Raw genomic sequence first — 42,626 nt, forward strand, 5'->3', positions numbered from 1 at the left:
GTGTTCTCTCGGCATCACGGCCCAGCAACTGGGCATTGCCGCAGGAACCATCGCCAATAACGGTGTGAACCCAGTCACCAAACAAACGGTGTTCGAAGCCAGCCTGGCACCGAAAATCACGTCGATGATTTCTACCGTAGGCTTCTACGAACATTCAGGCGACTGGATGTACACCGCCGGCATACCGGCCAAAAGCGGTGTGGGCGGCGGCGTAATGGCCGTATTGCCCGGTGTCATGGGGGTATCGGCCTTCGCTCCTCCCCTGGACGAAGCGGGAAATTCCGTAAAGGCCCAATCGGCAATTAAGTTCATCATGAACAAGCTCGGTCTGGGTGTGTTCAACGGTGATAACGTGACAATTACAGAATAAGATTTTTTAGTTATGAGTTATAAGTGATGAGTTATTTGTTGGTATATGCATCGTAATTAGCAAATAACTTATAACTAATAACTCATAACTTCATAATGGACTTCATCATGAAAATGGCTCTATCAGAATTTGTATTGCGGGAAAAAGGTATTTACGGCATATTACATGTCATCATACTGATACTTTCGTTATTTTTAGTCATCAGTATCTCTGTCGACACGTTCAAGGGGATTCCCTTTTACGAACAGTCAGTCTACATGAAAGTACAGCTGTGGATATGCGCTCTGTTCCTGGCTGATTTTGTGTTGGAATGGTTTCTGGCAGAGAAGAAGGGGCACTATGTAGCCACACATTTCATTTTCCTACTGGTAGCCATACCTTACCAAAATATCATTGCCTATATGGGATGGACTTTCTCACCGGAAATAACCTATATGTTGCGCTTTATCCCATTAGTACGGGGTGGATATGCCATGGCTATCGTAGTGGGTTGGCTGACGTACAACCGTGCATCGGGACTGTTCGTTTCCTATCTTACCATGCTGCTGGCCACCGTCTATTTTTCCAGCCTGGCCTTTTATGTCATGGAGCATGGTCCCAATCCTCTGGTCAAAGGATATGGAGATGCTTTGTGGTGGGCATTTATGGATGTGACGACGGTAGGTTCCAATATCATAGCAGTCACTCCCACCGGACGGGTACTGTCTGTACTGCTGGCTGCGCTGGGCATGATGATGTTCCCTATCTTTACAGTGTATGTAACGAGCCTGGTCGAACGGCGCAATAAGGAAAAAGAAGAGTTCTACAAGAAAGCGGCACAGAAGCCCGCGCCTAAAGCTGATGCTTCCTGAATAGTTAAAACCGGAATTTTCACTTATCCGTTGGGAACAACTCTTCCCAAGTGTTGTTATAGACGCTGATTTTGAATATATTTTTCATCTAAAACCTTAACTTATGGCAAATATTAAACAAACAGTGAAGCTGGGGGTATTTACCCTGGCAATCATGAATGTGACGGCAGTAGTATCCCTACGTGGACTTCCTGCCGAGGCCGTGTACGGAATGAGTTCGGCCTTCTACTACTTATTTGCAGCCATTGTTTTTCTGATTCCGACGTCACTTGTCGCCGCGGAACTGGCTGCCATGTTTCAAGACAAGCAAGGCGGTGTGTTCCGCTGGGTAGGCGAAGCCTACGGAAAAAAGCTGGGCTTCCTTGCCATCTGGGTACAATGGATTGAAAGTACAATCTGGTATCCTACCGTATTGACATTCGGTGCCGTATCCATTGCTTTCATCGGCATGAACGACGTACACGACATGTCACTGGCCAACAACAAATATTACTCGCTCGTCGTTGTCCTCATCATCTACTGGCTAGCCACATTCATCTCCATGAAGGGTATGAGCTGGGTAGGTAAAGTGGCAAAAGTCGGCGGCCTGGTCGGGACCATTATTCCTGCCGCACTGCTGATTATCCTAGGTATCATCTACCTTGCCACCGGCGGACACTCCAACCTGGATTTCCACAGCAGCTTCTTCCCCGACTTGACGAACTTCGACAACGTGGTGCTTGCTGCCAGTATCTTCCTCTTCTATGCCGGTATGGAAATGGGCGGTATTCACGTAAAAGACGTGAACAATCCCTCCAAGAATTATCCGAAGGCAGTGTTCATCGGTGCGGCCATTACGGTTATCATCTTCGTACTCGGTACTTTCTCACTGGGTATCATCATCCCGGCCAAAGACATCAGTCTGACACAGAGTCTGCTTGTAGGCTTCGACAACTACTTCCATTACATCCGTGCTTCCTGGCTGTCACCGATTATTGCCATCGCTTTGGCATTTGGCGTACTGGCAGGTGTATTGACATGGGTTGCCGGTCCGTCCAAAGGTATCTTTGCCGTAGGAAAAGCAGGCTACATGCCTCCGTTCTTCCAAAAGACAAACAAGCTGGGCGTACAGAAGAATATCCTTTATGTACAAGGTGGTGCAGTAACCGTGTTGAGCCTTCTGTTCGTAGTCATGCCTTCCGTACAGAGTTTCTACCAGATTCTGTCACAGTTGACCGTAGTCCTCTATCTTATCATGTATATGCTGATGTTCTCCGGAGCCATCGTGCTGCGTTATAAGATGAAGAAGCTGAACCGTCCGTTCCGTATCGGCAAGAATGGCAACGGATTGATGTGGCTCATCGGTGGTCTTGGTTTCTGCGGATCATTGCTGGCATTCGTACTGAGCTTTATCCCGCCCAGCCAGATTTCAACAGGCAGCAACACAGTATGGTTCTCCGTACTCATCATCGGTGCGCTGATTGTAGTCATTGCCCCATTCATTATTTATGCTTCCAAGAAACCGTCCTGGGTTGACCCGAACAGTAGCTTCGAACCGTTCCATTGGGAAGAACAACCCGCTGTACAGACAACCGGTAAAAGTGTTACAAATATGGCTACCGGTAGCGCCACTACCAGCAACAATGGCACAAGTAATTCTACCACAAGTGGAAATATGGCAAAAGACACAACCAATATCCCCAAAGGATAAAAGGTTATAAGTTGAAACTAAAAAAGGAATATTCCCGGTGATTTCGGGGATATTCCTTTTTTAGTGTTATATGATACCAGAAGACGGGAATAGTCAGAGATCCAATTCCTGCATTCTCTCCCACGCCCTTCTGCTCTCCTCCACCAACTCTTGCATGACCGACGCCACAGACTGCACTCCCTTTCCATGCAGCAAGGCAGATACCTGCCCTATTTCCAGTTCCCCTTCTTCCAAGTCACCCTCAAAAATACCACGTTTGGCACGGCCGCGCCCTAAAAGGATACGAAGTTCTTCCTCTGAAGCTCCCACAGCCTCAGCAGCCTCTACGGCGCTGCGAAAGTTATTGCGCACCAGACGCACCGGAGCCAACTTCTTCAAAAGCAGACGGGTATCCCCTTCTTCCAAATGCAAGCAGTAATCCTTGAACACCTCGCTTGCAGAACTCTCTGCCGTCAAGGCAAAGCGTGTACCAATCTGCACACCTTCCGCACCCAGCACCCGGGCAGCCAACATGGCCTCACCCGTTGCAATGCCACCGGCGGCAATCAGCGGAAGTGTAGTAACTGCACGTACAGCAGGTATCAGGCACAGAGTGGTAGTCTCCTCCCTCCCATTATGCCCACCGGCTTCGAAGCCTTCGGCAACTATTGCATCAACACCCGCCTCTTCAGCCTTCACGGCAAAACGCGAGGACGAAACAACATGCACCACCGTGATGCCACGCTCGTGCAACCAACCGGTCCATTTCTTCGGGCTGCCGGCAGATGTAAATACAATCTTCACTCCCTCGTCGGCCACAATCTGCATTATCTCTTCTATCTGGGGATACATCAAGGGAATGTTCACACCAAAAGCATGATGCGTAGCCTCACGGCATTTCCTGATATGCTCCCGCAACGTTTCGGGATGCATCGAACCTGCGCCGAGCAAGCCCAGCCCTCCCGCATTGCTTACAGCAGCAGCAAGTCTCCAGCCGCTACACCACACCATACCACCTTGAATTATCGGATATCTTATTCCGAATAGAGAAGTCACTCTGTTCATTATTACTTTTTTTAAAGGTTTACTAATGAAAACAAGAAGGGGAGAAAGAAAGTTCAAAATTTGACAAAAAGTGATAAATTACTGTTGTTCCAAAACAGTTATCGAATCTCCATACGCCTTCAATACTTCCAGCGTACGGGCACGGCGCTTGCGACCTTTGAAATTCCAAAACTCACGGGTAAAAGGCGCCATCAGGTCTAAACCGGAAATTCCACCGCCACTGGTACCCTGCCAACCGCCCACAGCCATATTATTGGCCCGCTCCGTCACCCGGTAACGCAAACCGGTTGCTTCAATCTGCTCCACCGTCTCACGCGGACCAGCATCAAACGGATGTTTAGCCCAGTTCGTAGGAATCATCAGAATCTTAAGTGCATAAAATTCGTCTCCCCGCCAAGTATCTTTGTCCACCTTAATCTTTTTCTGGTAAATGGGGTCCCAATTATATTTAGTATTGGCCGTATAAGGGCGTAGGGTAAGCACAACCTTTTTCTCGGGCACTTTCAGTATGACGGGCAGCGAATTATCAAAATCCATCCATGACTTGTCCGTCACCGCTTTCGGAGTACCTAAGGAACTGTTCATTTCAAGTTCCTTCAATACCTCCGGATTCAGCTTCACCTCCCCTTCTCCCTTCAGCAACCGGTTCAGCCTCAACGAGTCTTGAGAAGTCCAATTTTGGGCATAAAAAGGGAAGGCTACTGCACAGAGCAACCCCATTACAAGTATAAATCTCTTCACTTGACAGTTTGATTACTTAATACCTAATCCTTAATCCCTAATCCCTAAAAACATTTCACCACCACATATATCCACTGCCACAAAGTGGTTCGTCATAGCAGGGATCAATCGTCCACATAGTCCGTGGATACTTACGGGTTTCCCACCAACGGCGGTAGCGCGAGGCGGCATCCAGCACCTCTTCGTCCGAAAGGAAGTAAATACCTTCATAATTCTCCGCATCCGTATGCACCATCTTGCATCCCATTGAAGCGTTGTTCCCGAGACGGATAGTCTCTACCGTCCACAAGATGCATTCGCCCAAACGCAACTTACCACCTGCCGAATAGGATACCGGAGCCAAGGGGAAAGAGGGAATAACCGTCAAGTCCTCGGCATACTTCAGCAATTCCTCTATATCTTCGGAAGTGAACTTGGGCATATTACTCAATCCATCCGGACTTTGGGTAGAATATTTACCAGCCTTCAACTGCTTGACAAACAAGTCTACATCCGGATGGTTGTAGTCCAACGTTTCTTTGCTGCAAGAGCCCAAAGAGAGAACAGAAAGAGTAAAGAATATGAGCAGCATAGTCTGCCCGAATATATGTAATTTATTGTATAGAGTCTTCATATTTGTATGGTATTTAAGATTAATAAGTCATGCGCACGCCGCACAACAGATTCAGATTGGTGGGCCGTTCCGTACGCAAGGTTCTTGTCTGCGAGTCCGTATCGAAATGATGGGATACAGACGGCTCTGCAAACAAGGCAAAACGGTCGTTCATTTTATAGCGTACCCCTACTCCGGCAGCAACCGACAACTGTACCGGCTCTGCGCCGAAATCATTGTCCGGAGCACCTGCAATGCATTTCTCGGCTGCTCCGCCTACCATAGCATAGAAATCCACTTTCGGCGTACTGGCCAGCATCATGTTCAGCCTTACCGGAACTTCCAGCGTATGCAACGTATGGTCACCATCCAAGCAATTATACTGAAGACCGGCTTCCAAGGAGAAATGCTTGTTCAAACGACGTTCCACGCTTACCCCGGCCGTGAACGGCATATGAAAATTCCCTTTCGGCAGGGAAATGCCGATGCCTGCTTTCAATGCCCAATTACGGGGCTTGGATGGCGATACAGCCACAGACTTTGCCGGTTCTTCCTCAGAAGATGGCAGCATTCTATCTATATCAGCATCCTTATGGCCAGGATTTGAATGGTAGTTTCCGTTTCCGGCCGGAGTTCCGTTACTGTAATAACCGTTTCCCGGCTGCTGCCGGTTTCCGTACACCCGTTGGGTAATCCGGATGGAAACATGGACAGACACGGATTCATCCTCATCGGCCTGCGCCGTCAATCCTGCCGGAATGCCGTTGGCGGGATGCTGTGTACCGGGCTTTTGTGCCATGGGGTTGGCCTGATGGATAGAGGGAAAACTTTCCTGCACCACATCCCCGTTCAAGTTACCTTCCGGCGTCATGGCCGCCACTTGTGTAAAGGCCTCCTTGATTTCCTCTTTCGGAGAGAAATACCAGAAAGCGGCAGAAGCAGCTCCCAGTACAAATACAACAGAGGCGGCTGCGGCTACGCGGTGAAACCTCGGAGAAAGAAAAAGCTGCCTCCTGCCTTTTGCGGCAACCGGTGACGGCAAGTCACGTTGCAACCCTTCCCAGAAGTCCTCCCGCACTGTCATCTCTGCGCCGGCAAGACGACTGCGGAATAAACCGGTTATTTCATCATTTTCTCTCATATTCAGTATATTCTTTAATTCTTTTTATTAACAAACACTTGGCACGATGCAACTGCGAGGTAGACGAATGCTCTTTGATGTGGAGGATTTCGGCTATTTCCTTGTGCGATTTCTCCTCAAAGACGTATAAGTTGAATACAGTACGGCATCCATCGGGAAGTTCCGCCACGAACGCCATCAGCATTTCTTCGGAAATACGGCCTCCGGTTTCGGCAATGCCCGCTTCATCCGGAATGTCGGGCAATTGTTCCTCATTCACCACCAGTTGGCTGAAACGTTGCTGTTTCCGCAGGTAGTCTATCGCCTGCGTCACCATTACCCTTGTCACCCAGGTACCCAATGCACATTCGCCACGGAAGGTGAAGTGGGTGAAAATTTTGATGAAGCCATCGTGCAATACGTCATGGGCCGCATCGACATCGCCCGTATAGCGGTAACATACCGCCAGCATCTGCTTGGAGTAGAGGGTGTATAATTCCTTTCGGGCGGAATCCTTTCCTGCCCGGCAGCCCTCAATCAGTTCTATCTCATTTTCCAATGTCAGTGCTCGTTTTACGGACGCCTCTTCGCGTCGTTTGTTAGTTAGACGCAGCATTGCGGAAAATGCTGCTGAATTAATTCTAAAAAGAAGTTAAAGAACGGAGATTATTTATATTTGGCTCTCAAAGCCTGTATTTGCTTGTCCAGCATCTCATCCAATTCATCAAATTCATGCCAATACAGAAAACCGGGAACCATGTTGACGTAATTGATAAATTTCTTATACTGCACAAGAAACAAGGCCTGGTCCCGAAGACTGTCGCCACCGTCAAAAACATTCGCCAACTCCCTGGACATGGCAGCACTCATAAGAGCATCTGTTTTCGTTGCATAGTAATCACTGACATCCTTTTGTTTCCTGCCCAACTCAAAATAAGTCTGCAATACATCCTGCAACATACGTTTGTCCGGTATATACTGCATCAATGAAGAACCTTTCAGCACGTCCAGCGCATCTGTCCTATAAGAGAATTCATCCATATTATTGAAAAGCTTGCCATACTTCCACAGAGTATCTGTCGGTATCTTGGATACATCCATATCATGTTCCCTCAACAACAGACTCATGTGTATGTCAATATCCAACAAGTGCTTTATATTACGGAGCTCCTGCCTATTATATTCCAACTCTTCCGTTACCAACTGCATCGTAGCACGCACTTCCTTTTGACGGGCATTCTCGGTAATCCGGTCACTTCCCCAGAAAGTGACAATGATACCCGCAGCCACAATACTGAACTGACGGAAATAATCACCTATGTGCCAACTTTTTACCGTATGGTTCAGCCTATTAAAGTTTATCTTTCCCATATCTTTTTATTCTAAATGATACTTCTTTTCAAGCGCTTGTATTGCCTCGTCTATACGTTTTCCCACACGTTCTACATAGTCCGGCGTGAAATAGTTCTGCGCTACCCTGACAAAGTTCCGTACCGACCTGTCCGACAAGTAAATATCCCACGCCTCATATCCTCCACGATTTATCTGGTCCGTCTGTTCGTCAGTCAATGCCAAATGGAAAGGAACCATAATTTCGTCCTTCATATCGTAATAGCCATTCATAGTTGCCTTAAATCCATCCAATACCTCATAGATTCCGGTCAACTGCAACAGTAGCTCTTTATCTGAAATCTTCTGCATCAACATGGAGTTTTTAAGTATATCCAATGCATTCTGACTATAATAAAAACTGCGGATATGCCCCATAAGAAAGCGGAACTGTATCAATGAATCTTCCGGTATCGTCCGATGCTTTAAGTCATGCTCCACCAATAAGCTGGAAAGACGTTCATCCTCTCTAAACTCTGAAACGATACTCTTATAATTTTCCCGGTTACTTTTCAGTTCATCCCTAATCAGCGACATGGTGGCTTGAATATCCTTTTTCTCGGAGTTTTGAGTAACCAACTCACTACCGACAAAAGTAATCAGTACGCCAATCACCACAATGGAAGTCTGCCGGATGTAGTCTCCCACTTGCCAATCTTTGACAGTTGTTTTTACTTTATTCCATGTTATGTTTTTCATATCTTCCTACACTATTATCCATTACTATGAAACACATCATCCGTTATAGCCAAACGCATCATCTATCCGTCCCAAACAGACCATCTGTTTCACCCCAATACACCTTCTGTTTTTCCAAGAGCCACTACTTTGCTAGTTACCAATAGAAAGCCTCTCATAAATCTGCCGTAATGCAGCATTCTTTATGAGAGGCTTTCCTTATTATTCTGCAATAATGCTTTCCGCCTTTATCAACATGCTTTAAAGCTCATGTCCAATCCTTTCACAGAGTGAGTCAAAGCTCCTACGGAAATAAAGTCTACACCGCATTCGGCATAGTCGCGGAGCGTATCAAACGTGATGCCACCGGAAGATTCCGTTTCATAGCGGCCACCTACCATCTCCACAGCTTTCTTTGTCATTGCCGGGGTGAAGTTGTCAAACATGATACGGTCTACGCCACCCAGGTCGAGTACTTGCTGCAATTCGTCGAAGTTGCGCACTTCTATTTCTATCTTGAGGTCCTTACCTTTTTCCTTGCAATATTCCTTCGCACGGTTGATGGCCTTGTCAATGCCTCCCGCAAAGTCCACATGGTTGTCTTTCAGCAAAATCATGTCGAACAAGCCGATACGGTGGTTTACACCGCCACCGATTTTCACCGCCATTTTCTCGAGGATACGCATGCCCGGAGTAGTCTTGCGGGTATCGAGTACACGGGTATTCGTACCTTTCAATTGCTCGGCATACTTATGTGTCATGGTGGCAATGCCACTCATGCGCTGCATGATGTTCAGCATCAGACGCTCCGTTTGCAACAAAGACTGTATCTTGCCTTCCACAATCATGGCCACATCACCCGGCTTTACGGCTGTACCGTCATTAATAAACACTTCCACCTTCATGGTAGGGTCGAAACGACGGAACACCTCCTTGGCTATCTCGATACCGGCCAGTATGCCCGGTTCTTTTATCAGCAGTTTGGACTTGCCCATTGCCGTAGCAGGAATGCATGAAAGGGTTGTATGGTCTCCATCGCCTATATCTTCGGCGAAAGCCAGGTCTATCAGCCTGTCAATCAATTCTTCTTCCTTATTCATCTGTTTTATCTATCCTTATTTGATGTATAACATATTTGTTCTGTACTTTTCTGAAGAAACAATTCACCCGAAAGTTTCCATTTGCGGTCGTCAAGGTACCAATGACGAAACCAGACTCATCACGTTTCCCCTGATGGTTCACATTAAAACTGCCAACCTTGTGGTTGGAGAAGAAAGCAGCCATTGTGCCCTCTGCCGTCCGCTTGTCGGCGTGGGTCGACTTATTCTGAATGATTAAATCGACCTTGTCACCCAGATACTTGTTGAGTTCCTGAGAGCTTCCTTCCTTGAAGGCCCCAATCACTCCCTCGGGAACGTTCTGGGCCAGCAGCACAGACGTCCAAATGAAGAGACCGGTCAACAAAAAGACTACCCGTTTTTTCATTTTCACAAGTATTTATGATAGGCAAAGGTAAGCATTTGTCTCAAAATACAATAAAAAAATGCTAAATTTGTGCGCTAATCAAAACAGAACCAGTATGAAAACTACTCTGCTCGTCGTAGGACGGACTGTAGAACAACACTTTATAACAGCCATCAACGACTATGTGCAACGCACCAAGCGCTATCTCTCATTCGAGATGGAAGTCATCCCCGAACTGAAAAACACCAAAAGCCTCTCTATGGAAGTTCAGAAGGAAAAAGAAGGGGAACTGATACTGAAAGCTCTCCAGCCGGGAGATGTGGTCGTACTGCTGGACGAAGGTGGAAAAGAGATGCGCTCCATAGAGTTTGCAGACTATATGAAGCGCAAGATGAATACCGTAAACAAACGGCTGGTATTTATTATCGGAGGCCCTTACGGATTCTCTCAAAAAGTATACGAAGCGGCACACGAGAAGATGTCCCTCTCACGCATGACCTTTTCCCATCAGATGGTACGCCTCATTTTTGTGGAACAACTCTACAGGGCAATGAACATACTAAATGGGGGGCCGTATCATCATGAATAATTAAAATGCTCGGGCAGCCAGCGTACAATAGAGCGCAACACTATGCGGTGTTCTACGCAAGGTTTGATGTACACTTGTAAAGGTGCTGCCCGTTCAGCTCAATAGCAATACTCACCACATTCTCACAGGTAAACAAGGAGTAAGGCAGAGTGTTCGTCCATCCTCCCACCATATCCATACGTACGGAGCTATGCCCCCCATACTATCTGGAATGGCTTTTCCAATCAAGTTCGTTATTTAAAACAGAGAAAAGAATTGATTAAGAGTTAAGAATTGTCGAAAAAATATTATTAAGGATTCTTAGTAAATTTCTCAGTAATAAAAGATGGAAATACACATGAACAGATACAAACAATTAATAGCGTGCAATACACGATACTAACAACATGTCGTGCAAGAAGTTAACAACGTGTCATACAAAAAATAAATATCGTGTTTGCAGGATATTAACCTCCTGCAAACACGATATTTATTTGCTTTTATACAAAGCTATACGAGGCTGACCACCTGCTGCAACAGCCCCGGCAATTCAAAAGTAGCATTCTTGATATCCGAAATCCGGTTCTTGCCTTCTGTCGTAAGAAAAAAACGCATCTGACGCTTATCTTCCTTACCTATCAGACGGGTAATGAGTTTCTTTTCCTCTACGGAACGAATGACCTTTGAAGTGTTGGAGGCAGACAAACCCAGTGCCTCAGCTATCTTACTGGAGGTAAGCTTAGGAGTATTGAGCAGCGTGCACAACAGCATTCCTTCATTCAGTGACAAATCGTACATCTGCGTAAACTGCACCTCGAATTCGGCAATAGCCCGATAAATATCACGAATTTTACATAAAGTCTCCATATCTTTTTCTCCTATATAAATAAGTTCACATTTGCTTTGTCCGCACGTTCCATATAGGTAGCCACGCCACCGATGGTTACTTCATCCAGAAGTTCTTCGTGCCGGATGCCCATCATATCCATAGACATCTGGCAAGCGATGAATTCCACTCCTTGCGCCAATGCTTGCGAGCGCAACGACTCCAGAGAATCCACACCCTTGCGCTTCATCAGGAAGCGCATCATGCGACTGCCCATGCCAAACATATTCATCTGCGACAACTTCAGTTTCAAAGAACTGGCCGGCAGCATCATGCCGAACATCTTGCCGAAGAAATCTTTCTGCACGCTGGGTTTCTGCACTTTCTTCAAGACGTTCAGTCCCCAGAAGGTGAAGAAAATGGTTACTTTCTGTCCCGTTGCCGCTGCTCCGTTTGCCAAAACGAAGGTTGCCAGCGCTTTGTCCAGGTCGTCACTGAACAGAATCAGCGTCTTTCCCCTCCCCCCGGCTACGGGAGTGTTGGAAGCGGATGTACAAGCCGGAGCGCCTTTTTCGATGACTACCGTATAGCGTCCTTTCTCGTCATGCTTCTCTATCAATTTATTTCCCGTTGTATCGCACCAGGCAGAGGCGTCGCGGGCAAAACCGGCATCGGTAGCCACAATCTCCACACGCTCGCCCACAGCAATGCTATCCATCGCCTTCTTCACCTGCATGATAGGTCCCGGACATTGCAAGCCGCAAGCGTTTATCTTCAACGGTTCCTTTTTGGAGACAGATGCCGCCGCAGGAACATCGTCGTTGTCAGCAGAGGCAGCCGAAGAAGCAGAAGAAGAGTCACCTCCTGCCGGAGCAGATGGAGACGGCAGAGGCGCTGTTGCCATGGAATAGGTCTTATAACCACCTATCAGATTGCGCACATTGCGATAACCGCGTCCCATCAGGATGCGCAGGGACAGATAACCACGCAAACCCACAGCACAGAAAAGCACTACCGGCTTGTCCGTAGGTATCTCTGCCAAATGCTCACGCATTTCATCCAACGGAATATTGACAGCTCCCGGAATGGTGCCGAAAGAGAACTCCTCGGGCGTACGGGTATCTATCAGCATCACTTTATCCTTCTCTTCCACCAACTCGTGCCAAGAGATGACGGGCATAGCACCGCTAATAATATTCGATGCCACATATCCGCCAATGGCGATGGGGTCTTTGGCTGAGGAGAAAGGAGGTGCATACGTATGCTCCGTCTCCATCAAATCGTAGACTGTGCCACCCCGCTTGATGAGTCCGGCAATCTGGTCGATTCGCTTGTCCACCCCCTCGTAACCGATACATTGCGCGCCATAGAGTTTACCGGTTTTAGGATGGAAAGTCAGTTTCAAAGTCAAAGGCAGGGCATCCGGATAGTAACCGGCGTGAGATGCCGAGTGCGTCACCGAGCTTTGGTATTCCATGCCCCACTGCTTCAAGCGTTTGGCTGCAAGACCCGTAGAAGCTACCGTCATGTCGAATACTTTGGCAATGGAGGTGCCGATAGCTCCTTCGTAGGAGACGGTATTGCCAAACACCATATTATCGGCAACGATACGTCCCTGGCGGTTGGCAGGGTTTGCCAGGTAATTGAGCCACGGCTTTCCGGTCAGCGGATGAGGATATTCGATGGCATCGCCCACGGCATAGATGTCTTTTTCGGAAGTCTCCAAGTGTTCGTCTACCCAGATACCGCCCATCTCGCCCAACTTCAAACCAGCTTGTTGTGCCAATGCAGTGGCAGGACGCACACCGATGGAGAGCAACACCATATCGGCAGGAATGGTCTTTCCGCTTTTCAGGAATACAGTGATTCCGTTGTCCGTACGCTTGAAATGGGTCACGCCTTCTTCCAGATAGAGGGAGACGCCTTTCTGTAACAAATGCTGATGGATGGGTGCCGCCATGGAGAAATCGATAGGCGCCATTACCTGATTACCCATTTCGACTACGAACACATGGACACCTGCATGATGCAGGTTCTCTGCCATCTCCAATCCGATGAAACCGGCACCTACCACCACGGCGCGCTTCACCTGCTTGTCTGAGATATAAGCCTTGATATGGTCGGTATCTTCTACATTGCGCAACGTGAAGATGCCTTCGGAATTGATGCCTTCCAAGGGGGGCTTCACAGGGTTGGCACCGGGAGAAAGCAAAAGTTTGTCATAGCTTTCGTCGTACTCCTTGCCTTCCGCGTTGCGTATGGTAACAGTCTTGTTTTTGGGATGGATGGCGATTACTTCATTCTGCACACGCACATCAATGCGGAAGCGCTTGCCGAAAGATTCGGGTGTCTGTACCAGCAGCTTCTCACGCTCTGCTATCACTCCGCCTATATAATAAGGTAAGCCACAATTAGCATACGAGATGTAAGGGCCTTTCTCCAATAAGAGGATTTCAGCCATTTCGTCCACTCTTCTCAGTCGGGCGGCTGCTGTGGCTCCACCCGCTACACCGCCAATGATTACATATTTCATAATTCTTTGTTTTTTTAAGTTTGACGATGCAAAGAAAAGAGTTATTTTCGATAAAACATAATTTCCAGAGGAAAATATCATTAAGAGACTTATTTTTAATGAGAACGGACATAAAAAAACGGATTATTACAAGTTGTTACACCTATAATAATCCGTTCTGTATACAAATTTTCTATAAGCTACCAACCAAGTCGGGCAAGACCGGCAGCACTATACCATGAAGTAGAACGATAAGCAGCATTAGCAGCTTGGGCAGCAGAAGAAGTGGCAGTGGAAGGTATATAATGGCTAACCCCATTTGCCCGTTTTATGGAGAACATACCAACAGACATCGAATAAATCATTGGCGTTTTTTTCCAACAGACAGAAGCTGCATCATATGCTTGCTTCCATTCATCCAAGGCAACTTCATCCACAACGAGTTTTTCCATCATTTCTACGAAATCATAATAGCCTACATAATAAGACGATCCTACTTTACGCTGATCATAATTAAAGACCGATGACCGAAGAACTTCTCTATCTGCTGTCACTCCCGACAAAACATTTGCTGTAGCAGCAGCTAAGTTCTCAAGCTCAGAAGATTTCAGCACATCTATAGCAGTGCCCATCGTCCAATTGCTATTACTCCCTATTTTTCCAGTATAAATTTCATCATAAGCAGCAAAAGTCCCAATAGCCATTTCTACCGCTGCACCTTTCTGAAATATAAATGGAAACATTCTATCATAGGCAGCACCAGGACCTGGATTCTCAGCAGGGAAACCAATATAGTAATCGCAATAATCACGCAACTCATACGCGACTTCCACCGACTGCATAAAGCAAGCATCAAACATAATAAAATCAAAATGAGGAGCCTTCTGTAATACTGACTTCAAGTCCTCAATATTCATATAATGTCCTCCTCCAGTCTTATCATTTCCTATCCAGCGAGTAGAAGGCAATGGAGTAGGTATCCATCCTTCCCCATGCGACCAATAAATCAAACCATAACTTTCCGCTTTATATAAAGAATTCCCAAACACATCATTGAATACCTCCTGCGTCTCAGCGACTCCACACGAATTTCTATCTTCATATTCTTTGACTATTGTTTCAACAACAGTACCACCTTTATTTTCAATTTCAATCAAACGAGGAGATCCCGTATCTATATACACCAATAAATGCATATCAGATGTATTATCAATTGAAGCCATCCCAGCTTTCAATTCCTCCAAATCCCCATCCGTAAAGCTAGCCAATGGATTTATACTATTATCCGCTGCCATATATACCAGCACAGTACGTTTCCCATCAACCGGAGGATCAGGTATCGGGTCGTCACCACGGCACGCCGACATGAACAAGGGGAAAACAAAGAAAAAAAGAAGATATAGTTGTGTTTTCATACTTGAAATCTTATTCCTGCGGTTTTGTAAACGTGAAAGCCTCAGGCTTCACCACCTGCAAAACCATATTCTTACTCTTTTTATACTTGCCTTTTACCTTTACAGCCTCTTTTTCCAACTTTTTCTTGTTTTCAGCGAAATAAATCATGCAAGTATAATCAGGTTTCTTCAGGTTGTACTCCAGATAGTTCTTAAGCTGGTAAGTGTATAAATCACGCTTGGGCAAGAATCCATTCTTATCCAGCTCTACGCTGTCCAATACCTGGATGTCTGTATAATATACGATGGAGTCATTGAAAGAAGCCGCCACCCCAAAAGCATATACAGCCTTTTCCTTATCTTTCATTGTAAAAGCCGAACACAACGCAAAAACCAAAGCTACGGCACAAAGTATACGAACGTATTTCATTGAGTTATGAGTTATAAGTTATGAATTATCAATGGGGCAAAGATATAAAAAAAACCGCACGCCTACTAAAGACGTACGGTTTTTAATTCCTTCTATTTGTCGGAAACTGATATTTCTTATTTATCCCAAATAAGATTTGAGCAATTTACTACGATTACTTTGTCTTAATCTTCTGATTGCTTTTTCCTTAATCTGACGCACACGCTCACGGGTCAAGCCGAATTTGTCGCCGATTTCCTCTAATGTCATTTCCTGCTGTCCGATACCGAAAAACATCTGTATGATTTCTTTTTCCCTATCGGTTAACGTAGAAAGAGCTCTATCAATTTCCCTCGCAAGAGACTCGTTCACCAAAGAGCGGTCAGCCATAGGGGAGTCATCGTTGACCAACACATCGAGCAAGCTGTTGTCCTCTCCCTCTACGAAAGGTGCGTCTACCGAGATATGACGGCCTGACACCTTCAGCGTATCAGAGATTTTGTCAACAGGGATTTCCAATTCATCGGCAAGCTCTTCGGGAGACGGACGACGTTCGTTTTCCTGCTCGAACTTGGAAAAGGCCTTGCTGATTTTATTCAGCGAACCCACCTGGTTCAACGGAAGACGTACAATACGCGACTGCTCTGCCAAAGCCTGCAGAATGGACTGACGTATCCACCATACTGCATAACTGATGAACTTGAAACCACGTGTTTCATCGAACTTTTCGGCAGCCTTGATCAGTCCTAAATTACCCTCGTTAATCAAGTCGGGCAAACTCAAACCTTGGTTTTGGTACTGCTTGGCCACAGATACAACGAAACGCAGATTGGCACGTGTCAATTTCTCCAGTGCAACACGGTCACCCTTGCGGATGCGCTGAGCGAGCTCCACTTCCTCTTCAACAGTAATGAGGTCTTCGCGACCGATTTCCTGCAAATACTTGTCAAGAGAAGCGCTCTCTCTGTTAGTGATACTTTTTGTAATTTTAAGTTGTCTCATTCTTACTAATACAGATTTGGGTTGCAAAGGTACGACAAATTATTTTGTTACAATAATCTCATCCTAACTTTTTCACCTTATTTATATCTTATCCTATATAACAAAAAGGATGCCGGTATGTATTGTACCGACACCCCCTTTTCGCTATTGTTAGCTAATATTACAATCTTCTTACCTAACTATCCTTATTTTTTATTCTTGAGTCAAATCAACGGCATACATTGCACGTTTTCCTGACGGGAACATACCGGTGATGAACAAACCTTGCTCAGGAGACTTTCTTGCCTCTTTCATCGCCTTTTCCAAATCGTCTACCGTCTTCATCGGCACTCCATTGGCTTTCAGAATGATGAAGCCCTTGCGAATACCTGCATCGGCCATCTTACCATTGGTAACCCCGGTAACTTCCAGACCGTACCCCAGGTTCAACTGCTTCTTCAGCTCGGAAGATACGGGCTTGAAGGCTGCACCCAAGATTTCCATTCCGGCATCCTTCACTACCTTCGTAGTGCCTTGCTCATTCTTCAGCGTGATTTCGAATTCCTTTTCCTTCTTGTCACGAACCACCGTTACCTTCACTTTGTCGCCCGGACGGTGTTTTGCCAGCATTTCCTGCAAATCCGAGAACTTGTGAATCTTCTTGCCGTTCAATGCTATGATTACATCGTTTTCCTTCAAGACGCCGGCAGCGGAACCACCTTCAACAACTTCGGCCACATAGATACCCTCTTTCACACCAAGTTCGTCGGCCTTCTTCTTCAGCTCTTCAGTCCAGCGTTCGTCCATCTGCAGGTCTGTGCTCAAATCACTACCCTTGATGCCAAGGAGCGCGCGCTGCACGGTACCAAACTGTTTCAAGTCGGCTACCACCTTTGTCATAATGCTGGTAGGGATGGCAAAACCATAACCGGAATAAGCACCCGTGGGTGAGTAAAGCATGGCATTGATACCAACCAACTCGCCTTTGGCATTCACCAATGCACCGCCACTGTTACCTTGGTTGATGGCAGCATCCGTCTGAATGAAAGACTGGATGTTTGCAGCTTGTCCGTTGGAGGCAGAAGAACCAATGGAACGGGCTTTTGCACTGACGATACCGGCTGTTACGGTAGAGTTCAGGTTGAACGGATTACCTACTGCCAACACCCATTCCCCCACCTTCAACTGATCGGAGTCACCAACCGGAATTGTCGGGAAGTCATCCCCTTCAATCTTAATCAGCGCCAAGTCCGTGCTAGGGTCAGTACCGATGATGCGTCCTTTCAGCTCACGGTCGTCATTCAGTTTCACGGTGATTTCATCAGCACCTTCCACCACGTGATTGTTCGTCACAATATATCCGTCTTTGGAGATGATGACACCCGAACCGAAACCTACACGCGGCTGGGTCTGTATCTGGCGCTGGCGTCCACGACCGTCTCCAAAGAAGAAGTCAAAAATATCCGGTTGTTCTTGCACCGTCTGAGTCTTACTCAACTGAGTGGCACGTATATGCACTACAGCATGGAGCGAACTCTCCGCTGCTTGTGTCAAATCCACAGGCTGGGCATCCGTTGCATGGAAAGCTGCCGGCAGCAGATTATTCGGGTTCTGTTGGAACAACTCGCTGAATGCGGCAGGCTTTTCCTTATTCAGCATCTTATAAGTGGTCAATCCAGCCACTCCAGAGCTCAAGAGCACGATAGCCGCAACTCCAAGGATGTTTTTTGTTGTCTGTTTCATACTATTCTTCCTATTCTTTAAATTGTTAATATTCAAGTTTCGTTTAACATTACGACGTTAAAATAACGACAAAAAACGTTCAGTTATTCCGCTTGTCACTCTTTTTTGTTCTCTTTTAACAGAGGATATTTAGGGCTTAACAGCGGTTAACGGCAAAGACTGACAAATTAGCATTTATGTACGATTGCTGACTGTTAAAGAACTGACAGATAGAGCATAAAAAGACGCATCACCCGTTGCGGCCGAAACGGATGATGCATCTGTTTTTAGAGGGCAGATAGTACCTTAATAATTCAAGTAATCAATGTCCATGTGGTAGTCCCACTGTGGGAAGTAGAGGTTACCTCCCTCCCACTCCACCTCGCCACGCTGAAAGTCGACAGTCTCGCTGCGGGGATACTGCTTTTCGGGCTGTAGCGGCATGCCGTAATCAGTGTTCACAATCATGCGCCAGGAGTCGATACCACCCAGGAAGAAATATTCTTCGTCGGCATTGCAGGCAAAGGCAGGAATGCCGAATGACTGGTCGACAGGCACCCAACCCACACCCTCAAAATAGACTTCTGCCCAATCGTGCAGATTCCATGCACGGGGATGCATCATGAAGCCGCTCTGGAAATGTGCGGGAATTCCACTGATGCGGCAAAGCGTAATGAACAGCAGGCTGACTTGGCCACAGTCTCCGTGACGGTTGTCCAACACATATTCCGGGATATTCTCAATGGTGGAATATTCGCGTGCAGAAGCCCACGGGAAGTTGTCATTCACCCAACGGAAGATACGTTTGGCTTTCAAGTAGGGGTTGGTTTCACCGGCTGTCAATTTGGCAGCAAGTTCGCGCAAGCGCGGGGAAAAGACGATATGCTTCTCACGCTCGGCAGTATATTCCTTATAAAGAGCGGTCGTCGTATCATAGGGCTGCACGTCTTCCGGCTTCAGATTATGCCATTCGCCGTTGGCGGTAAACTCAAAGGTTTCGGAGAATACGGTAGGTTCGCCTTCGACAGCACGTTTCTCCATGTACAATGTACTGTGACGGCACTCGGGCGACGAAAAGGTGTATTGCGGTTCACTGGCCGAAATGAACTTGACATCCTGCTGCCGGGCCTGGTCCTGACGGGGATAGGGCAACCAGCAACGGATGATTTTCCCGGCAGGTACGGCATTGGTATCCACGGTCAACGTGTAGGTGACGCGCATGCGCTTCGGCTCAACAATGGCCTTGCCCTCCTTCTTCACAGCAGAAATGATTTCGGGCAGGTTCTCCATATTCACTTTCTCGCTGCCACTCGGCGAAGTACCTTCCTTGGCTATCTTGATGTCATAGCAAGTGGAGTCCACACGAAACAGATTAGGTCCGGCATTACGGAAATAGCGTTTCTCTCCATCCAGCATCATGCACTCCAAAGCTTTGGAGGCTTCCCACTGGCGCATCTGCTCATCGGTCACGTCGGGAATATACTTGCGGATATAGTCCTTCACCTGGGATTCCGTCATACAGAAGTCCGTAAGCAGACGTTGGTGCAGGTCGTCCTCCCAATTGTAGGGCTTGCTCTCGGGCTTCGTGCTGCATGCAGAAGCCATCACAAACAGAGCGACGGTATACAATAGCTTTCTCATAACTTCACCACTCCAATACCCGGCAATTCGGGCAACGTTATCTTACCTTTCACAACCTCCATACCCTTGAAACGGTCGTTCGCAATCAGCAGACTACCGTCCAAGTCAGCAAAGTCCACTGCCGGAGAGAATTGGGAGGCAGCGGTAATGGCACAAGAGGTCTCGGTCATACAGCCTACCATCACTTTCATGTCCAATGCACGTGCCAAAGTCACCATCTTCCAGGCTTCGCGCATGCCGGTACATTTCATCAGCTTGATGTTGATGCCCGTAAAGGCGCCCTTCAAGCCTGCCACATCCTTCAGACGCTGGATGGACTCATCGGCAAATATGGGTAACGGGCTTTGCTGAGCGACCCATGCGATATCGTCCAATTGTTCCTTGGGCATCGGTTGCTCTATCATGACAATTCCTTTTTCGTGCAGCCAATGTATCATATCGAGCGCATGATGTTTGTCTTTCCAGCCCTGGTTGGCATCAATGGCAATCGGAAGGTCCGTCACCGAACGGATGGTCTCTATCATTTCTTTGTCGTTCTCCCGCCCCAGCTTTACTTTAAGGATATTGAACCGGTCGGCACACTCTTTCGTCTTTTCACGCACCACGTCGGCCGTATCAATACCGATGGTGAAAGTTGTAAAGGGAGTCTTCTCCTTGTCCAACCCCCATATCTTATACCAAGGGGCTTGCAACAGTTTGCCCACAAGGTCGTGCAAGGCGATGTCCACAGCAGTTTTAGCAGCGGAATCCCCTGCCGAGAGGCTGTCTATATAAGCCAGTATATCTTCCAGCTGAAAGGGGTCTGAGAATTGGCCGATGACATTCTGCACCTTCTTCAAAAAAGCTAATACACTGTCCATCGTACCTAGTTCGTGTTGCAGGTACGGGGGCATGGAGGCTTCACCATAACCGATAATGCCATCATATTCTATCTCGACCTGAACGTCGGGAGTGGTAGTACGCGAGTAGGTGGCCACTGTAAAGACATGGCGCAATTTCAGTTCATAGGGGAAGAAACGCAGTTTCATTTTTGGGGTTACACCTGCCCTACTGTTCACGTTGAACAAGGAAGGAGCGTCATTTCCTCCGGCAAATACATGATTGATTGCCATGCCTGAGCCGAGTGCGGCAAAAGCGGCGGTTTTCAGGAAATCTCTTCTGTTTGACATAATTGTGTGTGTATTAAATGTGCCAATATGCTAATGTACTAATATGCCAATGGGCTGCACTATATATACTACGTCATGTTTGCACCGTCACGCCGAGGTCATTGGCATATTGGCACATTAGCACATTATTACATTGAATAAAATGGATTCGTTTCCGTTGTATTGAGCGACGCCTCCTTATTTATATAAGGTAACACGCGCGTAGCGAACAACAGTCTACCGAGATTGTATTCATCGAACAGCTCGTCGTCGGGGCTGAAGCTATTGACGCGCACATCGCCTTGCGAATGGATGAAACGCTTGTTGCCGATATACATGCCGACATGTACCACACGTTCCTTGCGTTCCGGCGTCGCCTTACGCCCGAAGAAAATCAAATCGCCCGGCTGGAGGTTACTGAAATCAGGAGCGATATCGATATGCTTGCCCACGTATGCCTGCTGGGAAGCATCCCGCGGAATGATGATGTCGTGCATGAAAAGAACGGTGCGCATGAAGCCGCTACAATCCACCCCTTTGGAGGAAGTGCCAGCCCAAAGATAAGGGATGCCCATCATGCTATGCGCCGTAGCTATAATGCTGGCTGCGTCCTGCTTCAAGGCTGCCCGCCATTTTTTTTCAGGCATAGAGATGGATTTGGAGATATATCCCTGGCGGCCGTCGGGATAAGCCACCTTATAAAAGGCACCTTTTGTCCCCTCCCACTTCAGGCGGTTTCCGGCAGCAACATCAGAGACGGTCTGCGATACCTGGCTGGGCTGTGAGTAGACAAAGCCGTAATGCGAAGTCACCACTATTTTCTCCGCATTGTTCCAAGCGGCCAGTTCTTCCCGCGTGACGGGATGTATGCCTACCCGGTGTACCCATGCAATGTAATTGTCCGGTGTCTGGATACGGTACCAGCCGTCGCGCTGCAACACCCGCACCGGCATCCCCATCAAGCCTTGCGTCATCATTTCTGAAGAGAAATCCGGGTCTACCCGAAGATTGCACACAGACACATTGACAATGCCATACGTCTTGCCTTCAAGTCCGGTCTCATCCGGAAGCACTTGCAGACAATCCATCACCGCATATCCTTTCTTTGCCAAACCATCCAGCAAAGCCGTCTTTGCCTCTGCCGAAGTGGTGACACCACGCAACATCACATTCTTTCCGGAGAAAGAGTAATCTACATCGAACAAAGCTACGCGCTTGTCCGGTGCAAACTTTTGTTTCAAACTGTCAGCGAGTTGCGCCACCTCTGCAGGGATGGTACGGTCACCCACTTCCGAAGCGACAGCAAAAAGCGGGATTAACAGAAATAAAGGAAAAAGAGAGGATAACTTTTTCATTGGTCAAAAGGATTTGGGGGTTATTACTAATAGCAAAGCTACGAATTTATTCCGAAATAGATACATGTTTTTAAGATAATTAAGGGTAAAGAATGAAGAATGAAGGATTCATCCGTACTGCATCCGCACACTGCACAACAAATTCTTCATCCTTCATTCTTCATTCTTCATTAATATTCCGTATCTTTGTACCCCTATAAAAGCAGTTGGTCGGTCTGTCGCTTGCGCCTTCGTGCGTATGAGGAAAGTCCGGGCAACACAGAGCGTCCCACTTCCTAACAGAAAGCTGTCCGTGAGGGTAGAGTAACGTAGAAGAAAATAACCGCCGTCGCCCTCGGGCTATGGTAAGGGTGAGAAGGTGGGGTAAGAGCCTACCAGTCTTGTGGCGACACAAGGGCTGTGCGTCTTGGGAGTTGTAAGGTCATGTAAACCGACGTTATGAGAGTTGCTCGCTCCATGTCGGAGGGTAGACCGCTAAAGCTTGTATGGTGACATGCGGCTCAGATAAATGACAGACACTTCTTTTAATGAAGAATGGATAATTCCTAATTAGACTTTTTCAGGAACAGAAGAACAGAACCCGGCTTACAGACCGACTGCTTTTTTATTTCTTTTCTCCTATCTGTGATAATCCCCTTTATCTTTAATCAGTATGACCTTCAGTTGGGGGTCTTTCAACATCTGCCGTCCCTTATGTGAAGCCAACAATGCAAGTTGGGTAGTCCGGTGTCTCCAAGTCAGCAAGTCAATGGGACGGTTCAGTTCCTCTTTTATGACAGAATACCACCAGCCCGGAAAAGACAATGCACGAACAGCACCTCCATCAACAATCTTCTGCAATTCAGCAATGCAAGCATCCAGTTCCCTATCGCTCAAATCATTAGGTTTATCAAAAGCTACATAATAAGATGTATAATATCCGTTTTCTGTAAAAAGCCTCAATGCTTCCCAATTGGAACTTTCAATAATCAACTCATCTTTCTCCATACGATAAGTTTCAACCAACTTATTCAATTCAGCGAGTATTTCCGTCTTGTTGCCTGCCTTCAAGTTCTTAATATCCAACCAAATTTTACCATCAGTCTCATTCATATAAGAGAAATAAGGCTCCAGAACCAGATTAAAACTTGTATCCACATCATGCGTCACATCAAACTTCCGGTTTTTCCGAAAAACGACATCAACTTCCACGTTAGGATACTCGTCACCTTGCTCATAAAGTTTTTCTATCGAATTACATCGATGCAGCCATATCTTTTCGGGATAATCATTCATAAGTAGGGCTCCTATAACTAAATTACTCCCCACCCATGCTAACAATACAGCCAACAAAACTACCAGAATTCTCTTTTTGCGCATATTTTCAGTCTTTTTATCTCTAATAAACTTTCTTTCCCGCAAAATACATAAAAAGAATATTCTTAAACAAAACCTCCACTCCATTTCTACCTTTTTATTCGTTTATTCCAGAAATTTTATATAATTTTGCACTTCATATAAACAGAGATCATTGAGAATCCGTTAAAGATAACTCTTTGAACTTACGCTAATTAACATTTTATGAATAGACGTATTGCAGCCTTCTGGAAGTTTCTTACTTACGACATCTGGCGTATTACAGAAGATGAAGTTACGCGAACCACTTTTTCCGTATACAATATCATCAAGACCATCTACCTTTGTGTCAACCGCTTCACCAAAGACCGGATAGTAAACAAAGCCTCGGCACTGACTTACAGCACCTTGCTTGCCATTGTACCGATTCTCGCTATATTGTTTGCCATCGCACGCGGTTTCGGATTCGACAATCTGATGGAAAGTCAGGTTATCAACGGGTTCGGAGGTCCTACAGAAACCACAGAGGTTATTCTACAGTTCGTAAACTCATATCTCTCACAAACCAAAAGTGGAATATTCATCGGCATCGGGTTGATTATGTTGCTGTGGACAGTCCTGAACCTAATCAATAATATGGAAGTCACCTTCAACCGCATCTGGCAGGTAAAAAAGGCGCGCAGCATGTACCGCAAAATAACGGATTACTTCTCCATGCTTCTGTTGATGCCCATTCTGCTGGTAGTGTCCGGTGGTCTTTCCATCTTCATGAGTACGATGGTGAAGAACCTCGAAGACTTTACCCTACTGGCACCCGTCGGCAAGTTTATGGTACGCCTCATCCCCTTCGTACTGACCTGGTTCATGTTTACAGTACTGTACGTCTTTATGCCGAATACAAAAGTCAAACTAAAACACGCACTCATATCCGGTATTCTGGCAGGTACGGCACATCAGGCATTCCAGTTCCTCTACATCAGCAGCCAGTTGTGGGTTTCCCGTTACAATGCCATCTATGGTAGTTTCGCCGCCCTCCCGATGTTTCTGCTATGGTTGCAGGTATCTTGGACTATCTGCCTGTTCGGTGCCGAATTGACCTACGCCGGACAGAATATCCGGAACTTCAGCTTCGACAAGGATGCGCGCAACATCAGCCGTCGCTACCGCGACTTTATCTCCATCCTGATAATGTCCCTCATAGCCAAGCGTTTTGAACAAGACGCCCAACCCTATACAGCCGAGGAGATATCCGAAGAGTGCCAGATTCCCATCCGGCTGACACACGAAACCCTTTATGAATTGCAAGAAATCAACCTCCTGCATGAAGTGGTGACCGATGAAAAAAGTGAAGACATCGCTTACCAGCCTTCCATGGACATCAACAAGATGAATGTGGCCCTCCTGCTGGACAAGCTGGACACACACGGCTCAGAAGACTTCAAAATTGATAAGGAAAATGAATTTAACAGCCAATGGGGAGCATTGCTGAAGGCACGGGAGGAATACTACAAGAATGCAAGCAAGGTGCTGCTAAAGGATTTGTAGTTTGGTTTAAACACGGAGGCACAGAGATTTTTTCTCGTCTATTGGTTTAATCCCTGCACCTCTGTGTTCTTCTGCTAATGCTAATACTTATTATAAGATACTGTCTTCTCTTTTGGCTTCCGCGATTTCTTCCGTTTTTCCTTCACCGGATAGCCAATCGTAATATCTAGCAAAAGGCGTTTACCGGCCGGGATACCGACAAGTTTCTTTATCTCCTTCTCATCAAACCAGCCCAAAATGCAGGAACCCAGCCCTTCATTTTCTGCCGCCAACGTGATATGTGCGGCAGCGATACCAATATCAATCAATGGGAAATACTTACCCTTGATTTTTGCACCCAGAAAGGAAGTGGCATTCATGGACTCCTCCACCACCAGAATATGAACGGGAGCATCCTTGGCAAACTTGTTCATCCCCAATCCTGCAGCAGCCTTGCCCACCTTGGCAGACAGCTCCGGTTCCGTAACTACCACGAACTTCCACGGTTGTGCATTGCAGGCGGACGGAGCCAGACAAGCCGCTGCCAATATCCGTTCCAACTTCTCGGGCTCCACAGCACGAGTCATATCATAGGCACGGTCACTCTGACGGGATGCCACTAATTGCAGGAAATCGTTCATAGCGCCGTTACCTTATTTATATTGTATCATACGACTGATGTACTTACCAATGATATCGAACTCCAAATTCACCACACTGCCCACTTTGAAAGCATGAAAATTGGTATGCTCGAAGGTGTAAGGAATAATGGCCACCTGGAAAGTATCGTCGGTGGGATTGCACACGGTCAGGCTGACACCATTGACCGTTACCGAGCCTTTGTCTACCGTGATGTAGCCGCGCTTTGCCATCTCCTTGTCAAAAGCATACCGGAAAGTAAAGTAATAGCTTCCTTCCGCATCCTTTATATCGATGCAAGTGGCAGTCTGGTCCACATGTCCTTGAACGATATGGCCATCCAGCCGGCCGTTCATCATCATACTACGCTCCACATTCACTTCATCTCCCACCTGCAACAAGCCAAGATTGGAACGGTCCAGCGTTTCCTTCATGGCCGTCACGGTATAGGTATCATCTGTCAGACTGACTACCGTCAGGCAAACACCATTGTGAGACACACTCTGGTCTATTTTTAATTCACTGACGAATGAACACTTGAAAGTAAAATGTACATTCTCCTGGTCTTTGACCATCGCCACCAATGTGGCACATTCTTCTACTATTCCGGAAAACATGGTTCTATATACTTTTAGGTTATACACGATTTATTATTAATATGCGCAAAGATACAAAAAGCCCTTCGTATAGGTACAAAAAAAGGAAGCTTTTCACAAAGCCTCCTTTTTCAGTTTTCAATAGGTATTAGTTTTTTTTTAAGGTAAAAAGATTGTTTTCAGGATAACGATGCAAATATAGGCGCTTTTCGTGATACTAACCAAATTAAAAAACATGTCTTATAACATCTTTTTGAAAAAAACATTTAAGTTTATTATCATTTCAAAGCACTTTTCTACACCTGCAATCGTTTTCAATGGACAAATATAAGGCTATTTTCCATGAAACACTGAAATTATCCTAAAATTTTGTTTATTTCTTATCATTTAAGTAGTGTTCATCTGTCCGCCCGCTATGTTTTAACACTTTTGCGTCGATAAAGAACACTATTTCTTCGGCAATATTCGTGATATGGTCACCGGAACGCTCCAACTTGCGGAACACGCTCACCAGGTTCAGACAAGAGAGTGCACTCTCCGGATGCCGGCTGATGTAGTCGGCAAGAATGGCAGTAGCCTCAGCATTGATTTCGTCCAGCATATTGTCCTTGGCAAACACAGCGGTAGCCAATTCCTGGCTCTCCTCCTGAAGTGCCTGCTTGGCAAGCTCGAGCATGGAGAGCACCTGGGCTATCATCTCTTCAAGACGGAGTTGCTTGACCAACTCAGTATCCAATGCCGGTTCATGGCAGTTGAGGGCAAAGCGGGCAATGCCCTCTGCAAAGTCGCCCAGACGCTCCAGGTTCGTATTGATTTTGAGCATGGCAAGCACAAAGCGCAGGTCGATGGCAACGGGGTTGTAAAGGGCAATGATGTCCTCCACGTCGCTGTCTATTTTCAGTTCGAAAGCATTGACGCGACGTTCGCGCACCAATACCTGCTGAGCTAGCTCCCGGTCCAGCGTAAGCACGGCATCACCTGCACGGTCGAGCTGATTATATACCAGGGTCCACATTTCGTCTATTTCCTTTTTCAGCAAGACGAGTTCAGATTCGATAAACTTCACCATAATGTTTCTATTTTAAGATTACTTTTGTACAACTTATTTTTGCTTGTATGGAACAATCCGCTACCCGAAGCGTCCCGTGATGTAGTTCTGCGTTTCCACCTTGTCGGGATTCGTAAATATCTTCCGGGTATCTCCAAACTCCACCATCCGCCCCATATAGAAGAAAGCCGTATTATCACTGACACGCGCTGCCTGCTGCATGTTGTGGGTAACGATGACGATGGTGTACTGCTTCTTCAACTCGTGGATAAGCTCTTCCACCTTGGCAGTGGAGATGGGGTCGAGGGCGGATGCCGGCTCGTCCATCAGCAGGACCGAAGGAGACACCGCCATGGCACGGGCTATGCAGAGACGTTGCTGCTGACCGCCGGAGAGGGCGTAGGCGGAGACTTTCAGCTTGTCCTTCACCTCGTCCCAAAGGGCGGCGCCTTTCAGGGTTTCTTCCACCCGCTGACGGATGAAAGCGTTATCGGTGATGCCATTTACACGGAGTCCGTAGGCAACGTTCTCGAAGATGCTTTTTGGGAAAGGATTGGGGCGCTGGAACACCATGCCCACGTTCTTGCGGAGTTCATCCACTTGCACTCCTTTTCCATAGATGTCTTGTCCGTCAATGCGTATCTCGCCGGTCAGACGGGTGTCGGGAATCAAATCATTCATGCGGTTTAGCAGGCGCAGGAAGGTAGACTTTCCACAGCCCGAGGGACCGATGAAGGCTATCACAGACTTCTCCTCAATGTCCATGCTGATGCCTTTCAGGGCATGGAAATCGCCATACCAGAAGTTCACGTCACGGGTTTCTATCTTGTTCTTCATACCTATTGTATATGTTTTCAATTCGTCTTAATCTTCTTCTCAAAGTATTTCCGCAGGGCGTTTGCCAACAGATTCACCAGGAGGATAATCAGTATCAGCACCAATGCTGTGCCATAAGCAATGGGAAGCTGCGCTTCCATATCGGTGCCGCTGGTAGAGATGACGTAGAGGTGATAAGGAAGCGCCATGCACTGGTCGAAGATACTTGTAGGCAGCTGTGGCAGGAAGTAGGCGGCACAGGTGAAAAGGATGGGTGCCGTCTCGCCCGAAACACGCCCCAGCGCCAGAATCAGTCCAGTAATGATATTGGGCATCCCCATCGGCAGGATGACATGCCAGATGGTCTGAAGCTTGGTAGCTCCCAACGCGCGGCTTCCCTCGCGCATGCTGTCGGGGATGGCTTTCAACGCTTCTTCCGTGGTGCGGATAACCAAAGGCAGACTTAGCAGACCCAGCGTCAACGAACCTGCCAGAATGCTGTCTCCAAAATCCATATAGTTGACAAACAGCGCCATGCCAAACAGACCGAACACGATGGAAGGGATGCCGCTCAGATTATTCGTCATCATCCGTATGAAGCGTACCACCCAGCCTTTCGGCACATACTCATTCATATAAATACCGCTCATCACTCCCACCGGAAAGGCAAATAAAGCACTGCCCGCCATCAAGCAGAACGTACCTACAATGGCAGGAAGGATTCCGCCGGCAGTCATACCGTTGGTAGGAGCCGTAGTGAGGAACTCCCAATCGATAACTCCTATACCTTTATATATAATGAAGACGAGGATTGCAAAAAGAATCCCCACCACACTTAGGCTCAACAGACGGAACAAGCCGAATGCCACGTTTTGCGAAAGATGCTTTCTATTGACCATATCTACCTTCTTTTATTTTCGTCTTGGCGAAACTGCTTCCACCGTGAAGTTTATCAATAAACTGATGAAGAACAGCACGACACCCAGCAGGAACAATGCTTCGTAGTGAGCTCCGCCGGCAGGCGCTTCGCCTAGTTCGGCGGCAATCGTTGCCGGAATGGTGCGCAGCGGTTCCAGGATGGTATGGGGAATGACGGCGGCGTTGCCCGTCACCATCAGCACAGCCATCGTCTCGCCCACCGCACGGCCGATGCCCAACACCACTCCGGAGGTGATGCCCGAAATGGAGTAAGGAATCACCACCTTATATATAGTCTGCCATTGCGATGCTCCCAGTGCCAGACTGGCTTCGCGCATGGCGCGGGGACAATTCCTCATCGCGTCTTCTGTCACCGTAATGATGGTGGGCAACGCCATAATGGCAAGCACAATGCTGCCCGCCAGCCCGCTCTCGCCTACCGGCAAGTTGAACACCTGCTGCAAAAACGGCACAATGACAATTAAGCCGAAAAAGCCGTAGACCACCGACGGTATGCCACTCAACAACTCAATGATGGGCTTCAGCAGATTCCTTACCCGGGAATTGGCTACCTCCGACATATAGATTGCCACCGACAGACCAAACGGCAATGCAAAGAGGATGGCAAACAGACTGACCCACAGTGTCCCCGTAATGAGCGGCAAAAAGCCGAACTGCGCAGCAGGTGTTGCCGTGGGAAACCATTCGGCACCGGCAAAGACGTCCTTCACCGAAATGGTGTTGTCTTTCAGCAGATGCACCGAGTCTGGACGGACGATGAATTGCTGCGGTACAAAGGCTATAATGCCAGGCGTACGCTCCACCAGCTCCGTAATGCAGGCACCTGCATTTTCGTAGGAAGCGCCCAACTGCTCTTCCGTATAATACAGTGTGATGTCCTCCAAACGGAAAAGGCGGATAGGAAGGTCCTCCCCTCCCACTTCGTTCCAGTTTGTCAGCTCTTCATCAAAGACATCCTTTATCTGTGCCGGAGTCAGTTCGCCCACCCGATTCTCCTTATTCAAAGCCAATACATACCCTTCTTCTATCACCTTGCTGCTGAACAAGCCTAGCGCTTCGGAAAAGAGGAACACGACGATAAGTACGATGGTAAGGCTCGTCACAAAGCCGCTACAAGCCAGTATACCTTCTACAATCTTCTCAAAAATCTTTTTCATGTTGCCTATTGATTTCTGTATGCAAAGGAACGGGCCGGATGTTAAGGCAGTGTGACTAACGTTTGAAAGAAATATTTCAAAGGTGTTACAAAACTGTTACAACGGCCCAAAGCACATTCCATGTAACACATTTGTAATATCCATTACCTTAATTTGCATCATGTGTTTACCCAATTTGCACCATGTGTTTTATGAAGACAAGAAAATTACTCCTACTCCTCGCCCTGGCAGCTGCCACCACCGGCATGCAGGCGCAACGCATCAAAGGCAGCGACACCGTGCTCCCCATAGCGCAGCAGACCGCCGAACGCTTTATGCCCCTGAACCCCTCTGCCCGTGTCACCGTGACCGGCGGTGGAACCGGTGTCGGTATTTCAGCCCTGCTGGACCAGACCACGGACATCGCCATGGCTTCCCGCGCCATCAAGTTCAGCGAAAAGATGAAGGCCAAAGCCGCCGGAGAAGACTTGGCAGAAGTTCCCATCGCCTACGATGCCCTTGCCGTAGTGGTCCACCCCTCCAACCCAGTGAAACAACTGACCCGCCAACAACTGGAAGATATCTTCCGGGGCAAAGTCACCAACTGGCAGCAAGTGGGCGGAGACGACCGCAAAATCGTAGTCTACTCCCGCGAGACTTCCTCCGGTACCTACGAGTTCTTCAAGGAAAGCGTACTGAAAAACAAGAACTACATGAGCAGCAGTCTCTCCATGCCTGCCACGGGAGCCATTATCCAATCCGTCAGCCAAACTCGCGGAGCCATCGGATATGTGGGTCTAGCCTATGTATCACCGCGTATCAAGACACTCGCCGTTTCATACGACGGGCAGCATTATGCCGCTCCCACGCTGGAGAATGCCATCAATAAGACTTATCCGATAGTACGCCCGCTATACTATTATTATAACCGAAAAAACGCCTCGGTCGTAGCCCCTCTGCTCGATTTCATCTTGTCTGCCGCAGGACAGAAAATCATCAAAGAGAGCGGATATATCCCGGTACATAACGAATAAATCTTCATTCTTCATTCTTCATTCTTCATTTTTTTACCCTATCTTTGTCCCCACGATACGAAAATAGTAACATTATGGCAGAAATAAAGAGCGAAGAAACAAGCGAAAAAAAGAGCTTGAACTTCATTGAGCAAATAGTAGAAAACGATTTGAAAGAAGGTAAAAACGGGGGAAAAGTACAAACACGCTTCCCGCCCGAACCAAACGGTTACCTCCACATCGGACACGCCAAGGCCATCTGCCTTGATTTCGGTATTGCCGCCGCACACGGCGGTGTCTGCAACCTGCGTTTCGATGACACCAACCCCACCAAAGAAGATGTGGAATATGTAGAAGCCATCAAGGAAGACATCCAGTGGCTGGGCTACAAATGGGGTAACGAATATTACGCTTCCGACTATTTCCAGCAATTGTGGGACTTCGCTATCCGCCTCATCAAAGAGGGCAAAGCATACATCGACGAACAGACTTCCGAGCAGATTGCCGCCCAGAAAGGAACTCCCACCCAGCCCGGTGTGGAAAGTCCCTACCGCAACCGTCCTATCGAAGAAACACTGGACTTGTTCCAGAAAATGAACAGCGGCGAGATTGAGGAAGGTGCCATGGTGCTCCGCGCCAAGATAGACATGGCAAGCCCCAACATGCACTTCCGCGACCCTATCATCTACCGCGTAGTGAAGCATCCGCACCATCGCACGGGCACCACTTGGAAGGCTTATCCGATGTACGACTTCGCCCACGGGCAAAGCGACTTCTTCGAAGGCGTGACACACTCGCTCTGCACACTGGAGTTTGTGCCCCACCGTCCACTCTACGATCTCTTCGTGGACTGGGTGAAGGAAGGCAAAGACCTCGACGATAACCGCCCCCATCAGTATGAGTTCAACAAACTGAACCTCAGCTATACGCTGATGAGCAAGCGCAACCTGCTGACTCTAGTCAAGGAAGGCTTGGTAAACGGTTGGGACGACCCCCGTATGCCGACTATCTGCGGTTTCCGCCGTAGGGGATACTCTCCGGAGTCCATTCATAAGTTCATCGACAAAATAGGATATACAACCTACGATGCGCTCAATGAATTCGCCCTGCTGGAAAGCGCCGTGCGCGAGGACTTGAACGACCGCGCCACCCGCGTATCTGCCGTACTGAATCCGGTGAAGCTTATCATCACTAACTATCCCGAAGGGCAAGTGGAAGAGATGGAAGCCGTCAACAACCCCGAGCATCCCGAAGAAGGCAACCACGTCATCGAATTCAGCCGCGAACTCTGGATGGAGCGCGACGACTTCATGGAAGATGCTCCGAAGAAATATTTCCGCATGACACCGGGACAAGAGGTACGTCTGAAGAACGCGTACATCGTGAAGTGTACCGGCTGCAAGAAGAACGACGCCGGTGAAATCACCGAAGTATATTGCGAATATGACCCTGATACCAAGAGCGGTCTGCCCGGAGCCAACCGTAAGGTGAAAGGCACCATCCATTGGGTAAGTTGTGCCCACTGCCTCGAAGCAGAAGTACGTCTCTACGACCGTCTGTGGAAAGTGGAGAACCCGCGCGATGAGCTTGCCGCCATCCGCGAAGCGAAGAACTGCGACGCACTGACAGCCATGAAAGAAATGATCAACCCCGACTCCCTGAATGTGCTGCCCTGCTGCTACATCGAGAAGTACGCTGCCGGCATGCAGCCCCTCTCCTACCTGCAGTTCCAACGTATCGGTTATTTTAATGTTGACAAAGATTCTACGCCAGAAAAAATGGTATTCAACCGTACTGTAGGTCTGAAAGACGTTTGGGGTAAAATCAATAAATAAGAATATGAGTAAAAAAAACCTGCTGTCCGGAAGAGACAAAGAACTGCAAGAAATGGCAGAACAATATGAAGCTGCCAAAGCAGAGAACAGAACCATCTATCTGGACGCAGACGACTTAGCCGACCTCGCAGACTGGTATGCCGTGCATCATAAATATGCCATGGCTACCGAGGTCGTAGAGTATGGCTTGGGAATACATCCGGATAATACGGCTCTGCTGGTGGAACAGGCATACTTGTTCCTCGACACCCAGCATAAAGAGCAAGCCAAGGATATATTGGAACGGATTGCCGAAGAATCTTCCGAAGTGAAAGTGCTGAAAGCCAACCTACTGTTGGGCGAAGGCAAAGAAGAAGAAGCAGAAGCGATACTCGACAGCATAGACGATAAGGACGACCTGGCCAATATCGTTGATGTATCCTATATGTACATCGACATGGGATTCCCGGAAAAAGCATTGACATGGCTGACGCGCGGACTCGAAAAATATGCCGAAGAAGAAGCCTACCTTGCCGTCACCGGCGATTGTTACTATGCCCAGGGACTGTTTGAAAAAGCCACCTTCTTCTTCAATAAGCTGATTGACAAGAATCCGTATTCGGCTCCTTACTGGTTTGGACTGGCCCGTTGCTACTTTGACCAGCAGATGTTCGACAAAGCAATCGAAGCATGCGACTATGCCACGGTGGCCGATGACGAGTTTGCCGATGCCTACCTGATGAAAGGACATTCCTTCTTCCAATTGGGAAATGAGGAAAGTGCCATGGAAAACTACCTGCAAGCCGAAAAGTTCCATCTCGTCTCCCACGGTTTCATCAACACCTTCATCGGCCTGAACAAAACCTCCAAAGGAGAGTGGAAAGAAGGATACGACTATCTGGAAAAAGCCATAACGGCCGAAGACAGCCATGACTTCGCCTTGCCCTCCCTTTATGCCAATGCGGCCCTATGCCTGCACAAGATGGGAAAAAAGCGCAAAGCCCACCAATATTGTAAAAAAGCATACGACTTGGCACCCGAAGAGATAGACCCGTACCTGATTGAGGGGCGCATCTACATGGAAGAAGGTGAGTATGAGAAAGGTGTGAAGAGATGGGCCAAAGCCTTAGAGTATGCCCCCTATGCAGATACCTGGCACGAAATAGGCATGTGTAGCATGGAAATAGGACAACTGAGCTATGCCAAGCTGGCCTTTGAACATGTCAAAGAGATGGAGCCGGACTTTGAAGGTATCAACGAAAGGCTGACTTCTCTGTATATGTTGCTCAAAGACAAGGAGAACTTCATGAAGTACAACCAGCTGTGCGAACATCCGTTCAGGCTGGAAGAGCTGGATAGATTACAGCAGATACTACAAGAAGATAATCAGGAAGAGCTGGCCCTAGTGATGAAGAATATTTTCAATGCATTACAATAACAGTAATTATATACCACTAATCTAGCAAATGGAATCAGTAGCCTTTATCCAATGGTGTCTCGACCACCTCAATTACTGGACCATCACTTTATTGATGGCCATTGAAAGTTCGTTTATTCCCTTCCCCTCGGAAGTTGTAGTCCCTCCTGCCGCTTGGAAAGCCGCCAACAATGACAACATGAACATATATCTGGTGGTATTGTTTGCAACCATAGGGGCAAATATCGGAGCATTGATAAACTACTATCTGGCAAAATGGCTGGGACGCCCCATCATTTACAAGTTTGCCAACAGCCGTTTCGGGCACATGTGCCTCATCGACGAAGCCAAAGTGCAACATGCGGAGGAATACTTCGATAAGCATGGAGCCGTATCAACCTTTGTCGGCCGCCTGATACCTGCTGTTCGCCAGTTGATATCCATCCCTGCCGGTCTGGCACGCATGAAGCTGGGAACTTTCTTGCTGTACACCACCTTGGGTGCAGGCCTTTGGAATTCCATCCTGGCTTTTATCGGCTATTACTTGTCCACAGTACCCGGCATTGAGAACGAGGAACAGCTGCTTGCCAAAGTAACGGAATACAGCCATGAGATAGGTTATGTATTTATCGGCATCGGCGTACTCATCGTGGCATTCTTCATCTATAAAGGCATGAAGAAGAAATAAAAAAGAAAACGGTATGATAATAAAAAAGCGGTGGACAGCATGATAAATTCTGTCCACCGCTTTTTATTGCTTATCCCAAATCCAAACTTTCTACTTTACAGCTGCAATAGCTTTATCATAGTCAGGTTCTTGCGTAATTTCAGGTACCAATTCCGTATAGGCAATCTTACCATCTTTGCCGATAACCACTACCGAACGCGCCAGTAGACCTGCAAGCGGTCCGTCGGCCATGCGTACCCCGTAGTTTTCATCAAAATCGGAAAAACGGAAATCAGACAAAGGAATCACATTCTCAATACCCTCCGTTGTACAGAAACGTGCATGTGCAAAAGGCAAATCCTTGGAGATTGCCAACACTACCGTATCGGGCAGGCCGGCAGCCAGTTTGTTGAACTTACGTACAGAAGTAGCGCACACACCAGTGTCAAGGCTGGGGAAAATATTCAAAATAACATTCTTCCCGTTCAGTTCCTTCAAAGAGAATGAAGACAAATCTGTTTTTACCAATTCGAAATCGGGGGCAACAGAGCCCACCTTTATAAATTCACCGATAACCTTTACCGGTTGTCCTTTAAATTTTGTTGTAGCCATAGTTTTATCAAATTATATGTATACATAACAAATTACATACAGAAAAAGTTCACCCGAAACTTTTTTCCGGATAAACTGTTATTCTACAGACGAATTAATGATAATCACTTAAAAAATTAAATTCACATGAAAACTATTTTTGACGAACTTCAGCAGGAAGTAAAGAATTGGTGGATTTCACTCATTCTTGGTATTCTTTATGTAATAGTGGCTATAAGCCTGATGTTCTCCCCCCTCAGCGGGTATGCGGTATTGAGCATTCTGTTCAGCGTCTCCATGTTGTTCAGCGGTCTGCTGGAAATATCCTTTGCAGTAAGTAACCGTAGAAGGGTATCCAGTTGGGGATGGTATCTGGCTGGAGGTATCATCGACATGATTCTGGGATTCTACCTGATAGCCTACCCGATGCTCAGCATGGAAGTCATTCCGTTCATCATCGCCTTCTGGCTGATGTTCCGCGGCTTCTCATCCGTAGGCTATGCCATGGACCTCAAAAGATACGGGACAAGAGACTGGGGATGGTATGTTGCTTTCGGTATTCTTGCCGTCATCTGCTCGCTCATCATCTTGTGGCAACCTGCAGTAGGCGCCCTTTACGCCGTGTACATGATTTCGTTTGCATTCCTGATTATAGGTTTCTTCCGTATCATGCTGTCATTCGAGCTGAAAAACCTGCACAAGCGCGGGAAAGAGTGGAAGGAAAAGAAAGAAGTATCAGCCGAATAAGTAGCCCACACGAAGCGTGTCAAAAGGAATCCCACCTTTGACACCTTCGTTTAGCTGAATTGCTCAATAGTGTCTCAGAAAACGGAACATCGTAGTCCGTGACACTCCCATCTGCCGGGCAAGCTCAGCACACGACTCTCCTCTTTGGTGCTCCCTCACAAGTTTCCTCTTGTTCGCATAGAGTATCTTCATTTTGGGTGTGTCCCCTTTCTTCCTGCCCAGATGTTTTCCTTCTTTCCTCCGTCGTTCCAAGGCTTCTTTGGTGCGCATGGAAATCAGATTACGCTCTATCTCGGCCATCAGTCCAAAAGCAAATCCCAGCACTTTGCTGTTGATGTCATTCTGGAACACATACCCCTCTTTGGTACTGTACAGCACCACTCCCCTTTTGATGCAGGAGTTAAGAATGGTCATTATCTCCAGCAGTGTCCGGCTAAGCCGCGAAATCTCCGTTATAATCAAGGAGTCTCCCGGTTTCATCCGATCCAACAAGCCCGCCAGTTTACGCTCTTTGCTACTCACTTTTCCGCTGACCGTCTCCATGTACCATCTGTCGATACTCAACCCATTCTTTTCCGCGAAGCGTATAATTTCCTCGCGCTGATTCTCTAAAAACTGTTTTTCTGTACTTACTCTTAAATAAGCTACTACTGCCATAATCGATAAACGTTTATTGGTTATTATTCACCACCAAAGAACGGTTATTCAAGTAAGAGTGGCAACACACAACTATGACTCTCTATCACAGAGGATCACATTATGGACATCCCCCAAAGTCAGAGAAGATTCTCGGTACCCATCTCAAATATGCCTATAAACAAAGAAAACAGCCCCACTGAAGCTGTTTTCTGAAATTAGTTCATAAAAAATTGATACTATGTAGATTTCATAGTATACTCTCCTTCATTTCATTCACTATGTATCTCACATCCTCATCCGTCACATAAGGACCACTCGGCAAGCAAAGACCACGCCTGAACAAACCCTCACTGACACCATTCACATAGGCAGGATTAGCGGCATAAACCGGTTGAAGATGCATAGGCTTCCATAAGGGACGACTCTCGATACCAGCTCTGTCCAAGCAAATACGCATGGCCTCTACATTACGGTTGGGCTCGCAAGAGGTATGGGCACTCACCGACTCATGCGTAACACCCGCAGCACCACCCACGGCACCTTTCACAGTCTCACGGTAGGCATCTTCCTCACCCTTCACATGCAGATTCTCGTCAAGCAGTACCGTGTTCAGCCAATAATTGCTGTCATAGCATCCGGAAGGATTCTCATGAAGCGTGATTCCCTCCACATCGGCCAACAGCTCACGATACAGACCGCACAGATGCTTATGGTGCGCTATGTGCTCATCCACCACCGTCATCTGGCCGCGGCCGATACCCGCACAAATGTTACTCATCCTATAATTATAGCCTATACGCTCATGCTGGTAGTAGGGATAGGACTCACGGGCCTGGGTAGCATAGAACATTATCTCACGCTTGGACTCTTCATCCGGGCAAATTAGGGCACCGCCACCGCTGGTGGTTATCATCTTGTTACCATTGAATGAAAGCACACCGTATCTGCCAAAAGTTCCGAGGACTTGCCCGTCAAACTTGCTTCCAAAGCCTTCGGCAGCATCCTCTATGACCGGAATATCATATCTATCTGCCACCGACATGATTTGGTCTGTCTTGTAGGGCATTCCATACAAAGCCACCGGAACAATCGCTTTGGGCTTCCGGCCGGTCTTGTCGATACGCTCCCTGATAGCCTGCTCCAGAAGAACCGGGTCCATGTTCCAGGTATCAGCCTCAGAATCCACGAATACCGGAGTAGCACCGAGGTAGGTCACCGGATGGGAAGAGGCACAAAAGGTAAAGCTCTGTACTATCACTTCGTCGCCCTTCCCCACTCCACAAGCCAGCAGAGCCAAATGCACAGCGGCAGTACCTGCACTTAAGGCCACTACCTTCTTGCCCTGACCCACGAAGCGTTCCAAATCCTGCTCGAAGGCATTCACATTCGGGCCGAGAGGAACAACCCAGTTGGTATCGAAGGCTTCCTGTATGAAGCCCATTTCCTTGCCGCTCATGTGAGCGAGGCAAAGATAAATTCTCTTATCCATAAAAGTATGTGATTAAAAGAAAACGATAAATAGAAAAGTAAGAGTATAAAAAGAAAGGCTATTTACACCATAGGTAATAAGGCACAAATAACCAACGCAACAACTTACCTAATCTCACAACAATCATTAGGAATGCAAATTATCTATTCCTTATATTTTAAAACCTTTGCAGGTATTCCTGCCATTATAGCATTTTGGGGTACATCCTTAATAACTACGGCACCAGCACCAATAAGACAGTTTTCTCCTAATTCATGTACACCAGTCATTATAGTAGCACTAATGCCAATATATGCATATTTATTCGCAATAATTGATGCACCAAAATTCACTCCCGTAGAAAGGAAAGTACCTTCGTGCAATATAGAATGATGAGCAACATTTACTCCCATACTTATCATTACAAAGTTTTCTATTTTTGTGTATGGCATGATATGAGCCCCCAAAAGAATATAAACACCTTTTCCTATTTCAACATTTGGAGATAAGCATACTGTAGAATGAATAAAATTAGGAACCTCATATCCCAGACTTAACGCACGTTTTAATATTTCAACCCGCAATTTATTATTTCCTAAAGGACAATAAACAGCTTCAACATCATATTTATCTTTCAAACATGCAAGAAAATCCAATTCCCCCAACACAGGAATACCACATACCTTTTGGTTGATATACCTAGGATTGTCATCCAAAAAACCTACAATTTCAATACCTGCTTCTTGAAGATAAGCCAAATAGACTTCGCCATAAGTACCTGCACCAATAATAACACTTTTCATATTCATTTCTTTCAATTATGCCCATTAAAAGGCACAGTAGTAGCCTCTCCTTCTCTTGATATTCCTTCCCTAATAAAAACTTTTCTTATTGTAGCAAATGCAATTTGCATATCTAAAGAAAAAGAACAATGATCCACATACCAAACATCCAGTTCAAACTTTTTTGTCCAACTCAAGTTATTTCTTCCATTAATCTGTGCCCAACCAGTTATACCTGGACGTACTTCATGCCTTCTCATCTGCTCTTTAGAATATAAAGGTAAATAATAAGTTCTTAAGGGGCGAGGACCGATCAACGCCATATCACCTTTCAAGACATTGAGCAACTGTGGCAACTCATCTATCGAAGTGGAGCGCACGAAACGTCCCACTTTGGTCAGCCGATTGGCATCCGGCAATAATTTGCCTTCTGCATCCCGCTCATCCGTCATACTTTTAAACTTTATCACACGGAATATTTTTCCATCCTTTCCAGGACGCTCCTGAGTAAAGAATGCTCCTGCACCTTTATTGGCAAAATGCAACCAAATAGTAATAAGTAATAAAATGGGCCAGATAACAACCAATACAATAAAGACCAGAATGAAATCAATCACTCTTTTCAAACCATGTTTATACATACTCTCAAAAATGCTTCATTATAGCCTTATAGCTCTTATCTACAGTATAATTCTCACACAAAAATCTATACCCCCTTTCTCCCATCTCTTTCATTCGTTTATCATCCTCTACCATAAACTCAATCATCTCCATAAAAGTATCTATATTCCCATTCTCTGTCCACAGACCGAAACCACTTTCTTCAGCTATCCGTCCGATGTCCGTATTCACATCCGTAGCCATTAACACCGGCATCCTACATTCCAAATACGAAAGCAGACGCGATGGGAAATTGGGTATCGTAAACCGCTTGTCCAGAAATATCAAGCCTACATCACACAAGCTCACCAATTCATCATATTTTGCTTTCGGCAATGCAGCAAGAAGACAAGCGTTTTGGGGCAAGTGCGTATCAAACCATAATTTAACCCTCATATACTCTGTACCACTACCTACAATTACAAAATACGAGTCATCCCGCTTTTTATTCTCCTCAATCACCTTCAATAAAAAATCTATCCCCTGGGGCTTTCCCAAATTACCCCCATAGATGAAAATCCTTTTTGATGCAGGAATATTCAATTCTTTCAGCAGTTCACCCTCTTTCCTATCTCCTTTCAACCTTTCCTGCAACTTCACACTGTTCGGACAGATTTCCACCTTTGCCGTATCAATGGCAGGATTATGCTTCAACACATACTCACAGTTGGCAGGTGACATACAACCGATAAAGTCTGACAATTCATAAAGTTTTTCCTCCTTATCCCTGAACATCCTATAAAGAAAACTTTTCTTGGAGAACATACCCAAATCCACCGCATTCTGCGGAAAAATATCCTTCAGCATCAGATAGGTTTTAGCATTCCAGCGTTTTTTCAAGGTTCGGATTACCTTATTGAAGGTGATGGGAGGAGTGGAATAAAGAATAAGGTCGAACTTCACATCCCGCCAGTATTTATTAATGGCATGCAGATACTGGCTTTCCAACAATAAAGTGCCAATCCCCTTCTCCACAATATTCGTTTTCTGGATATTGAGTGTCTTTACCTTCAATATTCTTGCACCGCCGTTCTCCATGACTCCGGTAGGCTGATGGAATCTCCGCTCATAAGGAGATACTATATACATGGCATGCCCGTTCCTGATAAATTCACGCATCAGGTCCGTATAGATGCCACGCTCTTCCAAGCCATTGATACGGGATATTGTCAAAAAAAGAATGTTCATCCCAGCAGTCAGAATTTTCTCCAGACCATCTTGTTCACCACTCCCGTATAGCTCTGAATTATCTTCACAACCTTAGCCGATACATTCTCATCCGTATAATCGGGCACCGGCAGACCATCGTCCTCATTCCTATTCATCTCCACGGCAGTATCTACAGCCTGGAGCAAGGATTTCCCGTCAATGCCGGCAAGGACAAAGATACCCTTGTCAAGAGCCTCGGGACGCTCCGTACTCGTACGGATGCATACAGCAGGGAAAGGATGCCCCACAGAAGTGAAGAAACTGCTCTCCTCAGGCAGGGTACCGCTGTCACTCACAACGGCATAGGCGTTCATCTGCAGGCAGTTGTAGTCGTGGAAACCGAGAGGTTCATGCTGAATCACACGACTGTCAAGTACAAAGCCGCTTGATTCCAGACGTTTCCTGCTACGGGGATGACAACTGTAAAGTATGGGCATGTCATATTTCTCGGCCATAGCGTTAACCGCCTTGAAAAGGGACAGGAAGTTCTTCTCCGTGTCAATGTTCTCTTCCCGATGCGCGGAAAGCAGGATGTATTTACCTTTCTGGAGATGCAATCTCTGGTGAATATCGCTGGACTCTATTTCGGACAAATTCTCATGCAGGACTTCCGCCATGGGCGAACCGGTTACGTATGTACGTTCTTTCGCCACGCCCGAAGCGTTCAGGTATCTGCGGGCATGCTCCGAATAGCAGAGGTTCACATCGGAAATGACGTCCACAATACGGCGGTTGGTCTCCTCAGGCAGGCACTCGTCAAAGCAGCGGTTGCCTGCCTCCATATGGAAGATGGGGATATGCAGACGTTTCGCGCCTATCACGCTCAGGCAGGAGTTCGTGTCTCCCAACACCAGCACGGCATCAGGTTTCACCTGCACCATCAGCTTGTAGCCGGCGTTGATAATATTCCCCATCGTGGCACCGAGGTCATCGCCGACGGCATCCATATACACATCGGGGTCTTTCAGCTTCAGGTCGCGGAAGAAGACACCGTTCAGGTTATAGTCGTAATTCTGGCCCGTATGTGCCAGCAGACAGTCAAAATAACTGCGGCATTTGTTGATGACAGCCGCCAGGCGGATGATTTCCGG

General features: G+C 46.9%; 42 protein-coding genes and 1 other RNA gene (1 of these 43 only partly in view). 11 read left to right on the top strand and 32 right to left on the bottom strand.

Going from position 1 to position 42,626, the window contains the following annotated elements; genetic code table 11:
- From glsA to gadC, 3 genes are all read left to right on the top strand, one after another.
- Nucleotides 1-370, top strand: the end of a protein-coding gene (gene glsA / locus DWY57_RS17100) for a glutaminase A (RefSeq protein WP_117601263.1). The gene continues 596 nt to the left of window position 1, outside the view; the window shows 370 of its 966 coding nt (coding positions 597-966); its start codon lies off the left edge, out of view; it ends in the stop codon at nt 368-370.
- Between the two features lie 107 nt (nt 371-477).
- Nucleotides 478-1,221, top strand: a complete 744-nt coding sequence (locus DWY57_RS17105) for a potassium channel family protein (protein ID WP_117601288.1) — start codon at nt 478-480, stop codon at nt 1,219-1,221.
- A 103-nt stretch (nt 1,222-1,324) separates the two neighbouring features.
- Entirely contained in the window at nt 1,325-2,911 is a 1,587-nt protein-coding gene (gene gadC / locus DWY57_RS17110) for a putative glutamine/gamma-aminobutyrate antiporter GadC (protein ID WP_117601264.1), read from the top strand.
- 93 nt (nt 2,912-3,004) lie between these two features.
- Here gadC and DWY57_RS17115 read toward each other — a convergent pair whose 3' ends face one another.
- From DWY57_RS17115 to DWY57_RS17155, 9 genes are all read right to left on the bottom strand, one after another.
- Nucleotides 3,005-3,955: a nitronate monooxygenase gene (locus DWY57_RS17115; RefSeq protein WP_117601265.1), complete on the bottom strand. Its 951-nt coding sequence runs from the start codon at nt 3,953-3,955 to the stop codon at nt 3,005-3,007.
- A 78-nt stretch (nt 3,956-4,033) separates the two neighbouring features.
- The gene (locus tag DWY57_RS17120; RefSeq protein WP_119962136.1) at nt 4,034-4,696 is read right to left on the bottom strand and encodes a DUF4858 domain-containing protein; all 663 of its coding nucleotides are present in this window, start codon (nt 4,694-4,696) and stop codon (nt 4,034-4,036) included.
- Between the two features lie 55 nt (nt 4,697-4,751).
- A complete protein-coding gene (locus DWY57_RS17125; RefSeq protein ID WP_117601267.1) occupies nt 4,752-5,309 on the bottom strand; it encodes a DUF4943 family protein in 558 nt (185 codons plus the stop codon).
- Nucleotides 5,310-5,328: 19 nt separating this feature from the next.
- Nucleotides 5,329-6,429, bottom strand: coding sequence for an outer membrane beta-barrel protein (locus tag DWY57_RS17130; protein ID WP_117601268.1), 1,101 nt, complete (start codon nt 6,427-6,429; stop codon nt 5,329-5,331).
- Nucleotides 6,416-7,024 carry a sigma-70 family RNA polymerase sigma factor gene (locus DWY57_RS17135; protein ID WP_117601269.1) on the bottom strand — a complete coding sequence of 203 codons (609 nt, stop codon included), beginning with the start codon at nt 7,022-7,024 and terminating at the stop codon, nt 6,416-6,418. Before DWY57_RS17135 ends, DWY57_RS17130 begins: the two co-directional genes overlap by 14 nt.
- A 50-nt stretch (nt 7,025-7,074) precedes the next feature.
- Nucleotides 7,075-7,779, bottom strand: a complete 705-nt coding sequence (locus DWY57_RS17140; RefSeq protein ID WP_119962137.1) for a hypothetical protein — start codon at nt 7,777-7,779, stop codon at nt 7,075-7,077.
- 6 nt (nt 7,780-7,785) lie between these two features.
- Nucleotides 7,786-8,496 carry a hypothetical protein gene (locus tag DWY57_RS17145; protein ID WP_117965814.1) on the bottom strand — a complete coding sequence of 237 codons (711 nt, stop codon included), beginning with the start codon at nt 8,494-8,496 and terminating at the stop codon, nt 7,786-7,788.
- Nucleotides 8,497-8,726: 230 nt separating this feature from the next.
- Nucleotides 8,727-9,575: a carboxylating nicotinate-nucleotide diphosphorylase gene (gene nadC, locus DWY57_RS17150; RefSeq protein ID WP_117866338.1), complete on the bottom strand. Its 849-nt coding sequence runs from the start codon at nt 9,573-9,575 to the stop codon at nt 8,727-8,729.
- A complete protein-coding gene (locus DWY57_RS17155) occupies nt 9,568-9,960 on the bottom strand; it encodes a DUF4783 domain-containing protein (RefSeq protein ID WP_119962138.1) in 393 nt (130 codons plus the stop codon). Before DWY57_RS17155 ends, nadC begins: the two co-directional genes overlap by 8 nt.
- A 94-nt stretch (nt 9,961-10,054) precedes the next feature.
- Here DWY57_RS17155 and rlmH point away from each other — a divergent pair, with 94 nt between their 5' ends.
- Entirely contained in the window at nt 10,055-10,528 is a 474-nt protein-coding gene (gene rlmH / locus DWY57_RS17160; protein WP_117601274.1) for a 23S rRNA (pseudouridine(1915)-N(3))-methyltransferase RlmH, read from the top strand.
- Nucleotides 10,529-11,017: 489 nt separating this feature from the next.
- On the opposite strand, the gene DWY57_RS17165 is transcribed toward rlmH, so the two are convergent.
- From DWY57_RS17165 to DWY57_RS17205, 9 genes are all read right to left on the bottom strand, one after another.
- The gene (locus DWY57_RS17165) at nt 11,018-11,374 is read right to left on the bottom strand and encodes a MarR family transcriptional regulator (protein ID WP_117601275.1); all 357 of its coding nucleotides are present in this window, start codon (nt 11,372-11,374) and stop codon (nt 11,018-11,020) included.
- Between the two features lie 11 nt (nt 11,375-11,385).
- A complete protein-coding gene (locus DWY57_RS17170) occupies nt 11,386-13,866 on the bottom strand; it encodes an FAD-dependent oxidoreductase (RefSeq protein WP_119962139.1) in 2,481 nt (826 codons plus the stop codon).
- Between the two features lie 179 nt (nt 13,867-14,045).
- The gene (locus DWY57_RS17175) at nt 14,046-15,260 is read right to left on the bottom strand and encodes a clostripain-related cysteine peptidase (protein ID WP_117601277.1); all 1,215 of its coding nucleotides are present in this window, start codon (nt 15,258-15,260) and stop codon (nt 14,046-14,048) included.
- A 10-nt stretch (nt 15,261-15,270) separates the two neighbouring features.
- Complete coding sequence (locus DWY57_RS17180; protein WP_117601278.1) at nt 15,271-15,669, bottom strand: hypothetical protein; 399 nt, start codon at nt 15,667-15,669, stop codon at nt 15,271-15,273.
- A gap of 120 nt (nt 15,670-15,789) precedes the next feature.
- Nucleotides 15,790-16,650, bottom strand: coding sequence for an RNA polymerase sigma factor RpoD/SigA (locus tag DWY57_RS17185; RefSeq protein WP_002561589.1), 861 nt, complete (start codon nt 16,648-16,650; stop codon nt 15,790-15,792).
- Between the two features lie 192 nt (nt 16,651-16,842).
- Nucleotides 16,843-18,372: a Do family serine endopeptidase gene (locus tag DWY57_RS17190; RefSeq protein ID WP_035458138.1), complete on the bottom strand. Its 1,530-nt coding sequence runs from the start codon at nt 18,370-18,372 to the stop codon at nt 16,843-16,845.
- A gap of 285 nt (nt 18,373-18,657) precedes the next feature.
- On the bottom strand, nt 18,658-19,992 hold the full coding sequence (locus DWY57_RS17195; RefSeq protein ID WP_117965831.1) for a transglutaminase domain-containing protein: 1,335 nt from the start codon (nt 19,990-19,992) through the stop codon (nt 18,658-18,660).
- Nucleotides 19,989-21,161, bottom strand: a complete 1,173-nt coding sequence (locus tag DWY57_RS17200; RefSeq protein ID WP_117965834.1) for a dipeptide epimerase — start codon at nt 21,159-21,161, stop codon at nt 19,989-19,991. Before DWY57_RS17200 ends, DWY57_RS17195 begins: the two co-directional genes overlap by 4 nt.
- Nucleotides 21,162-21,289: 128 nt before the next feature.
- Complete coding sequence (locus tag DWY57_RS17205; protein WP_117965837.1) at nt 21,290-22,495, bottom strand: NlpC/P60 family protein; 1,206 nt, start codon at nt 22,493-22,495, stop codon at nt 21,290-21,292.
- Nucleotides 22,496-22,697: 202 nt separating this feature from the next.
- Here DWY57_RS17205 and rnpB point away from each other — a divergent pair.
- Nucleotides 22,698-23,099, top strand: an RNA gene (gene rnpB / locus DWY57_RS17210) — RNase P RNA component class A.
- Nucleotides 23,100-23,113: 14 nt separating this feature from the next.
- On the opposite strand, the gene DWY57_RS17215 is transcribed toward rnpB, so the two are convergent.
- On the bottom strand, nt 23,114-23,854 hold the full coding sequence (locus DWY57_RS17215) for a hypothetical protein (protein ID WP_226791193.1): 741 nt from the start codon (nt 23,852-23,854) through the stop codon (nt 23,114-23,116).
- 201 nt (nt 23,855-24,055) lie between these two features.
- On the opposite strand from DWY57_RS17215, the gene DWY57_RS17220 reads away from it, so the two are divergent.
- On the top strand, nt 24,056-25,375 hold the full coding sequence (locus DWY57_RS17220; protein WP_117965840.1) for a YihY/virulence factor BrkB family protein: 1,320 nt from the start codon (nt 24,056-24,058) through the stop codon (nt 25,373-25,375).
- Nucleotides 25,376-25,455: 80 nt separating this feature from the next.
- On the opposite strand, the gene DWY57_RS17225 is transcribed toward DWY57_RS17220, so the two are convergent.
- The 6 genes from DWY57_RS17225 to pstC all read right to left on the bottom strand — a co-directional run bounded on the left by DWY57_RS17225 (nt 25,456) and on the right by pstC (nt 30,549).
- On the bottom strand, nt 25,456-25,995 hold the full coding sequence (locus tag DWY57_RS17225) for a nitroreductase family protein (RefSeq protein WP_117965842.1): 540 nt from the start codon (nt 25,993-25,995) through the stop codon (nt 25,456-25,458).
- Nucleotides 25,996-26,007: 12 nt separating this feature from the next.
- Nucleotides 26,008-26,610: a riboflavin synthase gene (locus tag DWY57_RS17230; protein ID WP_005832292.1), complete on the bottom strand. Its 603-nt coding sequence runs from the start codon at nt 26,608-26,610 to the stop codon at nt 26,008-26,010.
- Between the two features lie 352 nt (nt 26,611-26,962).
- On the bottom strand, nt 26,963-27,658 hold the full coding sequence (gene phoU / locus DWY57_RS17235; protein ID WP_035448804.1) for a phosphate signaling complex protein PhoU: 696 nt from the start codon (nt 27,656-27,658) through the stop codon (nt 26,963-26,965).
- Between the two features lie 60 nt (nt 27,659-27,718).
- Nucleotides 27,719-28,474: a phosphate ABC transporter ATP-binding protein PstB gene (gene pstB, locus DWY57_RS17240; RefSeq protein WP_055288615.1), complete on the bottom strand. Its 756-nt coding sequence runs from the start codon at nt 28,472-28,474 to the stop codon at nt 27,719-27,721.
- 17 nt (nt 28,475-28,491) lie between these two features.
- Nucleotides 28,492-29,352 carry a phosphate ABC transporter permease PstA gene (pstA, locus tag DWY57_RS17245; RefSeq protein ID WP_119962140.1) on the bottom strand — a complete coding sequence of 287 codons (861 nt, stop codon included), beginning with the start codon at nt 29,350-29,352 and terminating at the stop codon, nt 28,492-28,494.
- A 12-nt stretch (nt 29,353-29,364) separates the two neighbouring features.
- Nucleotides 29,365-30,549 (bottom strand): phosphate ABC transporter permease subunit PstC, encoded by a 1,185-nt coding sequence (pstC, locus tag DWY57_RS17250; RefSeq protein WP_119962141.1) that lies wholly within the window; start codon nt 30,547-30,549, stop codon nt 29,365-29,367.
- Nucleotides 30,550-30,740: 191 nt separating this feature from the next.
- On the opposite strand from pstC, the gene DWY57_RS17255 reads away from it, so the two are divergent.
- The 4 genes from DWY57_RS17255 (at nt 30,741) to DWY57_RS17270 (ending at nt 35,460) form a co-directional block, all read left to right on the top strand.
- Nucleotides 30,741-31,562, top strand: coding sequence for a PstS family phosphate ABC transporter substrate-binding protein (locus DWY57_RS17255; protein WP_119962142.1), 822 nt, complete (start codon nt 30,741-30,743; stop codon nt 31,560-31,562).
- A gap of 74 nt (nt 31,563-31,636) precedes the next feature.
- Nucleotides 31,637-33,376, top strand: coding sequence for a glutamine--tRNA ligase/YqeY domain fusion protein (locus tag DWY57_RS17260; protein ID WP_005832304.1), 1,740 nt, complete (start codon nt 31,637-31,639; stop codon nt 33,374-33,376).
- Between the two features lie 4 nt (nt 33,377-33,380).
- Nucleotides 33,381-34,793: a tetratricopeptide repeat protein gene (locus DWY57_RS17265; protein ID WP_057089505.1), complete on the top strand. Its 1,413-nt coding sequence runs from the start codon at nt 33,381-33,383 to the stop codon at nt 34,791-34,793.
- Nucleotides 34,794-34,821: 28 nt separating this feature from the next.
- Nucleotides 34,822-35,460 (top strand): DedA family protein, encoded by a 639-nt coding sequence (locus tag DWY57_RS17270; protein ID WP_005831315.1) that lies wholly within the window; start codon nt 34,822-34,824, stop codon nt 35,458-35,460.
- Nucleotides 35,461-35,550: 90 nt separating this feature from the next.
- Here DWY57_RS17270 and tpx read toward each other — a convergent pair whose 3' ends face one another.
- Nucleotides 35,551-36,051, bottom strand: coding sequence for a thiol peroxidase (gene tpx / locus DWY57_RS17275; protein ID WP_005831317.1), 501 nt, complete (start codon nt 36,049-36,051; stop codon nt 35,551-35,553).
- A 126-nt stretch (nt 36,052-36,177) separates the two neighbouring features.
- On the opposite strand from tpx, the gene DWY57_RS17280 reads away from it, so the two are divergent.
- Nucleotides 36,178-36,777 (top strand): DUF308 domain-containing protein, encoded by a 600-nt coding sequence (locus DWY57_RS17280; RefSeq protein ID WP_005831320.1) that lies wholly within the window; start codon nt 36,178-36,180, stop codon nt 36,775-36,777.
- A gap of 63 nt (nt 36,778-36,840) precedes the next feature.
- Here DWY57_RS17280 and DWY57_RS17285 read toward each other — a convergent pair whose 3' ends face one another.
- The 6 genes from DWY57_RS17285 to DWY57_RS17310 all read right to left on the bottom strand — a co-directional run.
- The gene (locus tag DWY57_RS17285; RefSeq protein WP_057089503.1) at nt 36,841-37,434 is read right to left on the bottom strand and encodes a master DNA invertase Mpi family serine-type recombinase; all 594 of its coding nucleotides are present in this window, start codon (nt 37,432-37,434) and stop codon (nt 36,841-36,843) included.
- 229 nt (nt 37,435-37,663) lie between these two features.
- Nucleotides 37,664-38,905: an aminotransferase class I/II-fold pyridoxal phosphate-dependent enzyme gene (locus tag DWY57_RS17290; protein ID WP_119962143.1), complete on the bottom strand. Its 1,242-nt coding sequence runs from the start codon at nt 38,903-38,905 to the stop codon at nt 37,664-37,666.
- A gap of 143 nt (nt 38,906-39,048) precedes the next feature.
- Nucleotides 39,049-39,687 (bottom strand): acetyltransferase, encoded by a 639-nt coding sequence (locus DWY57_RS17295; RefSeq protein WP_016274357.1) that lies wholly within the window; start codon nt 39,685-39,687, stop codon nt 39,049-39,051.
- 11 nt (nt 39,688-39,698) lie between these two features.
- The gene (locus DWY57_RS17300; RefSeq protein WP_119962144.1) at nt 39,699-40,307 is read right to left on the bottom strand and encodes a sugar transferase; all 609 of its coding nucleotides are present in this window, start codon (nt 40,305-40,307) and stop codon (nt 39,699-39,701) included.
- Between the two features lie 4 nt (nt 40,308-40,311).
- The gene (locus DWY57_RS17305; RefSeq protein WP_119962145.1) at nt 40,312-41,514 is read right to left on the bottom strand and encodes a glycosyltransferase family 4 protein; all 1,203 of its coding nucleotides are present in this window, start codon (nt 41,512-41,514) and stop codon (nt 40,312-40,314) included.
- 8 nt (nt 41,515-41,522) lie between these two features.
- Nucleotides 41,523-42,626 (bottom strand): UDP-N-acetyl glucosamine 2-epimerase (locus tag DWY57_RS17310; protein ID WP_133302462.1); only part of this gene is annotated, 1,104 nt, incomplete at its 5' end.

The organism is Bacteroides sp. AF25-5LB, from assembly GCF_003602965.1.
Classification (GTDB): Bacteria; Bacteroidota; Bacteroidia; order Bacteroidales; family Bacteroidaceae; genus Bacteroides; species Bacteroides uniformis.

What these genes read in the sequence shown, in the direction of transcription:
- DWY57_RS17105 (WP_117601288.1), top strand. Translation starts at nt 478, where the DNA reads ATGAAAATGGCTCTATCAGAATTTGTATTGCGGGAAAAAGGTATTTAC.
- gadC (WP_117601264.1), top strand. Translation starts at nt 1,325, where the DNA reads ATGGCAAATATTAAACAAACAGTGAAGCTGGGGGTATTTACCCTGGCA.
- DWY57_RS17115 (WP_117601265.1), bottom strand. Translation starts at nt 3,955, where the DNA reads ATGAACAGAGTGACTTCTCTATTCGGAATAAGATATCCGATAATTCAA.
- DWY57_RS17125 (WP_117601267.1), bottom strand. Translation starts at nt 5,309, where the DNA reads ATGAAGACTCTATACAATAAATTACATATATTCGGGCAGACTATGCTG.
- DWY57_RS17130 (WP_117601268.1), bottom strand. Translation starts at nt 6,429, where the DNA reads ATGAGAGAAAATGATGAAATAACCGGTTTATTCCGCAGTCGTCTTGCC.
- DWY57_RS17135 (WP_117601269.1), bottom strand. Translation starts at nt 7,024, where the DNA reads ATGCTGCGTCTAACTAACAAACGACGCGAAGAGGCGTCCGTAAAACGA.
- DWY57_RS17140 (WP_119962137.1), bottom strand. Translation starts at nt 7,779, where the DNA reads ATGGGAAAGATAAACTTTAATAGGCTGAACCATACGGTAAAAAGTTGG.
- DWY57_RS17145 (WP_117965814.1), bottom strand. Translation starts at nt 8,496, where the DNA reads ATGAAAAACATAACATGGAATAAAGTAAAAACAACTGTCAAAGATTGG.
- nadC (WP_117866338.1), bottom strand. Translation starts at nt 9,575, where the DNA reads ATGAATAAGGAAGAAGAATTGATTGACAGGCTGATAGACCTGGCTTTC.
- DWY57_RS17155 (WP_119962138.1), bottom strand. Translation starts at nt 9,960, where the DNA reads ATGAAAAAACGGGTAGTCTTTTTGTTGACCGGTCTCTTCATTTGGACG.
- rlmH (WP_117601274.1), top strand. Translation starts at nt 10,055, where the DNA reads ATGAAAACTACTCTGCTCGTCGTAGGACGGACTGTAGAACAACACTTT.
- DWY57_RS17165 (WP_117601275.1), bottom strand. Translation starts at nt 11,374, where the DNA reads ATGGAGACTTTATGTAAAATTCGTGATATTTATCGGGCTATTGCCGAA.
- DWY57_RS17170 (WP_119962139.1), bottom strand. Translation starts at nt 13,866, where the DNA reads ATGAAATATGTAATCATTGGCGGTGTAGCGGGTGGAGCCACAGCAGCC.
- DWY57_RS17175 (WP_117601277.1), bottom strand. Translation starts at nt 15,260, where the DNA reads ATGAAAACACAACTATATCTTCTTTTTTTCTTTGTTTTCCCCTTGTTC.
- DWY57_RS17180 (WP_117601278.1), bottom strand. Translation starts at nt 15,669, where the DNA reads ATGAAATACGTTCGTATACTTTGTGCCGTAGCTTTGGTTTTTGCGTTG.
- DWY57_RS17185 (WP_002561589.1), bottom strand. Translation starts at nt 16,650, where the DNA reads ATGAGACAACTTAAAATTACAAAAAGTATCACTAACAGAGAGAGCGCT.
- DWY57_RS17190 (WP_035458138.1), bottom strand. Translation starts at nt 18,372, where the DNA reads ATGAAACAGACAACAAAAAACATCCTTGGAGTTGCGGCTATCGTGCTC.
- DWY57_RS17195 (WP_117965831.1), bottom strand. Translation starts at nt 19,992, where the DNA reads ATGAGAAAGCTATTGTATACCGTCGCTCTGTTTGTGATGGCTTCTGCA.
- DWY57_RS17200 (WP_117965834.1), bottom strand. Translation starts at nt 21,161, where the DNA reads ATGTCAAACAGAAGAGATTTCCTGAAAACCGCCGCTTTTGCCGCACTC.
- DWY57_RS17205 (WP_117965837.1), bottom strand. Translation starts at nt 22,495, where the DNA reads ATGAAAAAGTTATCCTCTCTTTTTCCTTTATTTCTGTTAATCCCGCTT.
- DWY57_RS17215 (WP_226791193.1), bottom strand. Translation starts at nt 23,854, where the DNA reads ATGCGCAAAAAGAGAATTCTGGTAGTTTTGTTGGCTGTATTGTTAGCA.
- DWY57_RS17220 (WP_117965840.1), top strand. Translation starts at nt 24,056, where the DNA reads ATGAATAGACGTATTGCAGCCTTCTGGAAGTTTCTTACTTACGACATC.
- DWY57_RS17225 (WP_117965842.1), bottom strand. Translation starts at nt 25,995, where the DNA reads ATGAACGATTTCCTGCAATTAGTGGCATCCCGTCAGAGTGACCGTGCC.
- DWY57_RS17230 (WP_005832292.1), bottom strand. Translation starts at nt 26,610, where the DNA reads ATGTTTTCCGGAATAGTAGAAGAATGTGCCACATTGGTGGCGATGGTC.
- phoU (WP_035448804.1), bottom strand. Translation starts at nt 27,658, where the DNA reads ATGGTGAAGTTTATCGAATCTGAACTCGTCTTGCTGAAAAAGGAAATA.
- pstB (WP_055288615.1), bottom strand. Translation starts at nt 28,474, where the DNA reads ATGAAGAACAAGATAGAAACCCGTGACGTGAACTTCTGGTATGGCGAT.
- pstA (WP_119962140.1), bottom strand. Translation starts at nt 29,352, where the DNA reads ATGGTCAATAGAAAGCATCTTTCGCAAAACGTGGCATTCGGCTTGTTC.
- pstC (WP_119962141.1), bottom strand. Translation starts at nt 30,549, where the DNA reads ATGAAAAAGATTTTTGAGAAGATTGTAGAAGGTATACTGGCTTGTAGC.
- DWY57_RS17255 (WP_119962142.1), top strand. Translation starts at nt 30,741, where the DNA reads ATGAAGACAAGAAAATTACTCCTACTCCTCGCCCTGGCAGCTGCCACC.
- DWY57_RS17260 (WP_005832304.1), top strand. Translation starts at nt 31,637, where the DNA reads ATGGCAGAAATAAAGAGCGAAGAAACAAGCGAAAAAAAGAGCTTGAAC.
- DWY57_RS17265 (WP_057089505.1), top strand. Translation starts at nt 33,381, where the DNA reads ATGAGTAAAAAAAACCTGCTGTCCGGAAGAGACAAAGAACTGCAAGAA.
- DWY57_RS17270 (WP_005831315.1), top strand. Translation starts at nt 34,822, where the DNA reads ATGGAATCAGTAGCCTTTATCCAATGGTGTCTCGACCACCTCAATTAC.
- tpx (WP_005831317.1), bottom strand. Translation starts at nt 36,051, where the DNA reads ATGGCTACAACAAAATTTAAAGGACAACCGGTAAAGGTTATCGGTGAA.
- DWY57_RS17280 (WP_005831320.1), top strand. Translation starts at nt 36,178, where the DNA reads ATGAAAACTATTTTTGACGAACTTCAGCAGGAAGTAAAGAATTGGTGG.
- DWY57_RS17285 (WP_057089503.1), bottom strand. Translation starts at nt 37,434, where the DNA reads ATGGCAGTAGTAGCTTATTTAAGAGTAAGTACAGAAAAACAGTTTTTA.
- DWY57_RS17290 (WP_119962143.1), bottom strand. Translation starts at nt 38,905, where the DNA reads ATGGATAAGAGAATTTATCTTTGCCTCGCTCACATGAGCGGCAAGGAA.
- DWY57_RS17295 (WP_016274357.1), bottom strand. Translation starts at nt 39,687, where the DNA reads ATGAAAAGTGTTATTATTGGTGCAGGTACTTATGGCGAAGTCTATTTG.
- DWY57_RS17300 (WP_119962144.1), bottom strand. Translation starts at nt 40,307, where the DNA reads ATGTATAAACATGGTTTGAAAAGAGTGATTGATTTCATTCTGGTCTTT.
- DWY57_RS17305 (WP_119962145.1), bottom strand. Translation starts at nt 41,514, where the DNA reads ATGAACATTCTTTTTTTGACAATATCCCGTATCAATGGCTTGGAAGAG.